General features: G+C 65.7%; 59 protein-coding genes (1 of these 59 only partly in view). 41 read left to right on the plus strand and 18 right to left on the minus strand.

Going from position 1 to position 56328, the window contains the following annotated elements; genetic code table 11:
• Positions 1-96 precede the first annotated feature (96 nt).
• Positions 97-645 (minus strand): dihydrofolate reductase family protein, encoded by a 549-nt coding sequence (locus VHK65_06985; protein ID HVS05894.1) that lies wholly within the window; start codon positions 643-645, stop codon positions 97-99.
• 305 nt (positions 646-950) lie between these two features.
• The gene (locus tag VHK65_06990; protein ID HVS05895.1) at positions 951-2615 is read right to left on the minus strand and encodes a hypothetical protein; all 1665 of its coding nucleotides are present in this window, start codon (positions 2613-2615) and stop codon (positions 951-953) included.
• Between the two features lie 139 nt (positions 2616-2754).
• On the opposite strand from VHK65_06990, the gene VHK65_06995 reads away from it, so the two are divergent.
• Genes VHK65_06995 through VHK65_07015 form a run of 5 tightly spaced genes read left to right on the plus strand, consistent with a single transcriptional unit; the run spans position 2755 to position 6773 of the window.
• Entirely contained in the window at positions 2755-3624 is an 870-nt protein-coding gene (locus VHK65_06995) for a DUF4129 domain-containing protein (GenBank protein HVS05896.1), read from the plus strand.
• Complete coding sequence (locus tag VHK65_07000; GenBank protein HVS05897.1) at positions 3621-4058, plus strand: hypothetical protein; 438 nt, start codon at positions 3621-3623, stop codon at positions 4056-4058. Before VHK65_06995 ends, VHK65_07000 begins: the two co-directional genes overlap by 4 nt.
• Entirely contained in the window at positions 4055-5032 is a 978-nt protein-coding gene (locus VHK65_07005) for a MoxR family ATPase (protein HVS05898.1), read from the plus strand. Before VHK65_07000 ends, VHK65_07005 begins: the two co-directional genes overlap by 4 nt.
• On the plus strand, positions 4969-6282 hold the full coding sequence (locus VHK65_07010) for a DUF58 domain-containing protein (protein ID HVS05899.1): 1314 nt from the start codon (positions 4969-4971) through the stop codon (positions 6280-6282). Before VHK65_07005 ends, VHK65_07010 begins: the two co-directional genes overlap by 64 nt.
• A 29-nt stretch (positions 6283-6311) precedes the next feature.
• Positions 6312-6773 carry a hypothetical protein gene (locus VHK65_07015; protein ID HVS05900.1) on the plus strand — a complete coding sequence of 154 codons (462 nt, stop codon included), beginning with the start codon at positions 6312-6314 and terminating at the stop codon, positions 6771-6773.
• Positions 6774-6839: 66 nt separating this feature from the next.
• Here the strand turns inward: VHK65_07015 and VHK65_07020 are convergent, their stop codons facing one another.
• Genes VHK65_07020 through VHK65_07035 form a run of 4 tightly spaced genes read right to left on the minus strand, consistent with a single transcriptional unit; the run spans position 6840 to position 9962 of the window.
• Positions 6840-7616, minus strand: coding sequence for an ABC transporter permease (locus VHK65_07020; protein ID HVS05901.1), 777 nt, complete (start codon positions 7614-7616; stop codon positions 6840-6842).
• Positions 7613-8572 carry an ATP-binding cassette domain-containing protein gene (locus VHK65_07025; GenBank protein ID HVS05902.1) on the minus strand — a complete coding sequence of 320 codons (960 nt, stop codon included), beginning with the start codon at positions 8570-8572 and terminating at the stop codon, positions 7613-7615. Before VHK65_07025 ends, VHK65_07020 begins: the two co-directional genes overlap by 4 nt.
• Positions 8569-9444 (minus strand): DUF4097 family beta strand repeat-containing protein, encoded by an 876-nt coding sequence (locus VHK65_07030; protein ID HVS05903.1) that lies wholly within the window; start codon positions 9442-9444, stop codon positions 8569-8571. The genes VHK65_07025 and VHK65_07030 overlap by 4 nt, the downstream gene beginning before the upstream one ends.
• A 2-nt stretch (positions 9445-9446) precedes the next feature.
• Positions 9447-9962 (minus strand): toxin-antitoxin system HicB family antitoxin, encoded by a 516-nt coding sequence (locus tag VHK65_07035; GenBank protein ID HVS05904.1) that lies wholly within the window; start codon positions 9960-9962, stop codon positions 9447-9449.
• A gap of 93 nt (positions 9963-10055) precedes the next feature.
• Between VHK65_07035 and VHK65_07040 the strand changes: the two genes are divergently transcribed.
• From VHK65_07040 to VHK65_07050, 3 genes are all read left to right on the plus strand, one after another.
• Positions 10056-10487 (plus strand): hypothetical protein, encoded by a 432-nt coding sequence (locus VHK65_07040; protein ID HVS05905.1) that lies wholly within the window; start codon positions 10056-10058, stop codon positions 10485-10487.
• An 84-nt stretch (positions 10488-10571) separates the two neighbouring features.
• Entirely contained in the window at positions 10572-10937 is a 366-nt protein-coding gene (locus VHK65_07045; protein HVS05906.1) for a metalloregulator ArsR/SmtB family transcription factor, read from the plus strand.
• On the plus strand, positions 10903-11409 hold the full coding sequence (locus tag VHK65_07050) for an SRPBCC family protein (protein ID HVS05907.1): 507 nt from the start codon (positions 10903-10905) through the stop codon (positions 11407-11409). Before VHK65_07045 ends, VHK65_07050 begins: the two co-directional genes overlap by 35 nt.
• Positions 11410-11487: 78 nt before the next feature.
• Here VHK65_07050 and VHK65_07055 read toward each other — a convergent pair whose 3' ends face one another.
• Positions 11488-12681 (minus strand): glycoside hydrolase family 3 N-terminal domain-containing protein, encoded by a 1194-nt coding sequence (locus VHK65_07055; protein ID HVS05908.1) that lies wholly within the window; start codon positions 12679-12681, stop codon positions 11488-11490.
• Positions 12682-12868: 187 nt separating this feature from the next.
• On the opposite strand from VHK65_07055, the gene VHK65_07060 reads away from it, so the two are divergent.
• Together VHK65_07060 and VHK65_07065 are read left to right on the plus strand one after the other, a co-directional pair.
• On the plus strand, positions 12869-13483 hold the full coding sequence (locus tag VHK65_07060; GenBank protein HVS05909.1) for a MarR family transcriptional regulator: 615 nt from the start codon (positions 12869-12871) through the stop codon (positions 13481-13483).
• On the plus strand, positions 13480-15138 hold the full coding sequence (locus tag VHK65_07065) for an MDR family MFS transporter (protein ID HVS05910.1): 1659 nt from the start codon (positions 13480-13482) through the stop codon (positions 15136-15138). Before VHK65_07060 ends, VHK65_07065 begins: the two co-directional genes overlap by 4 nt.
• On the opposite strand, the gene VHK65_07070 is transcribed toward VHK65_07065, so the two are convergent.
• From VHK65_07070 to VHK65_07090, 5 genes are all read right to left on the minus strand, one after another.
• Entirely contained in the window at positions 15135-17744 is a 2610-nt protein-coding gene (locus tag VHK65_07070) for an EAL domain-containing protein (GenBank protein ID HVS05911.1), read from the minus strand. The genes VHK65_07065 and VHK65_07070 overlap by 4 nt on opposite strands.
• 133 nt (positions 17745-17877) lie before the next feature.
• Positions 17878-18663 (minus strand): LuxR C-terminal-related transcriptional regulator, encoded by a 786-nt coding sequence (locus VHK65_07075; protein ID HVS05912.1) that lies wholly within the window; start codon positions 18661-18663, stop codon positions 17878-17880.
• Between the two features lie 92 nt (positions 18664-18755).
• Positions 18756-19277, minus strand: coding sequence for a GNAT family N-acetyltransferase (locus tag VHK65_07080; GenBank protein ID HVS05913.1), 522 nt, complete (start codon positions 19275-19277; stop codon positions 18756-18758).
• A 35-nt stretch (positions 19278-19312) separates the two neighbouring features.
• Positions 19313-20161, minus strand: coding sequence for an ABC transporter permease (locus VHK65_07085; GenBank protein HVS05914.1), 849 nt, complete (start codon positions 20159-20161; stop codon positions 19313-19315).
• The gene (locus tag VHK65_07090; GenBank protein HVS05915.1) at positions 20161-21156 is read right to left on the minus strand and encodes an ATP-binding cassette domain-containing protein; all 996 of its coding nucleotides are present in this window, start codon (positions 21154-21156) and stop codon (positions 20161-20163) included. Before VHK65_07090 ends, VHK65_07085 begins: the two co-directional genes overlap by 1 nt.
• A 194-nt stretch (positions 21157-21350) precedes the next feature.
• On the opposite strand from VHK65_07090, the gene VHK65_07095 reads away from it, so the two are divergent.
• From VHK65_07095 to VHK65_07115, 5 genes are all read left to right on the plus strand, one after another.
• The gene (locus tag VHK65_07095; protein ID HVS05916.1) at positions 21351-22115 is read left to right on the plus strand and encodes a class III extradiol ring-cleavage dioxygenase; all 765 of its coding nucleotides are present in this window, start codon (positions 21351-21353) and stop codon (positions 22113-22115) included.
• 9 nt (positions 22116-22124) lie between these two features.
• Positions 22125-22853: a pirin family protein gene (locus VHK65_07100; protein HVS05917.1), complete on the plus strand. Its 729-nt coding sequence runs from the start codon at positions 22125-22127 to the stop codon at positions 22851-22853.
• A 79-nt stretch (positions 22854-22932) separates the two neighbouring features.
• A complete protein-coding gene (locus VHK65_07105; protein ID HVS05918.1) occupies positions 22933-23352 on the plus strand; it encodes a hypothetical protein in 420 nt (139 codons plus the stop codon).
• A 61-nt stretch (positions 23353-23413) separates the two neighbouring features.
• Positions 23414-23620, plus strand: a complete 207-nt coding sequence (locus tag VHK65_07110) for a rhodanese-like domain-containing protein (protein HVS05919.1) — start codon at positions 23414-23416, stop codon at positions 23618-23620.
• 51 nt (positions 23621-23671) lie between these two features.
• Positions 23672-24106 carry a CBS domain-containing protein gene (locus VHK65_07115; GenBank protein HVS05920.1) on the plus strand — a complete coding sequence of 145 codons (435 nt, stop codon included), beginning with the start codon at positions 23672-23674 and terminating at the stop codon, positions 24104-24106.
• Here the strand turns inward: VHK65_07115 and VHK65_07120 are convergent.
• Positions 24103-24759 (minus strand): A/G-specific adenine glycosylase, encoded by a 657-nt coding sequence (locus tag VHK65_07120; protein ID HVS05921.1) that lies wholly within the window; start codon positions 24757-24759, stop codon positions 24103-24105. The genes VHK65_07115 and VHK65_07120 overlap by 4 nt on opposite strands.
• Before the next feature lie 53 nt (positions 24760-24812).
• Between VHK65_07120 and VHK65_07125 the strand changes: the two genes are divergently transcribed.
• Positions 24813-25739, plus strand: a complete 927-nt coding sequence (locus tag VHK65_07125; GenBank protein ID HVS05922.1) for a Tim44-like domain-containing protein — start codon at positions 24813-24815, stop codon at positions 25737-25739.
• Here VHK65_07125 and VHK65_07130 read toward each other — a convergent pair.
• Together VHK65_07130 and VHK65_07135 are read right to left on the minus strand one after the other, a co-directional pair.
• On the minus strand, positions 25705-26304 hold the full coding sequence (locus VHK65_07130) for an enoyl-CoA hydratase/isomerase family protein (GenBank protein HVS05923.1): 600 nt from the start codon (positions 26302-26304) through the stop codon (positions 25705-25707). The two genes, VHK65_07125 and VHK65_07130, sit on opposite strands and share 35 nt — an antisense overlap.
• Before the next feature lie 38 nt (positions 26305-26342).
• Positions 26343-27788 carry an aldehyde dehydrogenase family protein gene (locus tag VHK65_07135; GenBank protein HVS05924.1) on the minus strand — a complete coding sequence of 482 codons (1446 nt, stop codon included), beginning with the start codon at positions 27786-27788 and terminating at the stop codon, positions 26343-26345.
• A gap of 64 nt (positions 27789-27852) precedes the next feature.
• Here VHK65_07135 and VHK65_07140 point away from each other — a divergent pair, with 64 nt between their 5' ends.
• The 18 genes from VHK65_07140 (at position 27853) to VHK65_07225 (ending at position 48508) form a co-directional block, all read left to right on the plus strand.
• Positions 27853-28653 carry an enoyl-CoA hydratase/isomerase family protein gene (locus VHK65_07140; protein HVS05925.1) on the plus strand — a complete coding sequence of 267 codons (801 nt, stop codon included), beginning with the start codon at positions 27853-27855 and terminating at the stop codon, positions 28651-28653.
• Positions 28654-28767: 114 nt separating this feature from the next.
• Positions 28768-29322: a sigma-70 family RNA polymerase sigma factor gene (locus VHK65_07145; protein HVS05926.1), complete on the plus strand. Its 555-nt coding sequence runs from the start codon at positions 28768-28770 to the stop codon at positions 29320-29322.
• On the plus strand, positions 29306-30418 hold the full coding sequence (locus tag VHK65_07150) for a hypothetical protein (GenBank protein ID HVS05927.1): 1113 nt from the start codon (positions 29306-29308) through the stop codon (positions 30416-30418). Before VHK65_07145 ends, VHK65_07150 begins: the two co-directional genes overlap by 17 nt.
• On the plus strand, positions 30399-31364 hold the full coding sequence (locus tag VHK65_07155; GenBank protein ID HVS05928.1) for an ABC transporter ATP-binding protein: 966 nt from the start codon (positions 30399-30401) through the stop codon (positions 31362-31364). The genes VHK65_07150 and VHK65_07155 overlap by 20 nt, the downstream gene beginning before the upstream one ends.
• Positions 31361-32209 (plus strand): ABC transporter permease, encoded by an 849-nt coding sequence (locus tag VHK65_07160; protein HVS05929.1) that lies wholly within the window; start codon positions 31361-31363, stop codon positions 32207-32209. Before VHK65_07155 ends, VHK65_07160 begins: the two co-directional genes overlap by 4 nt.
• Positions 32210-32368: 159 nt before the next feature.
• Positions 32369-33970: an NCS1 family nucleobase:cation symporter-1 gene (locus tag VHK65_07165; protein ID HVS05930.1), complete on the plus strand. Its 1602-nt coding sequence runs from the start codon at positions 32369-32371 to the stop codon at positions 33968-33970.
• 62 nt (positions 33971-34032) lie between these two features.
• Positions 34033-35031: a TIGR03842 family LLM class F420-dependent oxidoreductase gene (locus VHK65_07170; protein ID HVS05931.1), complete on the plus strand. Its 999-nt coding sequence runs from the start codon at positions 34033-34035 to the stop codon at positions 35029-35031.
• 17 nt (positions 35032-35048) lie between these two features.
• The gene (locus VHK65_07175; GenBank protein ID HVS05932.1) at positions 35049-35894 is read left to right on the plus strand and encodes a nitrilase-related carbon-nitrogen hydrolase; all 846 of its coding nucleotides are present in this window, start codon (positions 35049-35051) and stop codon (positions 35892-35894) included.
• The gene (gene hydA, locus VHK65_07180) at positions 35891-37309 is read left to right on the plus strand and encodes a dihydropyrimidinase (GenBank protein ID HVS05933.1); all 1419 of its coding nucleotides are present in this window, start codon (positions 35891-35893) and stop codon (positions 37307-37309) included. Before VHK65_07175 ends, hydA begins: the two co-directional genes overlap by 4 nt.
• Positions 37306-38754, plus strand: a complete 1449-nt coding sequence (locus VHK65_07185) for a CoA-acylating methylmalonate-semialdehyde dehydrogenase (protein HVS05934.1) — start codon at positions 37306-37308, stop codon at positions 38752-38754. Before hydA ends, VHK65_07185 begins: the two co-directional genes overlap by 4 nt.
• Positions 38745-40085, plus strand: a complete 1341-nt coding sequence (locus VHK65_07190) for an aminotransferase class III-fold pyridoxal phosphate-dependent enzyme (GenBank protein ID HVS05935.1) — start codon at positions 38745-38747, stop codon at positions 40083-40085. Before VHK65_07185 ends, VHK65_07190 begins: the two co-directional genes overlap by 10 nt.
• 21 nt (positions 40086-40106) lie before the next feature.
• On the plus strand, positions 40107-40766 hold the full coding sequence (locus tag VHK65_07195; GenBank protein ID HVS05936.1) for a methyltransferase domain-containing protein: 660 nt from the start codon (positions 40107-40109) through the stop codon (positions 40764-40766).
• A gap of 7 nt (positions 40767-40773) precedes the next feature.
• Positions 40774-41466 carry a response regulator transcription factor gene (locus VHK65_07200; protein HVS05937.1) on the plus strand — a complete coding sequence of 231 codons (693 nt, stop codon included), beginning with the start codon at positions 40774-40776 and terminating at the stop codon, positions 41464-41466.
• A gap of 277 nt (positions 41467-41743) precedes the next feature.
• Positions 41744-41830 carry a K(+)-transporting ATPase subunit F gene (gene kdpF, locus VHK65_07205; GenBank protein ID HVS05938.1) on the plus strand — a complete coding sequence of 29 codons (87 nt, stop codon included), beginning with the start codon at positions 41744-41746 and terminating at the stop codon, positions 41828-41830.
• Between the two features lie 3 nt (positions 41831-41833).
• Positions 41834-43570, plus strand: coding sequence for a potassium-transporting ATPase subunit KdpA (kdpA, locus tag VHK65_07210; protein ID HVS05939.1), 1737 nt, complete (start codon positions 41834-41836; stop codon positions 43568-43570).
• 1 nt (position 43571) lies between these two features.
• Positions 43572-45629 carry a potassium-transporting ATPase subunit KdpB gene (kdpB, locus tag VHK65_07215; protein HVS05940.1) on the plus strand — a complete coding sequence of 686 codons (2058 nt, stop codon included), beginning with the start codon at positions 43572-43574 and terminating at the stop codon, positions 45627-45629.
• Positions 45626-46258: a potassium-transporting ATPase subunit KdpC gene (gene kdpC / locus VHK65_07220; GenBank protein HVS05941.1), complete on the plus strand. Its 633-nt coding sequence runs from the start codon at positions 45626-45628 to the stop codon at positions 46256-46258. The genes kdpB and kdpC overlap by 4 nt, the downstream gene beginning before the upstream one ends.
• A 21-nt stretch (positions 46259-46279) precedes the next feature.
• Positions 46280-48508 carry a hypothetical protein gene (locus VHK65_07225; protein ID HVS05942.1) on the plus strand — a complete coding sequence of 743 codons (2229 nt, stop codon included), beginning with the start codon at positions 46280-46282 and terminating at the stop codon, positions 48506-48508.
• On the opposite strand, the gene VHK65_07230 is transcribed toward VHK65_07225, so the two are convergent.
• The gene (locus VHK65_07230) at positions 48489-49655 is read right to left on the minus strand and encodes an ATP-binding protein (protein HVS05943.1); all 1167 of its coding nucleotides are present in this window, start codon (positions 49653-49655) and stop codon (positions 48489-48491) included. The genes VHK65_07225 and VHK65_07230 overlap by 20 nt on opposite strands.
• A gap of 27 nt (positions 49656-49682) precedes the next feature.
• On the opposite strand from VHK65_07230, the gene VHK65_07235 reads away from it, so the two are divergent.
• From VHK65_07235 to VHK65_07250, 4 genes are all read left to right on the plus strand, one after another.
• On the plus strand, positions 49683-50465 hold the full coding sequence (locus tag VHK65_07235) for a TIGR00730 family Rossman fold protein (GenBank protein HVS05944.1): 783 nt from the start codon (positions 49683-49685) through the stop codon (positions 50463-50465).
• Complete coding sequence (locus VHK65_07240) at positions 50462-51544, plus strand: phospholipase D-like domain-containing protein (protein ID HVS05945.1); 1083 nt, start codon at positions 50462-50464, stop codon at positions 51542-51544. The genes VHK65_07235 and VHK65_07240 overlap by 4 nt, the downstream gene beginning before the upstream one ends.
• A 5-nt stretch (positions 51545-51549) precedes the next feature.
• Entirely contained in the window at positions 51550-52266 is a 717-nt protein-coding gene (locus VHK65_07245) for a cytochrome c oxidase assembly protein (GenBank protein ID HVS05946.1), read from the plus strand.
• A 138-nt stretch (positions 52267-52404) separates the two neighbouring features.
• A complete protein-coding gene (locus tag VHK65_07250) occupies positions 52405-52656 on the plus strand; it encodes a hypothetical protein (GenBank protein HVS05947.1) in 252 nt (83 codons plus the stop codon).
• Positions 52657-52660: 4 nt separating this feature from the next.
• Here VHK65_07250 and VHK65_07255 read toward each other — a convergent pair whose 3' ends face one another.
• A complete protein-coding gene (locus tag VHK65_07255; protein ID HVS05948.1) occupies positions 52661-53401 on the minus strand; it encodes an SCO1664 family protein in 741 nt (246 codons plus the stop codon).
• 2 nt (positions 53402-53403) lie between these two features.
• Positions 53404-53895 (minus strand): DUF3090 family protein, encoded by a 492-nt coding sequence (locus VHK65_07260; protein HVS05949.1) that lies wholly within the window; start codon positions 53893-53895, stop codon positions 53404-53406.
• 166 nt (positions 53896-54061) lie between these two features.
• Between VHK65_07260 and VHK65_07265 the strand changes: the two genes are divergently transcribed.
• The 3 genes from VHK65_07265 to VHK65_07275 form a co-directional block, all read left to right on the plus strand.
• Positions 54062-54445: a hypothetical protein gene (locus VHK65_07265; protein HVS05950.1), complete on the plus strand. Its 384-nt coding sequence runs from the start codon at positions 54062-54064 to the stop codon at positions 54443-54445.
• Positions 54446-54673: 228 nt separating this feature from the next.
• Positions 54674-55684 carry a HAMP domain-containing sensor histidine kinase gene (locus VHK65_07270; GenBank protein HVS05951.1) on the plus strand — a complete coding sequence of 337 codons (1011 nt, stop codon included), beginning with the start codon at positions 54674-54676 and terminating at the stop codon, positions 55682-55684.
• On the plus strand, positions 55674-56328 hold the 5' portion of the coding sequence (locus tag VHK65_07275; GenBank protein ID HVS05952.1) for a response regulator transcription factor. 8 nt of this gene lie beyond the right edge of the window; 655 of the gene's 663 nt are visible here — the first part of the coding sequence; its start codon is at positions 55674-55676; its stop codon lies beyond the right edge, outside the window. Before VHK65_07270 ends, VHK65_07275 begins: the two co-directional genes overlap by 11 nt.

Consider the following 56328-nt stretch of genomic DNA (forward strand, 5'->3'; position numbering starts at 1 on the left):
CGGATGCGCTGGCGATGGTCAGGTTGGTCGAGACTTTGGAAGGCCTGGCCCGAGTCGCTTCATGATGCGGCCGACTCGGGCTAACAAGCCCGATGGCTACCTTCTCGGCTCGTACCGCATCGCCACCGCCCCAGAGCCGAACTCCAGCCGGCTCACGAGCTTCAGGTCGACATACTTCGATAGCCCCGCGAACAACGTCGGCCCGTGGCCCGCGAGCCTGGGATGCACCACGAACTCGTACTCATCGATCAATCCCAGCTCCGCCAACGCCAGTGGGAGCTTCACACCTCCCACGAAGAGTCCCTTGCCCGACTCCCGCTTGAGCTGCTGAACGGCCTTCCCCAGATCCCCGCGCACGAGCTCCGCGTTCCAATCGACCTGCTCCAGGGTGCTCGACACGACGTACTTCTTTGCCGCGTTGATCGTCTGGGCGAAGGGTTCCATCCAATCAGGTCTCGCTCCCGTCCGCGCCGGCGGCCGCCACGCTGCCTCCATCATTTCGTAAGTCACGCGGCCAAAGAGGAGGGCATCGGCCTGGTCGAGGTTCTCGACCGCGTGACGATGCAAGTCTTCGTCCGCGAACATTGCACGATGATCGCAGCACCCGTCCAATGTGACGTTGATGGAATACCGAAGCGGTCGCACTGCGCAAGAGTACCGCCGATGGGGTAGACGAGAAAGGTTAGCCCGCTTTGAGGGCTAGGAGCCACTTCTCGAGGTCTTCGGCTTCCTGGGCGAGCTACCGCTGATGCACTGGCTGGTGGTCATGTGAGTGAACTCGCATCGGTGGAATGAGCGGTTCGCCGCAGGCGCTCTTCGGAGGGCAACATGAAATCCGCTCGATCACGCCTGAGGGTCACCGTACGTCCTTCAATTGTCGGGAACTGTCCGGGCCCGCAGTCATAAGCGACAGGAAGCTGACGGGCCGAAACTCACTGGGGGCGAGCTTCTTAGTCGCGACCGGCTTTAGCGTTCACGTCAGACTGCGCGCATGTTTGCAGTGATGGAGCGGGGACGTGGACCGCCTCGATAGTCCACCCGTAGGCAGCGACCCGCCCAACCATTTCGAACCAGGCCGGATGGTCCGCCGCGAAGGCGCGGTAGTCGCCGCGGTCGTCGGGCGTCACGAAGATGGAAGTATTGGTACTGGACAGCCAGCATTGGAGGAGCGTGCCTGCCGTCGCTGGATGATCGGCGTAGTGGTAGCCAGCCGGCAGGTAGTAGAACGGATCGTACAGCTGGCTAACGAAGTGCCGACCCTGGAGCCCACCGTAGTGCACGAGCGCATAGGTGACCTCGGGATGGTCGGGGGGTGGCAGGTTGAGCGCGCCGCTGCGATAACCAGGCTGACCGAAGATGCTGGCGATGTATCGTCCAGCGGCTACATCGGTCTTCCAGGCCGGGGCCGTGCTCGTGTACGCAGTCTCGATGGGGATCCAGGTCAGCTGCACGCCGACCATGAGGGCCCCGGCCGTCACCCAGGTGAGCTGCTGAATTCCCCTTCCCAGATAGCGAGGCACGATCACGAACAAGCCAATCGCGACGAGCATGGCGGCGAAGTCGTACGGGAAGGCGAGGATCCACATCATCCACCGCCAGGGGTACCACTCGGTAATAAACGCGGTCAGGCCGAACAAACCGAAGACCAGCGCACATGATCCGAATCCATAGAGCAAGAGCAGGTACGATCGCGGCCGGCGCCACAGCGTCGCCAGGAGGCCGACGGTCGCCATTGCCCAGAGGGCTACAAACCACGGCCTCGCCGCTTGCTGACTCGCGATCACCGGCTTCAGCCACACGCCGCCGGCATTGGCCAGGTAGTTCCAGTACAGCGGATAAATGGGATTACCGGTCCGGGCGTTGAGGAATGCCATTTGAGCGGCCATGACGGCCACGAACCCGAGCAGCAGCAGGAACCACCGGCGGAGGATTGCAGGCCGCAGAAACGATGCGAGCACAAGCCCGGATGACGACAGCCAGGCCTCGGGTCGGGCCGCGGTGGCAAGCCCCCAGGCGATCCCGGCCCCTAGCGAGCGTTTCGGCAGCAGCCAGATGCCGAGGAGTGACAGGCTGACCGCCATCGGCTCGAGCATCCCCGACGCATCGTTGAAGACGCTCGTGGGCGCGAGAGCGGCGAAAGCCGACGCGGCGACGGCAACCGAGAGGTTCCAATAGCGCTGGCACAGATGGAAAATCAGCACCACGCTGAGCGACCCGAAGACAAGGCTCTGGATCCTTGCGACCACGATGTCAGTCGAGCCGGTGACAAAGAAGAGGATCACGAGCACGATTGGGTGCAGGCTTCCCCAGAAATACTCCACACCCTTGAGGTCCCAGAAGCGCAGGCCGTGGCTCAATCCGATCTCTTTGGTGAGGTAGGCGATCTGCCAGTGTTGGTACACGTCGGTGTACAGCCCATCGCCAGCGTTTTCGGGATTCGAGACCGCAAAGAGGTAGATGAGACGTGGCGCCAGGGCAACGAACAGCACCCCGAGGGTCCACCAGCTCCAGAGTGCGAGTGGAGCGTGAGCGGGCGAGGAGTCGCCACCCCGCTGAGGGTCTTCGCCGTCGGGGTCCTCGCGGACCCGGGCCAGGCTCAGGCGACCGTCTCCCAATCGCCTGGGCGAGCCTGGACCTTTCTTCGCCGGGGGTTCACTAACTCGTTGACAACGTCGCGAGACGCAAACTTGCGCGTCTTATTGCCGGGGCGCATGCGCAGGGGCCTAGGGCGCCCGAGAGCGCTACGATCCGCCTATGCAGCGGCGGGCGCCCGAGGCGAGGCTCATCCTGGTCGTTGGACTCCTGCTCGGGCTGGTCGCGCTGGCCAGCCGCCCATCATCTCTCGGATCGACGGGCGGGCTCGCCGCGCCCGCCTGGATCAGCGTCGCATCGGACACGATGGTGCAGACGCTCCTCATCCTTCTATTGGTGGCGGCCCTGACGGCGACCGCGATCAATCTCTGGGTGGCCTTTCCACTGCCGCGCGGACGGCCGCAGGCACGGCCGCTCAGCGCCTCGATCGCGGGCTATTTGTATTTCGGCGCCGCCATCTGCGCGCTCATCCTCCTGCGTGAGCGATTGCGACTTTCACGGATCGTGCCACCTGCTTTCACCGCCGGGGGCCTCGGCCTCGGGAAGGTCAGCGCGCCGGGCAGCAGCCACGCGATCACGTGGTTGTCTTTCCTGGTTGCGCTCGCGATCATCGTGGCGGCGGCTGGGTTGTTCTTGCGCTGGTTGCGATCGGGTGCCGCAGGGGATCGACTGGCTGGATCCGCGGAGGAGCCCCAAAGTCGCGTCGTCGCGGCGGTCGAAGAATCGCTCGCCAAGTTACGGGCGGAGACGGATCCGCGCCGCGCGGTCATCGCCGCTTATGCACGCCTCGAAGCGGAATTGAAAGCGGTCGGGCGGCCACGACAACCGTCCGAGGCCCCCCTCGAGTACATGGCGCGCATCCTGAGCACCTTCAGTGTCGGCTCGGCCTCGCTGCGACGCCTCACCGATCTCTTCGAGTGGGCGAAGTTCAGCCAGCATCCCGTGGACCCGTCCATGAAGGAGGAGGCCATCGAGGCGCTGCAGCGAGTTCGCGCGGATCTATCCGACGTGCCAGTTCGGATCGCGGGATGAGCATCGCAATCATCACGCAGCTGGCCATCATGGCCGTCGGCATGACGGCTCTCGCCCTGCTCGTTCGCCGACTTGGCCGGCGGATCCGCCGCCGGAGCGGCTCTCCCTTCGAGGCAGCCCTGGCGCCGCGCAAGGAATCGAGGCCGGAGCTCGACGAGTTCGAGTCGATCCGGCGCACCGTCGACGCAGCGCGATACGCGGCGCTCGACGTGCACTTCATGCTCCGGCCGCTGTTACATGAGCTGGCGGCATCGCGGCTGCGGGTGCGACGGGGGTTCGAGCTCGATGCCCAGCCGGAATTGGCATCCGGGGTGCTGGGATCTGAAGCATTTGCGTTCTTGCGGGAGGGACGTCCGGCGCGGGTGAACTATCGCCGGCCGGCGATGAGCCTGCGGGAGATCGAGCGCATTGTGAAGGTGCTGGAGTCGATCTGAACATCCCTGAAGTCACGCTGGCGGCGGGGCGCATTCTCGATGAGGTCGAGCGGGCAGTGGTCGGCAAACGCGCGGTTCTCCAGCTGGTCATGATGGGCCTGCTGGCCGACGGCCACGTTCTTATCGAGGACTACCCGGGACTGGCGAAAACGCTGCTGGCGCGCTCCTTCGCTACGGCGATGGGACTCGATTTCAAGCGCATCCAATTCACCCCGGATCTGATGCCCTCCGATGTGACGGGAAGCTCGATCTACAACCAGCGCACCGGCGACTTTGAGTTTCGTCACGGTCCCGTCTTCGCCAACATCCTGCTGGCCGACGAAATCAACCGCGCCCCGGCCAAGACCCAGGCCGCGCTCCTCGAAGCGATGCAGGAACGCCAGGTCTCGAGCGATGGAATCACGCATCGCCTGGACCGACCGTTCCTCGTGCTCGCGACGCAGAACCCGATCGAGTACGAGGGCACCTATCCATTGCCCGAGGCCCAGCTCGACCGATTCCTGATGCGGATCGGCATCGGCTACCTGGGACGCGACGACGAATGGCGCATGCTGCAGCAGCGGATCGACCGGCTGGCGGACGACGTCGCGCTGACGCAGGTCGTCGACGCTCCGGCGCTGATCGCGATGCAGCAGGCGGTGGAGCGAGTCCACGTCAGCGAACCGATCGGCTACTACGTGATCGATCTGATCGCCGCTACGCGGACCAATCCGAAAGTGCAGGTCGGGGCGAGCCCCCGCGGCAGCCTCGCCGTGATGAAGCTCGCCCGCAGCAGGGCCGTGCTCGAGGGACGCGACTTCGTCACGCCGGAGGACGTCAAGGCTGTTGCGATCCCGGCGCTTGCGCATCGATTGATCCTTCGACCTGAACTCTGGGTGCAGCGTGTCAGCAGCGACACCGTCGTCGCCGAATGCCTGAATACGGTGCCCACGCCGCCCGCGGCCTCGGAGGGAAGTCCACGAACATCCGGCTGACCAGCGCTGCCTCTGCGCGCGTGGTCGCTTACGCGGGCCTCGCCGGGCTGGCCCTGCTGGGCGGGCTCGCGTTCGGCCGGCTGGAGCTCACCATCCTCGCGGTCCCGTTCCTGCTCGCGATCCTTGTCGGCGCGTTGATCACCCGCGAGCACCTCATTGAGGGGTCGATGGTGGTCGACCGGCCGCGATTGCTGGAGGGCGAGGAGGCGGTCGTCGAGGTGAGGCTGCGATCGGCGCCAGGCTGTGGCCGGATAGAGGTGACCCTTGACCTCGCGCCCGGTGTGGTGCTGACCGGCGGGCCGGTCCGGCGCGTCAGCCTGCCCTCCGGCGAGTCGGTCGCGCTGCGGTTCAGCGTCCGATGCGTTCGCTGGGGCCTCTACGACGTTGGTCATGCGCGGCTGCGCTGGCGCGATCCCTTGTGGCTGTACACGCAGGAGGGCTCGCTTGATCAGCCCCTGAGGATCCGCGTGTACCCACGCCCCGAGGTCCTGCGGGCCCTCGTCAGACCGACCGAGACCCAGGTCTACGCCGGCAACCAGCTGGCGCGGACCCGCGGCGATGGCATCGAGTTCGCCGAGATTCGTGCCTTTAGGCCGGGTGACCGGGTGCGGCACATCAACTGGCACGCGACCGGTCGGCGCGGCACGCTGCAGGTCAATGACCTCCATCCGGAGCGCAACAGCGATGTCATCCTTTTCCTGGACACGTTCCGTACCCACGGCGATTCGATCGACCGCACACTGCGGGCCGCAATCGGAGTGGCGGACCTCTACCTCAAACACCGAGATCGAGTGGGTGTGATCGCCTTCGGTGGCACGCTGCGCTGGATCTGGCCGGGGATGGGGATTCGTCAGCGATATCTCCTGGTAGAGGCCATCCTCGACACGCGCATCGAGCTCAGCTACGCCTGGAAAACCATCGATGTCATCCCGCCGCAGACGTTGCCCGCAAAGGCGCTGGTGATCGCCTTTTCACCGCTTGTCGACGAACGGTTCACGGCGGCGCTCGATCAGCTCAGCGGACGCGGCTTTGACCTGGCGATCTGCGAGGTGGCCGTCACCGTGCCGGTCCCGAAGGACTCGGTCGGGCAGCTCGCGGCACGCATCCTGGCCCTGCGCCGGGATACGCTCCGGGCTCGCTACCACCAGGTGTCAGTGGCGACGTCGGTGTGGCCGGCCGGCGAGCCGCTCGAAACAGCTCTCGAGGAGGTGCGCCTATTCCGGCGTCACGCGCGACGACGACCCGCCTGATCACCGGCGCGGCGCTCGGCATCGAGGCCGTGCTCGGGGTGGTGCTCATCGAGCGAGCTCCCATCTTTCCCCGCGTGGTCGGGTTAGTGATTACACTGGCGCTGCTGACGCTGGTGGCCGGCATCGTGTTCCGTCGGTCAGTGCTGGTCGCCTGGTCGATCGTGCTGCTGGGGACGGCCTATGGTTTCTCGATCATCGGCGCGCGTGAGAGTGTCGATGCAGTCGGCCTGCTGGTGGCGGCCGCATTCTTTCTGGCCGCGGAAGCCGGCTACCTTGCAGTGGAGGGGGACGTGTTCATCGGCCCTCCGGTACACCGCGCGCTCAGCTCGCTCGCGGTGGCGATGGGATCCGCCGTCATCGGCGTGATCCTGCTGGCTATCGGCGAGTCATTCCTCAACGCCGGGCCGCTGCTGGCGGCGGGCGGAGTCGCGGCCACCCTCGTTCTGCTGGGCGTCGTGATGACAGTGGCGGCGCGCCGGACTGCTCCGTGAGCGATGACATCGGCGCCGACTATGAAGGGCAATGTGCGGTCACTGTCGCCTGACAGGTTAAGGCCGCTAGCGGATGGGGTCGCGGTTGTAGCTCACTCGCGCCCATAGGTATCCACCCAGCGCGATTGCGACGCACCAGGCGAGGGCGACGATGGCGTGATTGCCGATCGGCGTGCCCAGCAGCAGTCCCCGCAGGGTCTCGATCATGGAGGTGAAGGGTTGGTTCTCAGCGAACCAGCGGACGCCCACTGGCATAGTTTCCGGTCGGACGAAGGCGCTGCTGATGAAGGGGCCGACGAACTGCAGGAGGAGCGTAGAGCCGTTGGCCCCTTCCGGTGACTTGGCTACCATTCCCAGCGCGACCGCAAGCCAGGTCAGCGCGAGGGTCAGCAGCGCGATGAAGCCGAAGGCTGCGAGCCATTGGACCGGGCCGGCGGTGGGTCGAAATCCTGCGATCAGCGCGACGCCGATGACCAGTACCACGCCGATCAGCGTCCTGATCATGCTCCCCACGACACGCCCGGTGAGCACCGAGGCGCGAGAGATCGCCATGATGCGGAAGCGGGCCACGACGCCTTCGGTCATATCCATGTTGACGCCCACGGCGGTTGCAGCACACCCGCTACCGAGGGTCATCAGGAGAATCCCGGGGACGAGGTAGTTGACATAGGACGCATTGCCGCCCATGCCGGAGCTCATTGCACCGCCGAAGACAAAGACGAACAGAAGCAGCATCACAGTCGGTGTCACGATCCCACTGATCGTCATGACGGGGTAGCGCCGCAGGTGTCTGAAGTCGCGGCGAAGCATGGTGGCGGCATCACTCAGGGCGTAGGTGCTCATGGGGCGGTGTCCTTCTCGGTAACGGGATGGCCGGTCAGCGCAAAGTAGACGTCGTCGAGATCTGGCGTGTGCACGATCAGGTTGGCGACCTCGATGTTTTTGTTGTCGACCCGCTCGAGCAGCGCTCGCAGCGACCGGACGCCGCCGTCGGTGGGGACCTCGAGTGTCAGCGCATCGTCATCGCGCGACACTTCACCGAGGATGCGGGCAGCCGCCGACAGCCCCACAGCGTCGGCGAATTCGAGCCGGATATATCCGCCGGGGATCATGCGCTTGAGCTCGTCTGCGGTGCCCTCGGCCACGAGTTTTCCTTTGTCGAGGACCCCGATCCGACTGGCGAGCTCGTCGGCCTCCTCCAGGTACTGCGTGGTGAGGAAGATGGTGACCCCGCCCGCGGCAAGCTCTCGGATGATCTGCCACATGGTGCGCCGGCTGCGCGGGTCGAGGCCCGTGGTCGGCTCGTCGAGGAAGATGATGCGCGGGTCGCCGATCAGGGTCATCGCGAGGTCGAGCCGGCGCCGCATTCCGCCGGAGTAGGTCGACAGGATCTTCGGGCCCGCCTCCACCAAATCGAATCTGCGCAGCAGCTCGGAGGCGCGTTTACGGCCTTCGCGCTTGCCCAGGTGATGCAGGTCCGCCATCAGGATCAGGTTCTCCTCGCCGGTGAGGAGCTTGTCTACCGCCGAGAACTGGCCTGTGACGCCAATTGCGGCGCGGACCGCATCAGGATCGCGGGCCACATCGTGGCCGGCGATTCGCACTTCGCCACCGTCTGCGCTGATGTACGTCGACAGGATCTGGACCGCGGTGGTCTTGCCGGCCCCGTTGGGTCCAAGGAGCGCGAAGATCGTGCCCTGTGGAATGTCCAGGTCGATGCCGTCGAGCACGACCTTCTCGCCGTACGACTTGCGCAGTCCAGTCGCCACAATCGCCGACGTGGAGGTGGCGACGGTCATCGTTGCGTCTCCACATATGTCTCGCGTCGAGAACGGCGGATCACGATGTCGCCGAAGGAGGTGCGCGCTCGCACCTCGACCGTCTGGTCAGACGGTTGCGGGCCCTCAGAGGCGGTCAGCGAGTTTCGCACGCTGCCAAACTGGGAGCGCACGTCGAGCAGCGCTGCCGTCCCCTCGCGGATCCCGACCTCGAGCTCACCGTAGGAGGTGCCCAGCTCGATCGAGCCGCGCACTACCTCGCCGATCCGGACAGCGCCGTTGGCCGTCTTGGCCGCGACGGCCCCGAGTGCCCGCTCGACTGTGATGTCGCCGTTGGCAGCATTGCATCGGAGGTCGCCGTTTACCTCGCCGAGCCAGGTGACGCCGTTGAGATTCTTGATTACCGCAGGACCGTCGATTTCGCGGATGCGCAGTGCGCCGGACCCGGTGACCTCTGCTCGGCCCCCCACGCGGTCGACCGTTATGCTCCCGGCACTGGTACTGACGTGGAGCGCACCTGTTTCCTCGAGCCGGATGTTTCCGACACCGGTCGTAAACCGGCATTCTCCGAGCCGGCCATCGCAGCGAAAGTCCACCACCGCTCCTTCACCCTCCAGGCGCGATCCCGCCGGCAGCTCGATCGCCACATCGATGGACTCGGCGCCGCCGAATGGGGTGAACTGCTTCCACGACCTCGGCGCCTTGACCAGTAGCCTGCCGTCGGCGTACTCAACGCGAGTCTGCTCCGCGGCCTTCACGTCGGACTCTTTAGAGGAATCGTTGGGGCTGACCACTACGACGGTGTCGCGGCGGTCGCTCGCGGTGATCCGGAGGTCGCCCACGACCATGGCAATCGTCACGGAGATCGGCTCGAGCGTCTCGAAAATTGGCATGGCTAGCGCACCCATCCGCTGTAGCTCTGCCGCCCACGCGCAGCGATGCGTCGAGGGTGGCCCTCGCGATTGTCAGGGTCGAGCGCGGCGGCTACCGCCCGGACGAGCCAGGAATTGACGGAGAGCCCCTCCTTGTCAGCGGCCTCCTCGGCCCGGAGCTTGAGGGAATCAGGAAGGCGGAGGTTGATCCGCGAGGTCCCGCCCTCGTCGCCCTCAGTCCGGATTGGTGGAACGGGCGATCTGGGGTCTGTCGTGTCTTCAAACGCATCCTCGGCCGGTGGCAGGGTCACGACGAAACTGGGGTTCCGGCCATGCAAACGCACCTCGACCGAGCCCGGCGCAAGATCGCGAGTGATCTCGTCCGTAGCCCCGGCCATCGCCTCCAACAGCATCAGTCGTGTGGCCGAATCGAGGGGGGCGATGAGCCGCTCGGCGAGGGCACGGGCGTCCTTGCCGCCGGCCTCAGCGGCTGCCAAAAGCTCGTGGCGAAGGGTCTCAACGTACGGGGTGAGTTCCATGTGAGCCATGATGGCACCAAAGTGGCTCTATGTCAAGTGCCATGGTGGCTCCGGGGGCTCGGCGGCTACGGTTGAAGCTATAGTGGCGCGACGATGAGCAGGGACGAGTTCCTCGGGCGCCTCACCGGTCGGTGGGAAGGGCGCGGCCTGGTGGGCGATACGGTCCTGCATCAGGCGGTCGAATCCCGCTGGGTACTCGGCGATCACTTCGTCGAGATGCGATTCCGGGAGCTTGACGGGAGGCCGTATGAAGCCGCCTATCTCGTTGGCCTGGACGATCGCAGCGCGAGGTACATTCTGATCCTGGCCGACTCGACCGGCGTGTACCCAAATCCCAGCGCCGTCGTCGGCATCGGGCAGAAAAACGGCGACGCTGTCATCTTCAGTTTCGGCGATCCGACGCCCTCCTTCATGAACCGGTTCGAGTGGCACGAAGCTGATGGAAGCTGGAGCCATGTCCTGACTTCGATCGAGCCGGACGGACGCGCGACGATCTTCGCAACCAAACACCTAACGCGGATCTGACCGCGTCTTTGGGACAGGGCCTTGACAACGTGCCCGGAGGGCCTGTATTCTACCAACTAGCTAATTAGCTAATGAGAAAAATAGATGGCAACAGATCAGCTGAGCGTCACGTTCGCAGCCCTCGCCGATCCCACCCGGCGAGCGATCCTGGCTCGTCTTTCCCAGGGAGAGGCTTCAGTCACGGAACTGGCCAAACCGTTCGACTTGAGTCTTCCCGGCATCTCGAAACATCTGAAAGTGCTGCAGCGGGCGGGGCTGGTCGCGCAGAGCCGAAAAGCCCAGTGGCGTCCGTGCCGGCTGGATGGCGCCCGCTTGAAGGAGGCGGCCAACTGGGTGGGGGAGTACCGGCGGTTTTGGGACGAGAGTTTCGAGCGACTCGACGAATACCTGGCGACCGTACAAAAGGAGGAAACGAATGAGCGCGAAGGCAGAGACCATGGCAAAAGCTGATTACGTGATCGAACCGGGAAAGCAGGAGATCATCATCACGCGTGTCTTCGATGCGCCGCGCGAGCTGGTGTTCAACGCGTACACGGACCCGAAGCTCCTTCCACAGTGGTTTGGCCCGAGGGAATACACGACGATCGTCGACAAGATGGAGGCGCGACCTGGCGGGTTATGGCGCTTCGTCCAGCGCAACCAGGACGGTGACGAGTTCGCGTTTCACGGCGTGCACCACGACATCGTCGCCCCAGAACGGATCGTGGCGACCTTCGAGTTCGAGGGCGTGCCTGGCCACGTACTGCTGCAAACGCTGACGCTCGAGCCGCTGGGGCAAAAGACCAGGCTCGTCGAGCAGCTGCTCTTCCAGTCCGTCGCCGATCGCGACGGCATGGTGGCGTCAGGGATGCAGCGTGGCTCGGACGATTCCATGGATCGCATGGCCGAAATCCTGGAGAACCTGAAGGCGAAGCGCGCCTGACGCCTGCTTAGCCGATCGTCATGTGCAGCCGGGGCGAGGGGCCGTTCCTCTCACCCCGGTGCCACGTTCGGCCTCAGCTCAGCAGGGGAGGAGACCCCAGGCTTGCTTCGCCCGGAGAATCCGAAGCGCCGCATCGTCGACGCGCTGGTGAAAATTCGGATCGGCGGCGGCTCGTGACCTGATTGCCAGCACCATGGCGTGGGCGGGCGCCGAGGTCTTCGAGATGATCATGTCGCCCCCAGCCAAAAGAAAGTCGATTGCCCGGTTGCCAGGGGGGATACTCGCCACGGCCGCCGTATCGCCCAGGTCGTCGGAGATGATGACGCCCTGGAAGCCCAGCGTGCCACGCAGCATCTGACTCATAACCACCGCGGAGAAGGCGGCCAAATGATTGGGATCGATCCGCGTGTATCGGGCCAACGCCACCATGACGAAGTCGGCATTCGCCGCGATGCCCTGGCTGAAGGATTGAAAGTAGGGATCGGACGTGGTGGTCGTCGTATCGGTCGCCGTCGTGAAGTCGGTATTGCCGGTGACACGGCCGAGGCCGGGGAAGTGTTTGAGGCTGACCGCGACACCGGACTGGCGCATCCCGGTGAGGAAGGCGGCGCCGTGGCTCCCCGCGGTCGCCGGATCATGGCCGTACTCACGCTGGAGCGCACCGATCGGCTGGTTCTGCGCGTCCGTCCCGGGCGGGACCACGTCCATCACCGGCGCGAAGTTGAAGTTGATTCCGGCTGCGCGGAGTTCCTGCGCCCAGCCAGCGGCGCGGCTCTGTAACAGGCCTGGTGCCCAGCTCCCTTGCACGACGGCGGTTGGAATCTGGGAAAAACCGGGGCCCTGCATCGCCTGGATCAGGCCGCCTTCCTGATTGGCGGCGATGAAGAAACGGACATTGGCCGTCGCCCCGCTGGACACCTGTGCCTGGACCGCCGCCGTGACAGCTGCGATGCCGGCGACCCCTGCGTGGCTCGTTTCGACAAACCAGACCGCGCCGATGTGATCCGTCTGGATCAAGTTGATCTCGGTGGGCCCGAGGCGGTCGGCCGCGAGACCGAGCTCGAAGAGCTGACCGATCCGCTGATCGAACGTCAGCGTCGCGAGGACCCGGTCAGCGCAAGCAAGCTGCGGGGTGGGCGTCGGCGTTGGAGTGGGGGTGGGGCTGATGGACGGACTGGCCGACGGCTGTGGCAAGCGAGCCGCCGATGGCCCACAGGCAGAAACAGCCACAAGGATCAGTAAGACAAGCGCCCCGAGGCGCCCGCGATGCATCGTCCAATCAAACGCAAAAGCCTTTGATTGCGTTATGGCCGATCCGCGGCCCCGGATGAGGGACACGCCCCCTTTGCCGGGTGCAGTCCGTTCAAGTTCCCGCCTGAAATCGATTTCCCTCCCCCGCGTCGCGGGGGAGGGCCCGGGCTAGCTTGCGCCTCCCAATAGGGAATTTGACAAACCGTTCGTGAAAGGCTACATAGTGAAGTGGTTCACTATGCAGTTCTCCGACATCAAGGGCGACTGCCGGTTTAACGGCTCTCTCGCGACAGATGGGGCGGGACGCCTCTACGACAGTCGCTTCCGTCAGGCCTTGCGCGCGGCGCGCCAGCCGCTCTCCGAAAAGGAGATGCGCACCGTTGAGGCCATGACGGCGCTGCGTATCACCGCCCGGCTGACGCACGGGCTCATGGATCGCTGGGCCGAGAAGCATGGCTTGAGTGAGGGCCGGCTCAACGTCCTGTGGACGCTCAAGTCCACACCAGAGCGCCAGCTGCCCCTCGGGGAGCTGGCCGATCAGCTGGAGGTCACCCCGCGTAACGTCACCGGCCTGATCGATCATCTCGAGCGCGACGGCCTGGTGGAGCGCATCGACGATCCAACCGACCGCCGGTTGACCTACGCCCGACTGACGGTGGCGGGCGCGAAGCGACTGGAGGGCATGCGCGAGCAGGGATTGGAATGGCAGGTCAAGATCGCGGCCGGCCTCTCCACGGACGAGTTGGAGCTGCTACGGCACGCGTGCTTACGGCTGATCGAGAACATGACCGGCGCGACGGCGGGAGAGAGGAGGAGCGCATGAGCACCGACATCCGACGGCCCGAGAGCAACGCGGCCGATAGCAGCGGTCACCTCACAGCGGGGTTGACGCGATGGGGAACGATCGGGGTCGTCGCCGGCACCATGCTGGCGCTCTTGCTCGCCGCGCTCGACCAAACGATCGTCGGAACCGCGATGCCACGGATCGTGGCCGAGCTGAACGGCCTCAACTATTACTCCTGGGTCATCACCGCCTATCTGGTGGCGTCGACGATCATGGTGCCGATCGCGGGCAAGCTCGGGGATCTCTTCGGTCGCAAGCCGTTCCTTCTTGCCGGCATGATCGGCTTCGTGGCCGCCTCGGCGCTGTGTGGCCAGTCGCACGGCATGCTCGAGCTGGTCACCTTCCGGACCATCCAGGGGATCTTCGGCGGCATGCTCTTCGCCACCGTCTTTGCGGTGATCGGCGATCTGTTCCCGCCAACCCAGCGGGCCCGCCTCGGGGGCCTCTTCGGCGCCGTGTTCGGTCTCTCCTCCATCGTCGGACCAACCGCCGGCGGCTACATCACCGACAGCTGGGGCTGGCGCTGGGTCTTCTACGTCAACCTGCCGGTCGGGATCATTGCCGTCCTGCTCGTGATCGCGACGATGCCGTATGTGCGCTCGTCCGCGTCCATTCGCGACATCGATTTCCCGGGCGCGGCCGCGCTGGTCGCGGGACTGGTTCCCCTGATGGTGGCGCTTTCGATCACGAGGGATCACGGCTGGACCTCACCGGAGGTCCTTGGCCTGCTCGCGGTTGCCGCCATCCTCCTCGCCGTCTTCTTCCTGATCGAGACGCGGACGGACCATCCGATCGTGCCCTTCTCGCTTTTCAAAAACTCGACCTTCAGCGTCTCCATGATCGTCGGCTTCCTGACGGGCTTCGGCATGTTCGGCACCATCGTCTTCGTGCCACTCATCTACCAGGGCGTCCTCGGCGTCAGCGCCACCAACTCCGGCCAGCTACTCACCCCGATGATGCTCGGTCTGATCGTGGCGAGCATCCTGGTGGGCCAGGCCATGGTGCGCATCCGCTACTACCGATTCCTCGGGACGGCCGGCATCGTCGTCATGCTGGTCGGCATGTGGCTGCTCTCGCAGGTGACGGTCACGACCTCGCGCCTCGAAGTCGTCCGCGACATCGTGCTCGTGGGCGCCGGGTTGGGCACGACCTTTCCGCTCTACCTCACGGCGGTGCAGACCGCCCTACCGCGGAGTTTCCTCGGCGTTGCCTCGAGCCAGATCCAGTTCTGGCGGCAGATCGGCGGGACGATCGGCACCGCGGTGCTCGGCTCCGTCCTGGCCCAGCGCCTTCCAGGTCATATCCAGGAGCAGGTGGCCAGCCTCCACCTACCATCCCAGATCGCGTCGCGGTTCCTCAGCGGCGGTGGAAGCAACCCCCAGACCCTGTTCGATCCGACACAGATCGCGGCCCGCCGGGCGCAGGCAAGCGCGCTGGGAACGCAGGGCGCCACGATCTTCGACCAGGTGCTGCATGCGATCCGCGCCGGCCTGGCCACGACGCTGCACGAGGTCTTCCTCTACGGCGCCGCGGTCTTGATCCTGGCGCTGATCGCGTCAGTCTTCCTCAATGACGTGCCGCTGCGCGGACGGCAGGCGGCTCCCGAGGAAGGCGCCCCGGTGGCAGCCGCCTAGGCCAGACCGTTCGCTTCGCCGGCTTCGATCGCCGCGGGAGGAAGAGGGCCCCGGCCCGACTCGCGGAACCAGCGGGTCAGCTCGGTCGCGGGCATCGGAGGGCACAGGTAGTACCCCTGAGCAAGGTCACAGCCGAGCGTCACCAGCTGGTCCATGGTTTCGCTGTTCTCGACCCCTTCCGCAACCACCCGAAGGCCCATATTGTGACCGAGCTCGATCACCGAACGCACGATCGACACGCTCATCCTGTCGGCGATCATCCCGATGATGAACGACTTGTCGACCTTGATCTCGTTGACCGGCAAGCGTTTCAAGCGAGCCAGCGACGAGTAGCCGGTGCCGAAATCGTCGATGGAGAGGCCCACGCCGAGCATGCTCAGTTGGGTGATGGCCTCGTGGATCGAGGAGGGGGCCATGATGCCGCTCTCCGTGATCTCCAGCGTCAAGCGGTTGGGGTCAACCCCCCAGTTCTCGAGCAGACCGGACGTCAGCTCCGGAAATTCAGGATCACGGAGGTTCCACGCCGACAGGTTCACCGCCAGCTCGACGTCCAGTCCGCTGTCGGTCCAGCTCCGCAACTGGGAGAGGCCCTGATTGAGGACCCACTGGGCGAGCGGTTGAACCAATTCGGTCTCTTCCGCCGCGGGAATGAACTGATCCGGCGGAATCAGCCCCTGTGTGGGGTGCTGCCAGCGGACCAGCGCTTCGACCCCCGTCGTGCGGCCGCTCTTGAGTGCGACCGTTGGCTGGTAATGAAGCACAAGCTCGTCATGCCCAATCGCGTGACGCAGCTCGCCGATGAGCGCCAGGTGGGCCGCCGTGTGCTCGTCGAGTCGGGGAGCGTACACCGCGTACCCGCGCTTGGTCCGTTTGGCCACGTACATCGCGACATCGGCGTGGCGCATCAGCGTGTCGGCCTCCTCGCCGTGCTCAGGACACTGGGCAATGCCGATGCTCGCCCCCACGTCGATGTTGCGGCCGTCGACCACGAACGGGTGCTCCAGCGCTCGCAGAATCTTCTTTGCCGTGTGTGACCCGCCCTGGAGGTCGGTCCCACCGGCAGGGAGCACCGCGAACTCGTCACCGCCGAGGCGCGCAACCGTGTCAGACTGCCGAAGCGTCGCTGCCAGGCGCAACGCCACCTGTTGCAGGAGTAAATCACCGACCTGGTGGCCGAGGGTGTCGTTGACCTCTTTGAACCGGTCCATATCCATGATGAGCAGCACCAGTGGTTCTCGTTCCCGATGTCCGACAACGATCGCCTGACGCAGCCGGTCGTTGAACAGCATTCGGTTCGGCAATCCAGTCAGCGGATCGTGAAGCGACTGATATTCCAACGCGTCCTTCTGCGCCCGCTGCGCGGAGATGTCGTGCAGGATCCCCACAAAACGGCGCTCGCCACCGAGGAGCATCTCGCTGGCGCGAAACTCCATGGGGAAGATCGACCCGTCCTTGCGCTGTCCCCACAGTTCGCGCGACCCGGAGACCGAGGGCTGGCTTTTCCCGGGCCGCAGATAGTTGCTGAGGTGGCTGACAAAATCGCGGCGGTACGGTTCTGCAATGAGCATCTTTGCGTCTTGCCCGCGAACCTCGGCGAGCGTGTAGCCGAAGAGCCGTTGAGCTGCCCGATTGAAGAATTCGACGACCCCGCTCTCGTCGGTACTGATGATGCCGTCGGCGACGTTGTCCAGGACGCCCCGGACGTGCTCGGCCGCCGCTTGCAGAGCTCGCTCGGCTCGCTTTCGCTCGATGAATCGGCCGAGCTGGTCTCCGACGTCTTCTACCATGGCAAGCAGGTCCTCGTCGGGCTTGGCGATTACGGCGCTGTAGAAGTTCATCACCCCGGTGACTTCGCCGCCAATCAGGATGGGGAAGCCCAAGGCCCCCTCGAGGCCGGCGTCCGCGGCCGTTGCCGGCGGGCCGAAGTTTGGATCGCTGGCGATGTCGGCGATCCATACGACCTCGCCTCGCGCGGCCACCTGGCCCGGTACGTCGATTCCTGGGAAGTGCGTCGTTACGGAGTTGGTCTCCTTGGGGCCGCCTTCTGCCGACGCGGCATGCCAGAAATCTCGCAAGCGGAGGACATTGTCGCCATCCCGGATCCAGAGCTGACCGACCTGCCAGCCAAGCTCCTCGCAGAGCCGCCGCAGAATTCCGCGCGAGGCCGCTTCCAGGGTGGGGGCTTCGACCAACATGCGCGTCACCGCGACGGGAATGGCTCGCAGCCGCTCGATCTTCTGGGCCGTGATGTCGTCAATCCCTAGAACGTAGTAAAGGGGCCGTCCGTTGGGTTCCCTCATCAGCGAGACGCTGACAAGCGACCATCCGGCGTGGCCGTCGGCGTGGAGATAGCGCTGCTCGGCCTGAAATCTCGCGATCTCCCCGGCCAGCAATTGCTGGGTCCCCGCCATCAGCGCCTCAATATCGAGAGGATGGGTTACCTCCTGGACGGTGATGACCGAGAGCTGGTCCGGTGCGTATCCGAGGAGCTGACATAGCGCTCCGTTCACATCCAGAAAACGCCCGTCCAGGCCCACCAACGCCATGCCGATCGGTGCGTTTTGGAACGCGTTGCGGAAGCGTTGCTGCGGTTCGCGCAGTGCCATCTGCAGGTGTCGTCGACCGGTGAGTCGGCTGATGCGTTGCGCCAGGTTCGACTAAGGATGCGGCCCGCGAGCGGCGGTTGTCATCATCCGTTCAGATGAATTTTTGCAGGAATTGTTGCGGCCGGGGCCGCCGTCAGCTCAACCCGGGCATGCCCGCTGACGCGGCCGGGCCCAACCGGCGCCTCACGATCCAGGCCGCGACCTGTGCCCGCGATCGGAAGCCGAGCTTGGACAGGATGTGGGCGACATGCGAGGACACCGTGGCTGGGCTGAGCTTCAAATGGTCGGCGATTGCCGCATTGGTGCAGCCCATCGCCAGGAGATCAGCCACCTGGTATTCCCGGTCACTCAGCGTCTTAAGACCGCTCGGCCCCATCGCCTGCGGAGCAAGACCGAAAATGCGCAGGACGCCGGATGCCTCTTCGCGGCGACGGTTTTCCGCCTGCCGGTGTACTTTCGACGGCCCGCTCCGTCCGGGCCTGGGTGCGCTCACATCCATGATGACGTTGAGCAGATGGGTCACGCCGCTGGGGCCGCTCAACGGATAGATCTCCCAGTCCCACCGTCCGGCGCGCTTGCCATGCTCGGTCGCGCCCAATTCTTTGAACTGAAAACCCTTGAGGTGCTTCGGTTGGGCCGTCGCACAAACGTCCCGCATCAGCTGGATGACGCCAGCCTCCTCGGCGCTCGGAAAGAGATCGGCAAGCCGTTTGCCGGCCACCGGCAGCTTGTCGGGTGCGAGCCAGTGTTCCCACACGCTGTTGGCGTAGAGGACGTGGAACGCGCCGCCACAATCACTGACGTGGAAGCCGATCGGCAGCGAGTCCAGCAGCCGGCCCAGGGTGGCAAGTGCGTCCGACTCAGGCGACGCTCGAAGCACGGATGCGAGCGCTTGCAGCGTCGATTCCGACTTCTTCACCTGGACCTGGACCTTGGCTATGACTCTTTACAGGGTTTCGCTCAAGTTGCAGGTTGGCACGCGCCCACCGGTGCCGTCATCGGCTTTAGTGCCTAATTCTTTATTCGGTACAGGACGTGAGGGCGGACCGGATGACCCGCCGGCACGTTGGGGTGCTCGAAGTCGCCGCTGAGATCGCGGCGCATGCCAAGGCGCTCCATGACCCGCCGGGACCGCACGTTGATGGCGGATGTGAACGAGACGATTTCGTGAAGGCCGACGGTGTTGAAGCCGTAATCGAGGGCGGCCCGCGCCGCTTCGGTCGCGTAACCGTGCCCCCACTGATCAGCCGCGAGCCGCCAGCCGACCTCGACGGCGGGCGTGAAGTGGGCAGGAAACGTGGCCGGCCAGAGGCCGACGTATCCGATGAATCGTCCGGTGTCTTTCCGCTCTACGGCCCAGAGGCTGTATCCGAGCTGCGTCCACCGCTCGCGGATGAGTGCCACGAATCGGCGGGTTCGCTCCTCCGAGTAGGTCTCCGGGAAGAACTCCATGACCACGGGGTCGGCATTCATGGCGACGAATGGATCCAGGTCTGCGTCCCGCCAGTCCCGGAGCAGGAGCCGGTCGGTCACGATCAGCGGGCACGACACGTCTGGGTTCGGCGCGGCTAGCGCGCCGTCGTGCGCCGGTAGCGGACGACCGAAAGCGGGACGAAGACGATCAGGATCCCGACGATCCAGGCGACCGACTGAATCAAGGCCCAACGGATATCGCCGGTGGTCAGCGCTGGATTCACGTGGAAGAGGCCCCGGAGCGCGTCGGCCAGAACAGAAATTGGATTGTGGCGCGCGAAGGTTTGCAACCAACCTGGCATCGTCGCCACCGGTACGAACGCGCTGGAGGCGAAGGTCAGGGGAAAGAGCCAGATGAACCCGCCCGATTGCGCCGCCTCGACACTGCGGACCAGCAGGCCGATAAACGCCGAGATCCAGGAGAAGGCAAAGCTGACCCCCAGCAGGAGCAGGATTCCGAGCAGGAACTCGAACGGCGTCCCGCCCGGGCGGAAGCCCACCAGGAATCCGACGGTCAGCATGATGATCACGGTAAAGAGGTTTCGGGCGAGATCGGCGATGGTGCGGCCGGTCAGGACTGCGGACGAGGACATCGGGAGCGAGCGGAAACGGTCGATGATGCCGCGCTGCATATCCTGGGCGAGCCCGATGGCGGTTGTGACCCCGCCGAACGCCACCGTCTGCACGAAGATCCCCGGCATAAGGAAGTTGACGTATTGCCCTCCGGGGACCTGGATCGCGCCACCGAAGACGTAGCGAAACAACAGGACGAACATGATCGGCTGGATGGCAACGAACATGATCAGTTCAGGCACGCGCACCGTTTCCAGGACGCTCCGCTTGGCGAGCACGAGCGCGTCCAGGAACGCCCACACGATGCGCGGCCGTCCCGCGATGGGCTGGTAGCGCGTTCCTGCCATCGATATCGCGCGGGCGGTGGCCATCAGCGTGGCCTCCGTTGCCAGCGGCCGGCGGGCGCCGCCACTTTTTCCTCTTCCGCCTGGTGACCGGTGAGGGTGAGGAAGACATCGTCGAGACTGGGCCGGTGCAGTTGCAGGTCGACGATGTCGATTCCGGCGCCATCGAAGTCACGCACCAGCGTTGCCAGCTGGCTCGTCCCGTTTTTGGACGGCGCCGAGATCCGCCGCTGAGCCGGATCCACGGTGACATCGCTGGAGAAGTAACGGCGGGCGACCTCGGCGGCGCGGTCGAGGTCGGCGTCCCTCGCGACCGCGATCTCGATGCGGTTCCCGCCAACCCGGTCCTTCAGCTCATCCGAAGTGCCTTCCGCAATCACCCGCCCGGCATCGACGACCGCAATCCGGTTCGCCAGCTCGTCCGCCTCCTCGAGGTACTGCGTCGTGAGCAGGATGGTTGAGCCCTCACTGACGAGCGAGCTGATCATTCCCCACACCTGCCGGCGGCTCCGCGGATCGAGCCCGGTGGTGGGCTCGTCGAGGAACAGGACCGGTGGCAGCAGGACGAGCGACGCCGCCAGGTCGAGGCGCCGGCGCATGCCACCCGAGTAGGTCTTCGCGATTCGGCTGGCGGCGTCGATCAGGTCGAACTGCATCAGGAGCTCCTCCGCGCGGCGTTTTGCGTCTCGCGCGGCGAGGTGATACAGCTGGCCGATCATCTCGAGGTTTTCCAGGCCGGTCAGGTATTCGTCGATCGCCACGTTTTGACCCGCCAGGCCAATCTGTGACCTGATGCGGTCCGCATCCCGGACCACATCGAAGCCGGCAACGGTTGCGTGCCCGGCGTCCGGCTGGAGGAGCGTCGTGAAGATGCGTACCGCCGTGGTCTTGCCCGCTCCATTCGGTCCCAGCAGGGCCAGGAGGCTCCCTTCCGCGACGTCGAGATCGAGGCCATCCAATGCTCGAACGCGACCGTAGTGTTTCACCAGACCCTCGGCGTGCACGGCATGATCAGCGGCCATTCCGAGAAAGGTTACCTGTCCAGGACCATCAAGGTTCGATCCAAACGAGGGTTTGCCTCATGGGCGAGAATGGCTACGAACCAGCGATGGATGAAGAGCTAAAGCCGCAGCCCGCGAGCGCGCCCGAGCAGCCGGCGCAGCTTGCGGCGAGCGCGGTGGAGGAGCGCGCTCGACATGCGAGCGCCACGGGTCGCATGCCGACGCTCTACATCGGGCACGGCGCGCCACCGCTCGTCGATGATCCGCTCTGGGTCGCCCAACTCGCCGCCTGGGCGAAGGCCTTACCCCGCCCGAGCGCAGTGCTGATGGTCTCGGCCCATTGGGAGAATGCGCCGCTGACCATCGGCGCGACCCGCACCGGCACGCCGCTGATCTACGACTTCGGCGGCTTTCCCGAGCGCTATTACCGGACGCAGTATCGGTCGCCAGGCGCGCCCGAGCTCGCCGCCGACATCCGGCGCCTGCTCTCCGATCAGCCGGTGGCCGAGCAGCCCGACCATGGACTCGACCACGGCGCCTATGTGCCGCTCACGGTGATGTATCCCGACGCCGATGTGCCCGTGCTGCAGGTCTCGATGCCCAGCCTCGACCCCGAACGGCTTTTCCAGATCGGTCGGCGGCTTCGCACGCTCCGCGACCAGGGGGTACTCGTCATCGGCAGCGGGTTCCTGACGCATGGCCTGCCCTTCCTGCGCGACTTCCGGCTCGATGCACCACCGCCGACATGGTCGACCGAGTTCGACGCCTGGGCGCACGAGGCGCTCGATCACGGGGACGTCGACGAGCTCTCCGACTTCATGCACCGCGCACCGGCGGTCAGGTACGCTCATCCTCGGACCGAGCACCTGGCGCCGCTGTTCGTGACGCTCGGTGCCGGCGACAGCAACGGAGAGCCGCTGCCGAGCATCATCGACGGCTACTGGATGGGGCTCTCCAAGCGCTCGATCCAGATCCCCTAGTCGAACGCGATGCTGGAGGTCCGCCGCGACCACGAGATCCACAAGGAAGAGGGCGGCTGGTTTGTTGCCCGCTGGCACTTTTCCTTCGATCGCTATCGCGATCCGCGACAGATGGGCGTCGGGTCGCTGCGCGTGTTCAACCACGATCGCCTCGCTCCCGGTGCGGTCTGGCCGATGCACCCGCACGCCGACGTCGAAGGCATTACCTACGTGTGGAAAGGCACCTTCCGCCATGCCGACAGCCTCGGCAACGATGGCATCCTCCATTCCGGTGATGTGCAGTTGATGACGCTCGGCTCCGGCGCGGAGCATTCTGAACAGAACGGTTCAAAAACCGAGCCGATGGAGTTCTTGCAGCTGTGGATTCTTCCGGACACCTCTGGCCTTCCGCCGGGTCTCCAGCAACGACAGTTCACCAAAGAGGACCGGACCGATCGCCTGTTGAAGGTCATCGGACCGGCGGCCAGTGAACCGGTCAGGGTTCATCAGGACGCCGCCGTGTACGTCGGCCGTCTCTCAGCCGGCACGGTGGTCGCTCACGACTTTCGGCCCGCACGGGGCGGCTATCTCTACCTGATCGAGGGCCGCGCGACGGTCGGCGCCGAGGAGCTGGCCACCGGTGACGCGACAAAGATCCGGGACGAGGCGGCGCTGCGCATCGAGGCGAAGGATCTCTCGGAGCTGATTCTGGTCGACGTTCCGCTGCACTTCACACCCGTCGGCGTCTGGGCGCGCTGACGCGAGGGCGCGGCGTGACGTAACCTGACACGGTAACCTTATGGTTACCGTAATTTCAGGGGGCAGAAGGGAGGACGTGATGGCGAACGTGAAGGTCAGGGGATCAGGGACACGCAAATCACCGTGGGTTCTGAAGACACCGCCGGGGACGTCGGAATTCGAGGCCTACCGGGATGAGACGCTCGATCCGCCGGCCCTCGTCGTCCAGGTGGGGAAGACGGAGGTTCGGTATCAGTTGCGCGGGCTGGACGACCTCCACAAGATGCTGAAGCAACACGGTGATTGGATGCCGCTTGGCAGTGCGGACGAGCAGAAACCGGCCGCCGAGGGAACCGTCGAGGCGTGGGCCCGTTCGCCGAAGAATCCGGTGGGCGGCTGGTACGGACTGAAGAAAGGGTTGCGCGGCCGCTTCGGGATGTACGTCCCGCCCGTCGTGGAGGCGATGGGCCTCGCCGAGGTAGAGCACCTGCCGAAGAACAACCGGATGCGAGCGCGCTGACAACCCCCACGCTGCCCTCCCCCAGAGGGGGAGAACCAGAAGGACGGCGTAGATTAGGCGCATGCCCTCCCAGGTCTTCTCGGTGCCCGAGGTGAAGCGGTTGCTGGAGCAGGGCGCGCAGCTGGTAGACGTGCTCGGCGACGACGAGTTCGCCAACGACCATCTACCCGGCGCGATCAATATCCCGTTGAAGCGGCTCGATGAAAAAACAGCGGCCGGACTCGATCGCGAGCGGCCAGTGCTCGTCTACTGCAACGACTTCGGTTGAGACCTCTCGCCGAGGGCCGCGTGGCGGCTCGAGACGCTTGGCTTCAAGAACGTGATCGACTATGTCCCCGGCAAGCTGGCGTGGTACGAGGAAAACCAGCCGCGCGAGGGCAAGGCCGTCGAGGAGACCTGGATCGGTGACGTCGCGGATCCGGAGGTGCCGACCTGCGGTCTCAAGGATCGCGTCGGCGATGTGCGCGGTCGGACCGGGGATTGGGCCACCTGCGTCGTGCTCGGCCCGGCGCGGGTGGTCCTCGGGTTGCTGCGCAAGGCAGAGCTCGACGGGGACCCCAGCGCGACCGCGGAGCGGGTGATGCGGCCGGGGCCGAAGACCTTCCGACCGAACGTGACGCTCGAGGAGCTGCTCAAGTCGATGCGCGAGCACGACATCCAGACCAACAGCCTGGTCACCACTGGCGAGGGCCGGCTGCTGGGCGTGATCTCACGCGCCGACGCCGAGGCGACCCTCGCCCACGAGCAGGCTTAGGATTTCCGCCGGAAGTCGCAGCTGCGCCGCAACGGGCAGGCATCACAGCGCGGCGCTCGAGACTGGCAGATCATCGCCCCGAGATCCATCAACGCCTGGTTAATGAGGTAGCCCTTCCCTTTCGGAATCACCGCGGCGGCCAGCGACCAGAGCAGCTCGGTCCGGGCGCGCGGCGTGGTCGCGATCCCAAAGTACCGTCGCAGCAGCCGGGCGACGTTGGTGTCGAGCACGGCCGCATCCCGCCGGTGGGCGAAACTCATGACCGCCCCGGCGGTGTAGCGCCCGATTCCGGGGAGGCTGCGCAACTCGTCGAGGGTTTCGGGAAACCCGCCACCTGGGCGGTCGGCGACGCGCAACGCCGCGCCATGGAGCCAGCGTCCCCGGATCTTGTACCCGAGTGGGTCGGTGATGGCCTTCACCTCGGCGAGTGGCGCGCTGGCCATCGCCGCCACCGTCGGATATTGCGCCAGGAGGCGTTCGTAGACCGGAACCACCCGGGAGATCTGGGTCTGCTGCGACAGCACCTCCGAGACCAGGATGGCATAGGGATCTCGGGTCTTTCGCCACGGCAGGTCGCGGCCGTGCGTCCCGTACCAGGCGAGCACCCGGCGCTGCAGCGAGCGGCGGCGGCCCCGGGCGATCAGTGACGCCACGGGTTGCGCCCCCCTAGCAAGCTCGGCCGGGCCGACCGGTTATACGCATCGCCGTGCGAAAGCGGGGGCGCGTTCTGGTCGCACTCGGGGCCGCGTGGGCGCTTGCCCTCGCCATCCAGCTCTCCGCGCTGGCCCGCGCCGGGGGCGGCGGCGGCGGCGGCGGCGGTGGGGGTGGCGGTCACAGCGGCGGGGGCGGCGGCCACAGCAGCGGCGGGGGCGGGGGCTTTTTCTTCGTCGGCGGTGGCAGCTCGGGCAGCTCGAGCGGTGGGTCGCCGCTGCTCTTCTTCATCATCCTGGCACTGATCGGCGCCTTCCTCATCTACCGCGGGTTGTCGAGCCGGAAGTCGGCGAGCACCGTAACCGACGACGGTGACGACACGGCACCGCCCGTGGATTCCGCGGCCGTTGCAGTCGGCATCACGGGGCTGCAGGCGCGCGATCCGAACTTCAACCCGCAGGTCTTCATCGACCGGGCCCAGACCACCTTCTTTGTGCTGCAGAACGCCTGGATGGCCCGCAATCTGGAGCCGGCCCGCATCTATCTCTCCGACGCGATTTATCACCGCTGGAAGCTGCAGGTCGAGCAGTTTGTGACCCTTCACAAGCGCGACGTGCTCGAAGACCTGGCCGTCAATGGCTGCGCCATCGCCAAGGTCGCGAGCGACGCGAACTTTGACAGTGTCACCGTCCGGTTCGACGCCATCGCCAAAGATTACGAAGTCGATGACGCCGGCAAGATGCTCAGTGGGGATAAAACGATAAAACCGTTTACCGAGTTCTGGACGTTCATCCGCAGCCAGGCGGCGAGGACGCGGGTCGGGGAGACCGCCGAAATCACGCAGTGTCCGAACTGCGGCGCGCCGGTCTCCATCAACGAGTCCGGCATCTGCGCCTACTGCAAGGCCACGGTGACCACGGGTCAGTTCGGCTGGGTGCTGAATAACATCACCCAGGCGTCGGAGTGGTCCGCGGCGGCCTGAGCGTGTAGTCGAGGGCCGACCGGGCGAGGGCGGCCGCGGCCACCTCCAGCTCGCCGGCAGCCACGACATGGTTGACCAGCCCTTGAGCGACGGCCTCCCTCGCGGACATCAGCCGGCCGGTCAGGATCAGCTCCAGCCCGAGCTTGCGCGGGAGGCTTCGACCGATCGCCGGCATGATCGTCATCGGCATGATGCCGAGCCGCACCCCGGGCAGACCGAAGCGCGCGGCCTCCACGGCGACGGCGAGCTGGCAGGCCGCGACCAACCCGAAGCCCGCGCCCAGGGCGTCCCCGTTGACCGCGGCGACCAGCGGTTTCGAATAGGTGTCGATCAGGACTAACAGGGTGCCGAGCTCGCGCCGCTCAAGGGCCTGCTCGAGTGGTCGACGCCCGCTGATGAACCCCTTCAGGTCGGCGCCCGCGCTGAACGTCTCACCGGTTCCAACCAGGGTTACGGCATGGACGTCAGTGTGGTCGCGCGCCCGCGCCAGGGCGAGATGCAGGGCCCGCACCATCGACGGACTGAGCGCGTTGCGCGCCTCCGGCCGGTTCAGCCGGAGGGTCAGGACACCCGCGGTCCGGCTCTCGACGAGCTCGTTCGCCGCTAGACGCCACCCATGACGACGCTTTTCTCTTCGGTGTAGAAGTCGAGCACCTCGATGCCGTGTTCCTTGCCGAAGCCGCTGTGTTTGGTGCCGCCAAAGGGCAGCTCGTCATATGCCACCAGGTTGACCTGGTTGATCCAGGCATAGCCGACGTCCAGCCGATCGATCGTCTGCTGCGCCTTCTTGATGTCACGCGTGAATACGGAAGAGCCCAAGCCAAACTCCGAGTCGTTGGCGCGCTCGATCGCCTCGTCGAGACTCTTGACGCGAGCAATCGGCAGCAGCGGCCCAAATGTCTCCTCCCGCCACACCCGGGCGTCCGGTGGAACATCGGTTATGACGGTCGGCTCGAAGAAGAAGCCCCGGTCGTATGGCGCGCCCCGCAAGCGGTTGCCACCGGCGAGCAAGCGTGCGCCACGGTCGAGGGCATCTTTCAGCTGGGCTTCGATCGTCTCGCGACCGCCCGCTGTGTGCATCGGCCCCATCTGGGATGACGCATCTGTCCCAGGCAGAACCTTGAGTCGCTTGGCCCGCGCGGTGACCCTCTCGATTACCTGGTCAAAGACCGCTTCGTGGACGAAGACCCGCTTCACCGCCAGGCACGCCTGGCCGGCGTTGAAAAACCGTCCGATGGCGATCGCCTTGCTCGCCTGCTCGATGTCGGCGTCATCGCAGACGATGGCCGGGTCGCTGCCGCCGAGCTCCAGGGTGACGTGCTTCAAGTCGGAGGCCGCCTCCGCCATCACCTGTTTGCCGGTCTGGGTTTCCCCGGTGAATCCGATCTTGCGCACCTTCGGATTCTTGATCATCTCCTGGCCGACCACCGCTCCCGGACCGACGACGACGTTCAGCACGCCGGGGGGGAGGCCGCCCTCATTCATCAATTCGACCAGCCGGATGGTCGACAGTGGCGTGGTACTGGCCGGCTTGGCGACCACGGTGTTGCCGACCGCCAGCGCCGGGGCAATCTTGTTCGCGAGCAGCGTGAGCGGGAAGTTCCAGGGAATGATGGCGCCGACGACCCCAATCGGTCGGCGCACCACCAGGCCGAAAGCCCCTGGCACCGATAGCTGGACGTGCTTGCCCCGGATGGCGCCTGAGGCGGCCAGCATCGCATAGAACTCGATGCCCTCGACGAATCGCTCGGCCTCGATCTTCGAGTCGCGCAGCGGCTTGCCCTGCTCGCGCGTCAACAGCGAGGCGACCTCGTCGAGGTGCTGCCGGGCCAGCGCCGCGCCTTCCATCAGGATCTGCGTGCGCTTCTGCGGCAGCGTCTCGGCCCAACCGCGGAACGCCGCGTGGGCGGCGTCGATCGCCTGCCGGGTTTCCTCGACGCCGGCCTGTGGGACCGTGTCGACCAGCTCGCCGGTCGCGGGGTCGTGGATCTCCACGGTCGCGCCGGAGCGTGCCGACACCGGCTTGCCGTCAATCACCATCGTGCTCATATCCTTGCCATTCCTCCTGCTAGCGCGGGCGAACTAGACTTCAGGGTACACAAAGGAGGGATCGATGGAGCAAGCGACCACCTCGGCCAGGGTTGTGTCGGTCAGCAAGGAACAGGGCGGCGTGGCGCTCATTCACCTCAATCGCCCACCGGCGAATTCGTATGATCGGCAGTTCATCGACGACCTGAATGCCGCCATCGATGAGATCCGCTTCGATGCAGCGATCGGCGCGGCGGTGCTGATGTCGGACCTGCCCAAGTTCTTCAGCGCCGGCGCCGACATCGGGATGTTCCGCAGCGTCACCTCGAAGGTACGGGCGATGACGATCCTGCACATGCACGAAGTCCTGCTCAAGATGGAGCACACGCCAAAGGTGTTCATCGCCGCCATCGGCGGTCATTGCCTGGGCGGAGGCCTGGAGATCGCGCTCGCCGCCGATTTCCGCTTTGCGGCCGAGGGGGAATACCGGCTCGGCGTCCCGGAAGTCACGCTCGGCCTGCTGCCGGGTAACGGCGGGACGCAGCGCCTGCCTCGTCTGATCGGCCGGCAGAAGGCGATGGAATTGCTCCTGACCGGCAAGCCGCTGGATCCTGCGTCGGCGGCCGGTCTCGGGATCGTCGATCGACTCGTCGCGCCGGACCGGCTGCTGCCGGAAGCGATCGCTTTTGCCACGACCCTGGCGGGTGGTCCGACCGTGGCCATCGGCGAGATCAAGCTGGTTGCGAAGCAGGGGCTCGAGATGTCGCTCGAGAGCGCACTCGCGCTGGAGCGAGGCGGCATCTTCCGTCTCTTCGAGACGGCGGACGCCAAAGAGGGGCTCACCGCCTTCGCCGAGAAGCGCAAACCCACCTGGAAGGGCGAATAGCCTCGGTTCAGCCCCCGGCGCGGAGACCTACCTTCTATATGCGTCCAGCCCGGCCGCGACCGGCTGCCTGTCACATTCGTGCGGGCGGTGGTGCTTCCTTGGTAGATGCTCCAGATGGAGGCGTGGCGCCCGACCGTAACCCGGGCGTCGTTGGGCGCGATTAACCAGCGCGTGCCGGATCCGTTCGAACGGCTATTCCTGCAGGAGTATCCGAAGGTCGTGGCCATCGCCTATCGGGTTCTCGCCGATCGGCCGGCGGCGGAGGATGTCGCCCAGGAGGTCTTCCTCAAGTTCCATCGGAGTCACTCCCCCGACTCCGAGCGCGCCTCCGGGTGGCTCCATGCCGCCGCCGTCCATTCGGCGCTGAACGTGATTCGTGGGGAGCGGCGACGGGCGCTGCGCGAGACCGCCCACGCGCTCGACCCGGCGCGGCCGACGATCGCCAGCCCCGAGCGGTTGGTCGAGGAAGCGGAGCAACGGCGCGAGGTGCGGCGTGCGCTCAGCCGGTTGCCGCAGCGGACGGCAGCCGTCTTGATGCTCCGGCACAGCGGGCTGAGCTACGCCGAGGTGGCGATGGCGCTCGGCATGAAGGTAGGCAATGTGGGGACGCTGCTGCGCCGGGCGGAAGAGGCCCTGCGCAAGGAGGTCAAACGTGCGACACCTGAGTGATGGATCGCTGCGACGGATCTATGACGAGCCGCTGGCGCTGACGGCGGCGGATCAAGCGCACTTCGACGAGTGCGCGGAGTGCAAACCGCGCTTCCACGTGATCGCGAATGATGCGCGGGCTACGACGGGACTGCTGCAGGTGCCGGCCTTCGAGCCGCAGGCTCCTGCCGCCCTTGCCATGGTGCGGACGCGCATCAAGCGAGAGGAGACGGCCAGGCCGCCGCGCTGGTACGAGCGCTGGCTGAGTCGGACCTCGGCTCGCTGGCGACCGATGGCCACACCGGCGATCGCCGTGCTGCTGGCGGCCGCACTGCTCACGGGCCTCGGGGTATCCGGAATCGCGCAGAGCCTGGTCCGGATCTTCGAGCCGCAGCAGCTCAAGGCGGTGACGGTCTCGCCTTCCGACTTCGCCCAAACCACTGCCCTGCTCGACTACGGACAGGTGAAATGGTTGCCGGACGCGCCGAGGTTGCAGCAGCTCACCGATGCGGCGACGGCCCAAACCCAGTCCGGACTTCCGGTTCTGATGCCGGCCTCTCTTCCGAACGGGGTTTCCGGCCCGGTCAGCTACGGGGCCGTCTCCCGCGCGACCGGGTCACTGACCTTCGACGCCGAGCGGCTACGCGCGTCCGCCGCAACCAAGGGCGTGAAGGTCAACCCCATGCCGTCGAGTATTAACGGCAGCACGCTCGTGGTCAACGCCGGTCCGGCGCTGGTCGAGGTGTGGGGCCTGTCTGGCGGGACGGGAATCGCCAGCGTACCGACGCTCGTGATCGCGCAGACCCGAGTCCCAACGGTCGACTCGAATGGCGCGACCACCGCGCAACTCGAGGATTACCTGCTCTCGCAGCCCGGGGTGCCGCCAGAGCTCGCGGCACAGGTCAGGGCGATCAAGGATCCGAGCACGACGCTTCCGATCCCAATCCCGAAGGGCCTGGCGACGACGGAGTCCGTGCAGGTCAATGGAATGCCCGCAACGCTGATCAAAGCCGTGCTGGGGGCGGGCGTGGTCTGGGTGAAGAATGGCGTAATCTACGCCGTCGGAGGTCAGTTGACCCCCGACCAGGTGCTCGCCATTGCAACGTCCCTCCACTGATCCCATCGATCTGAATCCGACGGAGGCGGCCGATGCCGCCTCCCTTGCCGTTCATACGCAGGACCTGGCGAAGCGCTACGGCAAGACGGTCGCGCTGAGCGGGCTGACGATGAGCGTGCGGCGCGCGGAGGTCTTCGGATTCCTGGGACCGAACGGTGCCGGAAAGACGACCGCCGTGAAGCTGCTGGTCGGCCTGGCGCTCCCCACCGCGGGCCAGGGATGGGTCCTGGGCGCGCCGATCGGCGACCTGCAAACTCGGCGACGTCTCGGCTACCTGCCGGAGCTGTTCCGCTACCAGGGCTGGATGAAAGCGCGAGAGGTGCTGGGTCTGCACTGCGAGCTCTCCGACATGGCGCGCTCCGACTGGAAAGCCGAGATCGACAGCGCGCTCGAGCTGGTCGGTCTTTCGGATAGGGCGGACGATAAGGTCGAGGGCTTCTCGAAGGGCATGCAGCAACGGCTGGGCCTGGGTGTCGCCTTGCTCGGTCGCCCCGAGCTGGTATTGCTCGACGAGCCCACCTCGGCGCTCGATCCGGTCGGGCGCCACGACGTCCGGGAGATCATCCGCACGTTGAAGGCGCGCGGCACCGCCGTCTTTCTCAACTCGCACCTGCTCAGCGAGGTCGAGCAGATCTGCGACCGGCTGGCCGTGGTGGACCACGGCCGGGTGATCGCGACCGGAACGATGGCGCAGATCCTGGGACAGGACGGGGCCGTTCGAGTCCGCGTGACGGGGCTAGCGGCAGCCGGTCGTTCCGGGCTTGGCGCGTTCGGGAACCTCGAGGACGAGGGCGAATGGCTGACCTTCCGTGGCCTTTCCCCGGATCGGGTACCCGATCTCGTCAGTGAGATGGTCCGCCTGGGCGGCCGCGTCTATGCCGTCGAGCCGCGACACGAGACGCTCGAGGACCGCTTCCTCCAGCTCCTGAAGGAGCAGGACCAATGAGACAGGTTCTGACGATCGCCCGGCTCACGATCCTGGAGGCATCACGCCGCAAGCTGCTGCTCGCCCTTGGTGCGCTGACGGTCGTCGTGATCGTGCTCACCAGCTGGGGCTTCAGCCGGCTGCCGACGATGAAAGACGTGACGCCCGCGCAGGTTCGGCTGGCGTCGTCGCAGCTGACAATCCTGGTCGCCTTCATGTTCAGCGGCGTGCTCGCGCTCGGGTCGACCCTGGTGGCGGCGCCGAGCATTGCCAGCGATATCGAGTCGGGGATCGCGCTCGCCATCCTGCCGCGGCCCATTCGACGCAGCCAGCTCCTCATGGGCAAATGGCTCGGGCTCGCGCTGCTTGTCACGCTCTACGCCGCGGGGAGCGGGCTGCTCGAACTGCTCGGGATCTGGCTCGCAACGGGTTATACGCCACCGAACCCGATCGCGGCACTGACCTTCGTCGCCGCAGAAGGCATCGTGTTGATGACGCTCGCCCTCTTGCTCAGCACGCGCCTGGCGCCCATGACGGGTGGAGTGATCGCGCTGGTGTTCTTCTTCGTTGCCTGGATCGGCGGCATCGCGCTGGCGATCGGCCAGGGATTCGGCAACGACACCATCATCAACATCGGCGTCGGCAGCCGGCTGCTGATCCCGACCGACGGGCTCTGGCACGGGGCGATCTTCTACCTGGAGCCGTCAGAAGTCCTGGCCGCGGGCCGGGCGGTGGGGCGCGCGCGAGCGGCAAATCCGTTCTTCGCCGACCAGCCGCCGCCGGTGATCTATGTCGCCTGGGTCGTCGCCTGGCTCGGCGGCCTGCTAGCCCTCGCGAACCTGAGCTTCGCGAAGCGAGACCTCTAGGCAGCGTTCGGCGCGTCTCTGTGGCGCCGGTAGTTGCCGGAGGGTTTCCGTCCAGCGGGCCCATCCCTGGTGGGCACATGGGCCATTGACTTAGGCAGTCGCCGAACGTACATTTAGCTCGCCAAAATCGGCGATCCGCAACTCACTAGGAGGGGAAACATGGGAGTCGCGACCTTAACGCCTCCGGCGCAGCGAATAGGGGAGGAGCTCGTCTATCCCGACGGCCGGCACGAGCTGGCCGACGATTCGTCGATCCGTGACAGCCCGCTTTACAACAAGGACCTGGCGCCGGTCAAGATCAAAGACCGGAGCTGGAGCACGTACAACTACCTGGCCTTATGGGTCGGCATGGCTCACAACATTCCAACCTACGGTCTTGCTGCCGGCCTCGTGCTCCTGGGGATGTCCTGGTACCAGGCGATCCTGACCATCGCCCTCGGGAACATCATCGTGCTCATGCCAATGCTGCTGAACAGCCACGCGGGCACGAAGTATGGGATTCCGTACCCGGTCTTTGCCCGGGCCTCATTTGGAGTTTTCGGCGCGAACGTCGCCGCATTGCTCCGGGCCTTCGTTGCCTGTGGATGGTTTGGGATTCAGACCTGGATCGGTGGCGAGGCGCTCTTCATCGTCATGGGCAAGCTCCTCGGGATTTTCAGCTCCGACCTCGGAACCTCCTGGCTCAAGGCGGGTCTGTTCTTCGGGTCACCCTGGACACAGTGGCTGAGTTTTGCCCTCTTCTGGGCGCTCAACATCTTCATCATCGTGCGAGGCCTGAATACGATCCGGCGGTTCGAAAACTGGGCGGCTCCCTTCGTTATCGTCGTCGCCCTTGGATTGCTCGTCTGGATGACCTCCAAGGCCGGCGGATTTGGGCCGCTCGTTTCCCAGCCGGGCAAACTGGGCTGGGGTGCCGACTTCTGGAAGCTCTTCTTTCCGGCGCTGATGGGTCAGATCGCCTTCTGGTCGACGCTTTCGCTGAACATGCCAGACTTCACGCGGTTTGCGAAGAGCCAGCGGGCCCAGACCATCGGCCAGGCGCTGGGACTTCCGACGACGATGACGTTCTTTCCTTTGCTCGCCGTGCTGATCACGTCCGGGACGGTTGCGGTCTACGGTACCGCCATCTGGAACCCGGTCGAGCTGGTCGGCAAGTTCGACAACGCGCTGGTCGTCGTTCTGGCCCTGTTCACGCTGGCCGTAGCCACCCTCTCGGTCAATGTCGCCGCCAACGTCGTGAGCCCGTCCTATGACTTCTCGAACACCTTCCCGAAGTGGATCAGCTTCCGAACCGGCGGCCTGATCACCGGCATCCTCGGGGTCGCGATCGCCCCCTGGAGGCTGTACTCGGACGCGCACGTCTACATCTTCACCTGGCTCAACTTCTATGGCGGCGCTCTCGGCGCGATCGCGGGCGTGCTGATCGCCGACTACTGGTTCATGCGCAACACCAACCTGAAGCTGGGCGACCTCTACCGCACCAACGGCGAGTATCGGTACAGTGCCGGGTTCAACTGGCGAGGCTTGATCAGCCTGCTGGTTGGTGGCGTCCTAGCCGTGGGTGGCGCCTATACCGCACCAGGCACACAAGGCCCATTCCCGGCAAAGGGCGTGATCCCGTTCCTCTACCAGCCCGTCACCTTCTATGACTTCGGCTGGGTGGTCGGCCTGGTGGCGGCGTTCATCTGCTACCTGGCGCTCTCGGCGCTCTTCCCGGCGGCTGCCGCGCGGCGGCGCCCGCAGGCTGCTCCGGCGACCTGAACTCGATATCGATCGCGCTGGAGCCCCTTCCTCGCGGCGGGGGCTCCAGCCTTTTGGAAGGAATGGCACGAATCAGCTTCGGCGTCTGCTTTGCTCCAGATCCGCCCCCCAGCCGGTGGGTGGATCTGACCAAGCTTGCCGAGGCACACGGTTTCGAGTACGCGTGGCTCTTCGACTCCCACGTGCTCTGGCAGGAGGTCTATCCGATCTTCACGCTGATGGCGGCCAACACGCGGACCATCAAGATCGGTCCTTGCGTCACCAACCCGGGGACGCGCGATCCAACCGTGACGGCCAGCGCGCTGGCCACCCTGAACGAGATCTCCGGCGGCCGAATGGTGATGGGCATCGGTCGCGGCGACAGCGCCCGCCGCGTCCTCGGCCAGAAGCCGGTTTCGGTCGAGCGCATGGAGGCGGACTGCCGCCTGATCCGCGAGCTGGCGGCCGGCCGTGAAGTCGCCTACGACGGCGTCAAGGTCCGGCTGAAGTGGGCCGAGCACGAGCTGCCCATCTGGGTCGCGGGCTATGGGCCAAAGGCGCTTCGGGCCGCCGGGCGGGTGGCCGACGGGGTCATCATCCAGCTGGCCGATCCGGCCATCATCAAGTGGTGCCTGCAGTTCGTGCGGGAAGGCGCCCAGGAGGCCGGCCGGTCCTTCGACGACATCCAGATCCAGGCCGCCGCCCCGGCCTTCATCTCTGATGACATCGAGGCAGCGCGTGAGCAAGTGCGCTGGTTCCCGGCGCTGGTCTCCAACCACGTCGTCGACCTGTTGAAGCGGTACGACGCGCAAGACCTTCCGAAGGCGCTCACCGACTACATCAAGGCCCGCGACCACTACGACTACTCGGAGCACGCGCAGCGGGGCGCGGCGCACGCCGACTTCGTTCCCGACGACGTGATCGACCGCTTCTGTGTCATCGGCACCGTGGAGCAGAGCCGGAAACGGATCGAGGAGCTGATCGACGCCGGCGTCGACCAGTTCAACCTCTACCTTATGGTGGAGAAACCCGAGGCGGTCATCCAGAAATACGGCGAGGCTATTATTCCGGCGTTCAGCTAGGAGGAGGCGACACAGACATGGCAAAGGTGCGGGCGGCGCTTATCCAGGCGCACGCGAACATGCCCAAAGAGGAAGCGATCGTAACGCACGAGGCCCTGATCGCCGAGGCGGCGGCCAAAGGCGCGCAGATAACGTGCCTCCAGGAGATCTTCTTCGGCCCCTACTTCTGCGCCGAGCAGGACGTCAAGTGGTACGACACCGCCGAGCGGGACGATGGGCCGACGGTCAAACGGATGCAGGCGCTGGCGAAGAAGCACAAGATGGCGCTCGTGGTGCCTTTCTACGAGGAGGCCCAGACCGGCGTCTACTACAACACGGCGGTCCTGATCGAGAACGACGGCACGATGCTGGGAAAGTACCGCAAGACGCACATCCCTCACGTCGGTCCCTGTTTCTGGGAAAAGTTCTATTTCAAGCCCGGCAACCTCGGCTACCCGGTGTGGGACACCTCGGTCGGCCGGGTCGGCATCTTGATCTGCTACGACCGGCACTTTCCGGAGCCCGCCCGCGCGCTGGGGCTCAAGGGCGCCGAGCTCGTCTTCAATCCCTCGGCCACGGTCAAATCGCTGTCGCGCTATCTCTGGGAGCTCGAGCAGCCAGCCCACGCCGTCGCCAACGGTTACTGGATCGGCGCCATCAACCGGGTCGGGGTGGAGAAGCCGCTCAACGACGCGCAGTTCTACGGCTCGAGCTACTTCTGCGATCCGCGCGGCCGCATCATCGGGAAGGCGTCGGAGACCGAGGATGAGGTGCTGGTGTGCGACCTCGACCTCGACATGAATCGGGAAGTGCGCAACACCTGGCAGTTCCTCCGCGACCGCCGGCCCGAGAGTTACGAAGACCTCGTCAGGGAGCTGCCATGAGGACGCTGATCAAGAACGGCACCGTGGTGACGGCGAGCGATACCAACAAGACCGACGTCTTGATCGACGGCGAGAAGATCGCCGCGATCGGGAGCGGGCTGGCGGCCAGTGCCGACCAGGTGATCGACGCCGAAAACCGCTACGTGATGCCGGGCGCGATCGATGTCCACACGCACATGGAGTTGCCGTTCGGCGGTACCTTCGCGTCCGATGATTTCGCGACCGGAACCGCGGCGGCCGCCTGGGGCGGCACGACGACCATCGTCGACTTCGCGGTGCAGAGCTTTGGCCAGACGCTGCGCCAGGGGCTCGACCAGTGGCACAAGAAGGCCGAAGGGAAAGCGTACATCGATTACGGCTTTCACATGATCGTGCGTGAGATCAACGACTCGATCCTCAAAGAGATGGACGCGCTGGTCAACGAGGGCATCCCGTCCTTCAAGCTCTTCATGGCCTACCCCGGAGTCTTCATGCTCGACGACGCGTCGATCTTCCGGGCGATGAGCCGCACGGCGGCAAACGGGGGCCTGATCATGATGCACGCCGAGAACGGCGGCGCGATCGACGTGCTCGTGCAGCGCTACCTGGCGGAAGGCAAGGGCGATCCCATCAATCACGGGCTGACCCGCCCGGCCAGCATGGAGGGGGAGGCCACTGGACGCGCGATCGCGCTCGCCCGGCTGGCGGAGGTCGCCGTCTACATCGTGCACCTCAGCTCCAAAGAAGCGCTCGACGCCGTGCGCGAGGCGCGCGACGACGGTGCCCCCACGTTTGCCGAGACCTGCCCGCAGTACCTGTACCTGAGCCTGGACGACCTGGGCCGCCCCGGCTTCGAAGGTGCGAAGTACGTCTGCTCACCGCCGTTGCGACCGGCCTCGCATCACGATGAGCTCTGGAAGGGCCTCCTGCAGGACGACCTGCAGCTGGTCGCGACCGACCACTGTCCATTCCATTTCAAAGGGCAGAAGGAGATGGGACGTGGCGACTTCTCCAAGATCCCCAACGGCTTGCCGGGTGTCGAAGATCGCTTTTCGCTGATCTTCCACGGTGGCGTGAACTCCGGGCGGATCACGCTCAACCGCTTCGTCGAGCTGGTGGCGACCGCGCCCGCCAAGATGTTCGGTCTCTTCCCGCGCAAAGGGACGATCGCCCCCGGGAGCGACGCCGACATCGTGATCTTCAATCCGAGGGTGGAACGGACGCTCTCGGCGAAGACCCATCACATGAACGTGGACTACAGTTGCTACGAAGGAATGACGGTCAAGGGCCTGCCGGAGGTCGTGATGCAGCGCGGGAACATCCTGGTGCGCGACGGAAAATTCCAGGGCGTCAAGGGTGCCGGCCAGTTCCTTCGACGTTCGGCATTCCATGGGGCGCCGGCCACTGAGCAAAGCCCGGTGGGAGCCAGATCATGATCGCCACCAAGAACGTCCGGAGCTTTATCGGCGGCAAGTTCCGCGATTCACGATCCGAAAAGACCGATCCGATTCCAAACCCCGCGACTGGCGAGACGATCGCCAGTCTTCCGCATTCGACCCGCGAGGAGATCAACGAGGCCGTCGCCGCGGCGAAGAAGGCGTTCCCCGCCTGGAGCGAAACCCCGGTGCCCGAGCGGGCCCAGGTACTGTTCCGCTTCAAGGCGCTCTTCGACAAGCACATCGACGAGCTCTCGGCGATCGTCACGCAGGAGAACGGCAAGACGCTCGACGAGTCGAAAGGCGAGGTCAAGCGGGCGATCGAGGTCATCGACTTCGCCTGCGGCGCTCCCACGCTGATGATGGGCCAGAACCTCGATCAGATCGCCAAAGGCATCGACGAGGAGTTGACGCGTTTTCCGGTCGGCGTCGTCGCCGGGATCACGCCCTTCAACTTCCCCAACATGGTGCCGATGTGGATGATCCCGGTTGCCATCGTGACGGGGAACACCTTCGTCCTCAAGCCGTCGCAGCTCACTCCGCTCTCGGCGATGCGGATCGCCGAGCTGCTCGAGGAGGCCGGCCTGCCGGAGGGCGTCTTCAATGTCGTACACGGGGCGAACGACGCGGTCAACCAGCTGCTGACCCACCCGGATGTCTCGGCGATCTCGTTCGTCGGCTCGGCGACCGTTGCCGCCTACATTTACGCCACGGCCGCGGCCAATGGGAAGCGGGTGCAGGCGCTCGGCGGCGCTAAGAACCACATCCTGGTGATGGACGATGCCGACCTCGAACTCTCGGCGCCACACGTCATCTCTTCGGCCTTCGGGAACGCCGGCCAGCGTTGCCTCGCGGGGAGTGTCGCGGTTGGCGTCGGCAAGATCGGCGACGCCCTGGTACGCGAGCTGGCCACTGACGCGGCGAAACTGAAAGTGGGCCCGGGCACCGATCCCAAAACCACGCTCGGGCCGGTGATCCGAGGTGAGCGCAAGAAGAAGCTGATCGAGTACATCGACGGCGCCCAGTCCGAGGGAGCGCAGCTCGTCTCCGATGGACGCCAGGTGGATCAGAAGGAGGGCTTCTTCCTGGGGCCGACGATTTTCGACAAGGTCACGCCGAACATGAAGATCTGGAAAGAGGAGCTCTTCGGGCCGGTGCTTGCGGTGATGCGCGCCAGCGACATCGACGAGGCGTTGAAGCTGCTCAACGCCAGCACTTTCGGCAACATGGCGTCGATCTTTACCGGTTCGGGCAAGTACGCTCGCGAGTTCAAGCGCCGGGCGCAGGCCGGGATGCTGGGCGTGAACATCGGCGTCGCGGCGCCGATGGCCTTCTTCCCCTTCACCGGCTGGAAGAATTCGTTCTTCGGCGATCTGCACGCCACCGGCCAGGACAGCATCCGCTTCTATACCCGGCACAAGGTGATCACGACCCGGTGGCTTTAGAGACGAGTGCCCGGCCGCACGTCTTGAGCGGCGAGGAGATCGTCGCCCTCTGCCGGCAGTACACGCTCTACGACTGGATGGCGCAATCGGCCGCCGACCCGATTCCCGTCGACCACGCCAAGGGCGTCTACTTCTTCACCCCCGAGGGGAAGCGGTTCATCGATTTCAACAGCCAGTTGATGAGCGTAAACGCCGGTCACGGCGACCCACGAATCATCGAGGCCATCAAGCGGCAGGCGGAGAAGCTCGCCTATGCGAACCCGTTCATGGCCCACGAGCCGCGTGCCTTGCTCGGAAAGAAGCTCGCGGAGTTGCTCCCGGGGGACATGAACACGGTGTTCTTCACCCTCGGCGGGGCCGATGCCAATGAAAACGCGGTAAAACTGGCCCGGGCTGTCACCGGCCGCTACAAGGTGATCTCGCGCTATCGCTCGTACCATGGCGGAACCGGGGTGTCAATGGCCATGACCGGCGACCCCCGTCGCTGGGCCAACGACCAGGGAACGTCCGGCGTGGTCCGGGTGCTCGACCCACATCACGGGCCGCAACGGGAGGTCGACTCGGCGGAGACGGCCCTGCAATACCTGGAAGAGACGATCGAGCTCGAAGGACCGCATACGATCGCCGCGTTCTTCCTGGAGACCGTCGTCGGCACCAACGGCGTCTTGATTCCGCCCGACGGCTATCTGCAGGGCGTACGCGAGTTGTGTGACCGCTATGGCATTCTGATGGTCTGCGACGAGATCATGTCCGGGTTCGGACGGACCGGGGAGTGGTTCGCCGTCAACCACTGGAAGGTCGTTCCCGACATGATCACCATGGCCAAAGGCCTGACATCGAGCTACGTACCGCTCGGCGCCGTCGGCATGCGTCCACGGATCGTGCAGCATTTCGAGAAAAACGTGTTCTACGGCGGCCTCACCTACAACAGCCATCCACTGGCCTGCGCCGCCGCATTGGGCACGATCCAGGCCTACGAGGAAGACGACATGATCGGGAACGCGCGCAGGATGGGCGAAGTCATGAAGCGCCACCACGACGCCCTCAAGAAAAAGCACCCCTGCGTCGGGCTGACACGGTCGATCGGCCTGTTCGGCATCCTGGAGCTGGTCAAAGACCGCAAAACGATGGAACCGCTCGCTCCCTTCAACGGCACGTCGGAGCCGATGAAGGCGATCGGCAAATACTTCCGCGAACACGGCCTCTACACCTTCGTTCGCTGGCACACGATCATGACGAACCCACCGCTGTGCATCAGCGAGGAAGAGCTGGGGGAGGGATTCGCGATCATCGATAAGGCGCTCGACATCGCGGACCAGGCCGTCGCCTAATTTCCACGCTTTCGACGCTCGATGACGATCGTCCGCGACGACCCGTCGATCCCCGACGAAGGCTTTGCCGAACTCTATGCCCAGCTGCCGGACGCGACCGACCTGTGGCCCTGGCTGGAGCTCGCACAAGCGGCCGCGCCGCCCGTCCTCTACCTTGGCATCGGCACCGGACGGCTGGCGGTCCCGTTGCACGCGGCCGGGATTGAGCTCGTCGGCGTCGATAGCCATCCGGGTATGCTCGCGCGGTTACGACCGCGCCTCCCCGGCACGGAGCTCATCCAATCACGGATCGAAGACCTCGACCTGGGTCAGCAGTTCGATCTCGTCGTCGTCCCTTCGAACATCTTGTGTTTCGTCGACCGGCTGCGCGCTGCCGGCAAGCACGTGGTCGCCGATGGGTCACTTGCCTTCGAGTTGACCAATCCCTACTGGTTGCGGTCCGGCGCGAGCCCGTGCGTGCGAGTCCAGTCGCTGGACGGCAACGGGGCGCGCTTCGAGGTCGATTACGCGCTTCCCGACGGCCGCACCATCACGCAGCAGGCCGAGATTCCGCTGATCTGGCCCGAGGAGGTCGAGAACTGGCTCGCGACCGTGGCCGGGTTGAAACTACGCCAGATGTTCGCACGACCGGATGCCGAGATCGTCGACTCACCGAGCTTTTACGTGGTGGCCGGCAGGTGATCCGGGCGTGACGTCCCGGATCCTGGTGGTGGAGGATGACCGCGCGCTGCGCGGCGTGCTGGTCTCCGCGCTGCAATCGGGTGGGTACGAGGTGGAGTTCGCCGCCGATGGCTCGGCCGGCGTTCAGGCGCTCAAGGCGAAAGCCTTCGACGTCGTGCTGCTCGACATCGGGTTGCCCTTTGTGGATGGCTGGCATGTCCTCTCCACGCTCGAAGGCCGCCGCGTCCCCTCGGTGATCGTGATCAGCGCGCGCGGCGACCAGGCTGACAAGGTCCGCGCCCTCGACATGGGAGCGGACGACTACCTGGCCAAGCCCTTCGGCTCCGAGGAACTGCTCGCCCGCATCCGCGCCGTCCTTCGGCGAGGGCAGCCGCCCGCCCAGGTGCCTCTCGTGGTGCGGTGGGGCGACGTTTCGGTGGATCTCAGCCGCCATTCCGTCTTGAAGGACGGCCAGGAAGTGCGGCTATCGCCGACCGAGTACCTGCTGGTTGCCGAGCTGGCCCGCCACGCCCACGATGTCATGGACTATCGCACCCTGCTCCACCAGGTGTGGGGGCCCGCCTACGGCGACGAGCGCCACTACCTGCGCGTCTTCATCCAGCGGTTGCGGCTCAAGCTCGAGCACGACCCCGCGCACCCCGAGGTGATCCAAACGGCGCCCGGCCGCGGCTATCGTTTCGGTCCGGCCCGCGAACGATAAACGACCGGCGCCAGGTGCCGGAACCCCCACTCGCTGGAGCTCGTACAAGGCGTCGCTGATCGTCGGTCGCGAGCGGGAATGCTCATGCGACCGCCGTATCCCCGTAAGCGTCAACGGCCTATAAACGTCTGAAGCCCGCGGTGTGCTTGTTTATGCGCCGTTGATTCCGCCGAGCGTAGGCTCGGTTTGTGCCACTCGATATTTGGATGATCGGCCTGCTCGTGCTGCTTACCGTCGGAAGCTTTGCGTACGTGTTCGGACTGAAGAGGCTGCCCTGATGGCGGGTTACATCGTGTCCGGCGTCGTGGCATTGGCCGTCAGCGTCTACCTCTTCATTGCCCTACTGTTTCCGGAGCGCTTCTGAGCCATGGTGCTCGAGCTGATCGGGGTCGCCATTACGTTCGCCGCCGTCGCCATCGGCGCCTGGTTCCTCGGCACCTTCATGGTCACGGTGTTCACCGGGGGACGGACGTTCCTTCATCCTGTCATTCGGCCGGTGGAAGTCGGCTTTTACCGCCTCGGCGGCATCAAGGAGGACCACGAGCAAGGCTGGATCCTCTACACCGTCGCGATGCTCGCGGTTCAGGTCGTCAGCTTCATCCTCACCTATCTCATCCTTCGTCTCCAGGACCACCTGCCGCTCAACCCGATGGGCTTCAGCGGCGTCGCCCCCGACCTCGCCTGGAACACCACCGTGAGCTTCGTGACCAACACCAACTGGCAGAACTACACCGGCGAGCAGACGATGTCGTATCTGTCGCAGATGCTCGGGCTGGTGATTCACAACTTCCTCTCGGCGGCGACCGGCATTGCGCTGGCCGTCGCCTTGATCCGTGGCATGTCCGCCCGCAAGCTGAAGACGCTCGGCAATTTCTACGTCGACGCCACCCGGGCCATCCTCTACATCCTGATCCCGATTTCGGTGATCGCCGCGTTCATTCTCATCTCGCAGGGCGTGATCCAGAGCCTGGACGCATACCCAACGGCGCATACCGTCCAGGGCTCGACCCAGACGATCGCCGTCGGCCCCTTCGGCTCGCAGGAGGCGATCAAGGACCTGGGTAACAACGGTGGTGGACCCTTCAACGCCAACTCGGCGCATCCCTTCGAAAACCCCAACGGCTTCACCAACCAGTTCGAGATCTTCCTCGAGCTGTTGATCCCCTTTGGGCTGGTGGTGACCTTCGGCAAGATGGTCGGCAACATCAAACAGGGCCTCGCGATCGGCGGGGCCATGGTGGCGATCTTCGTGGTGGCGACCGGCATCGCGATCGGCGCCGAACAGGTCGGCAACCCGGCGTTGACCGCGGTCGGGGCCGACCAGTCCCGAACGGCCACGCAACCCGGCGGCAACATGGAGGGTAAGTCGGTCCGCTTCGGCCCGGTGTACTCCGCGAACTTCGCCGCCTCGACGACCGGGACGAGCACCGGATCGGTCGACTCGAGCCACGACAGCTTCACGCCTATCGGTGGGATGGTGGCGCTCGTCCTGATCCAGATCGGGGAAGTCGCGCCCGGCGGGATCGGCGCCGGCCTCTACTTCATGCTGGTCTTCGCCATCCTGGCGGTCTTCATCGCCGGCCTGATGGTCGGGCGAACGCCGGAATACCTCGGCAAGAAGATCGAATCGAAGGAGGTGCGGCTGGCGTCGCTGGCCGTCCTGATCGACGTGCTCGTCATCCTGGGATTCACGGCGATCGCGGTGCTCGCGCCGGCGGCAACCGCGAACGGAGGGGGACCGCTCAATCCGGGCGCGCACGGCTTCAGCGAGATCCTCTACTCCTTCTCCTCGCAGGTCGGCAACAACGGCAGTGCCTTTGCCGGCCTTAGCGGCAATACGGTGTTTTGGAACACCCTGGGCGGAACAGCGATGTGGCTGGGGCGCTTCTTCGAAGTCATCCCGATCCTGGCCCTCGCGGGCGCGCTCGCCGGCAAGAAAGTCGTCCCGGCCGGGGCCGGCACCCTGGCGACCGACCGGCCGCTCTTCTCGGGTCTGCTCGTCGGCGTCGTGCTGATCGTCGGGGCGCTGACGTTCTTCCCCGCGCTGTCCCTGGGGCCGCTGCTGGAGCATTTCCAGTTGGCCGCCAATCACCTGGCTCGCTGACATGGAAGAGAAGAACCGTTCCGAAAGCTACCGACGCCGGCGACGGTCGAGCCTGCTCGACCGCGAGATCATGGTGCCCGCCCTGATCGAGAGCCTCACCAAGCTCGATCCGCGCTGGCAGGCCCGCAACCCCGTCATGTTCGTCGTCGAGGTCGGCTCGGTCATCACCACCATCATCTTCATCGCCGGGCTGTTGCGCGGCGCCTCCGACTCGCTGTTCGTCGGCCAGATCACGCTCTGGCTGTGGTTCACGTTGATCTTCGCCAACTTCGCCGAGGCGCTCGCGGAGGGCCGCGGCAAAGCGCAGGCGGCCACGCTGCGGCGCGCTCGCACCGACACCATCGCGCGCCGCCTGGTCGGCGGCAAGGAGGAGCGCGTGCCATCCTCCCAGCTCCGCAAGGGCGATGCCGTCGTGATCGAGGCCGGCGACCTGATCCCGAGCGACGGCACAATCATCGAGGGCATTGCCTCGGTCGACGAGTCCGCGATCACCGGAGAGTCGGCCCCGGTCATCCGAGAGGCAGGCGGCGATCGCAGCGCCGTCACCGGTGGGACGAAAGTCCTGTCCGACCGGATCGTCGTCGAAGTCACGGCCAACCCTGGAGAGACCTTCCTCGACCGCATGATCCACCTGGTCGAAAGCGCGTCCCGGCGAAAGACCCCCAACGAGATCGCCCTCAACATCCTGCTGGCCGCGCTGACGATCATCTTCATGATCGCGGTGGTGACGCTCCAACCCTTCGCGATCCACGCAGGCACGTCCGTCACCATCGCGGTCCTGATCGCGCTGCTCGTATGCCTGATCCCGACCACGATTGGCGCCTTGCTGTCGGCGATCGGCATCGCGGGCATCGACCGTCTGCTCCAGCGGAATGTGATCGCACTCTCCGGCCGCGCCGTCGAGGCGGCGGGCGACGTCGACACGCTGCTCCTCGACAAGACCGGCACGATCACCTACGGCAACCGGCAGGCGACCGAGTTCGTTCCGGCGCCGGGGATCACGATGGATCGCCTCGTACGGGCCGCGGAGCTGGCGAGCCTCTCGGACGAGACGCCGGAAGGCCGCTCGATCGTCAGCCTGGCCCGCCGCTTCGGTGCCGATGGAAAGCAAACCCCCGACATGACCTTCATCGCGTTCTCGGCGAACACGCGTATGAGCGGCGTCGACTTTGACGGCCGTAGCATCCGCAAGGGTGCCGTCGACGCGATCTCCACCTGGTGCGGCTGCCCGACGCCCAAGCAGCTCCCCGAGGCCGTCCAGGAGCGGGTCGACACCATCGCCCGCTCGGGTGGGACGCCGCTGATGGTCGCCGAAAACAACATGGTGATGGGCACGATCCACCTCAAGGACATCGTCAAGCCGGGGATCGCGGAACGCTTTGCCGAGCTTCGCAAGATGGGGCTGCGCACCGTCATGGTGACGGGTGACAACCGCCTGACGGCAGCCACGATCGCGAAAGAAGCGGGGGTCGACGACTTCCTTGCCGAGGCGATTCCCGAGCGCAAGCTGGAGCTGATCCGCAAGGAGCAGGCTGGCGGTCGCATGGTCGCGATGACCGGCGACGGCACCAACGACGCGCCCGCGCTGGCCCAGGCCGACGTGGCCGTGGCGATGCAGTCCGGCACACAGGCCGCCAAGGAAGCGGGCAACCTGATCGACCTCGATAGCGATCCCACCAAGCTGATCGAGATCGTCGAGGCCGGAAAACAGATGCTGATCACCCGCGGCGCGCTCACCACCTTCAGCATTGCCAATGACGTGGCCAAGTACTTCGCCATCATCCCCGCCATGTTCTTCGTCGCCCTGCCGGAGCTCGGCGCCCTGAATGTCATGCGTTTGACGAACCCGAGCAGCGCGGTGCTGTCGGCCGTCATCTTCAACGCGCTGATCATTGTGGCGTTGATTCCACTCGCCCTTCGCGGCGTGCGCTACCGGCCGATCGGCGCCGCGGCGTTGCTGCGACGGAACCTCCTGCTCTGGGGCGTCGGCGGCATCATCGCCCCCTTCGTCGGCATCAAGTTGATCGACATCATCATCACCACGGTGCATCTCGCATGACCGGTTCCGAATCGATCGTTCGCTCGCTCCCGTCCGAGCTGCTGCGGGCGGCTCGCCTCACGCTGGTGGTCGCGGTCGTCACCGGATTGATCTATCCGTTCGTCATCACGGGCGTCGCCCAGCTCGTCTTTCACGACCAGGCCAACGGCAGCCTGATCGTCAAGAACGGCCAGCTGGTCGGCTCGAAATTGATCGGGCAGAACTTCACCGACCCGAAATACTTCTTTGGCCGGCCGTCGGCCACCGCCAACATCAGCGATGCGACCAAGTCGGACCCATACAACACGCAGAACTCGGCCGGCAGCAACCTGGCCCCATCGAACAAGGTGCTCATCGATCGGGTCAGCAAGGCCGTCGGCCAGATCCGCAAGGAGAATGATCTCCCCACCGGCTCCCTGGTCCCGGTCGACCTCGTCACCACCGATTTCAGCGGCTTCGACCCTGACATCACCGAGGCCGGCGCGCTCACCCAGGTCAACCACGTCGCGACTGCACGCAACCTTGACGCGGCAAAGGTGCGCGCGCTGGTCGAAAAGTACGTACAGGGTCGTTCGTTCGGGGTCTTCGGCGAGCCGCACGTCAACGTGCTCGCACTCAACATGGCCCTCGACAACGGCGAAGCCGGTTAAATCACGACCTAACATGGCTCTATGGAGGAGCCGCCGGTTGACGTTGCTCCGAACGCGGCGACGCTTGTGCCCGCAGCGCGGACGCGCGGCCGTCTCAAGGTCTACCTGGGCGCGACGCCCGGGGCCGGCAAAACGTTCGCCATGCTCAAGGAGGGCCGGGAGCGAAGGCAGCGTGGCGAGGATGTCGTCATCGCCTACGTCGAGACCTATGGTCGTGTCCGCACCGAGGAGCTTCTCGCCGGTTTCGAGCTGATCCCGCGCAAAAAGATCGCCTATCGCGGAACCGTGCTCGAGGAGATGGACCTCGACGCGGTGCTCCTGCGGCGTCCAAAGATCGCCCTGGTCGATGAGCTCGCCCATAGCAATGCGCCCGGCTCCGCCAACGAGAAGCGGTGGCAGGATGTGGAGCAGCTGCGTGACGCCGGCATCGACGTCATCTCCACGCTGAACGTCCAGCACGTCGAAAGCGTCAACGACGTGGTCGAGAAGATCACCGGAATCGTGCAGCGGGAGACATTGCCCGACCGCGTACTCGATCTGGCAGACGAGATCCAGTTCATCGACATTTCGCCCGAGGCGCTCCGTAAACGGATGCGGCACGGCAACATCTACAAGCCGGACAAGGTGGAAACGGCGCTAGCGAACTTTTTCAGGCCGGGCAACCTCGCCGCGCTGAGGGAGATCGCCTTGCGGCTGGTCGCCCAGTCGATGGCCACCTCGCGAGGCGTCCTGGCGCCGGACGAGGACGTGCTGGTGGCCATCGCCGGTTCCGCCGGCTCCGAGCCTCTGATCCGGCGCGCGGTCCGTGTGGCACGCCGCCTCGGCGGGCTCTGCATGGTTGTAACGGTGGGCTCGGCAGGGCGCGTCAACATGGAACGCTATCAGCGCCTCGCGGCCCAGCTCGGTTGTTCCTTCGTCTCGCTGGGTGGACCGGACGTCGCGAAGGGGATCATCGAGGCCGCCCAGCTAGCCAACGTCCGTCACCTCTTCATGGGTCAGTCCCGCCGGCGCGGCTTCTGGTATCGGTGGGGCAAGACCCTGGCCGATCAGATTATCGATTCGCTCCCCGACATCGACCTGCACGTGATCGCACCTGAGCACGAGGCGCCGCCACCCGACGCCGAGCAGCAGCGCACCTCGCTCCAGGCCCTGCTTCGGGCGGAGCAACGCGTCGGCCGCCGGGGTGCGGACGTCCGAGTCTATCTCGCTTATGCGGATGGCTCCGGCACGACCACGGCCATGCTCGACGAGGCACGCCGGCGCCGCTCGCGGGGCACCGACGTCGTCGTCGCCGCCATCAACCCCCGCGTCGCGGCGGCGGACCTGGCCAGCCTCGAAATGCTTGGCGGACCGGACGCCCCCGCTGCGCACGACCGCCTCGACGTCGAGGCGCTGCTGAGCCGCAATCCTGAGGTGGCGGTCATCGATGAGCTCAACGGCCTCGATACGGAAGGACGCCTTCGGGCCGAGTCGCTGTCCAGGCTGGTCGAAGCCGGCATCACGGTGCTGGGCACGCTCCACTTGCTCGACCTGGCCAGCGTGCGCGAGAGCTACGCGCCGCTCCTCAAGGAACGCGCTCCAGGGTCGGCGCTCGCGGACGACGTCTTGACGAGAATCGACGAGCTGGAGATCGTTGACGTCACGCCGGCCGTCTTGCTCGAACGCCTTCGCCGCGGTGAAATCATGAGCCCGGCGGAGGCGGCGCGCGCGCTGCAGGCCGAGTTCCGCCCACAGATCCTGTCGGCGCTGCGCGAGATGGCGTTCCGTCTGATCGCCGACCACACCGACCGGCGTCTCGTCGCGTACATGCACGAGCGGAAGATCGAAGCGCCGTGGGAGGCGCGCCCGCGCCTGGTCGCCTGCGTCCCACCTCGTCCGGGGATGGACGCGCGCATCCGGCGGATGGCGACCTTTGCCGCACGCGTGGCTGCGCAACTCACCGTGGTCAGCGTTCGTCCGCCGAACCTTTCGGAGGAGGAGCGTCGCTGGCTCGGCGAGTACGCGGCCCTCGTCCATCGCGAGGGCGGTGAGTTCGTGAGTCTCTACGGACGAAATGTGGCGGCGACGCTCGCGGACTACTTGCGCAAGACGCTGAACACCGAGGTCGTCCTTGGACGCCGCACTCGCCGCTGGCGGCCGTGGGATACGACCTCTGCCCTGATCCGGCAGCTCGAGGATGTCGACGTGCATATCCTCCGGCGGGAGGAACCTCCTCCCGCGGCAAAACCGGCTACGGCTCCGGGAGCGTAAAGCGGAACGTTGTCTCGCCCGGCTGGCCGTCTTCGAGCGCGATGTTGCCGGCATGGGCCTCCACCAGCCCGCGAGTGATCGCCAACCCCAGCCCGGTGCCGTCGCCGGTGCTGGACGGACCTTTCACGAAACGGTTGAACAGCCGTTCGCGCATCGCGGCCGGCACGCCGGGACCGCGATCGATCACCCGGATCGTGATTTGACCGGGGGCTTCCTGGGCGACCTGGACCGCGATCGGCGTGCCGGCCGGCGCGAAACGATTCGCATTATCGAGCAGGTTGTCGAAAATTTGTCCAAGGCTGTCCCAGTCCGCGAGCACGCTGACGCCGGCCTGCTTTGGGTCCCATTCCACCGTCCGATCGGGTGCCGCTCGTTTGAGCCGCTCCGCTGCCGCGGCCACCGCATCACCGACCTGGACTGGCTCCAGCGTCAGGTGTAGGGCGCCGCTTTCGATCCGCGCGAGGCTGAGCATGTCGGCCAGCAGCCGGTTCAATCGCCGGGCTTCCGCAGCGATCCCCTCGATGCGATAGCGGACCGAGGTGTTCATCTCCTGGGTCCGCAGCATGTTCGTACTGTCGGTCAGGATGGTGCCGATCGGGGTCCGCAGCTCGTGCGATATGGTGGCGAGCAAGTCACGGAGCTCCTGCTCCGCCTGCTGCAGGAGCTGAACCTGCTGCTCCGTGCGCGCCAGGCGAACGGCGGCCTGGGCAGCGGCCGCCTGGTCCCGGTTGAGGCGAACGAGCTCCGCGTTCGCGTTGCGCAGCTCCGAGGCAAGTGCCTGGGCCCGGATCTGCGCCTGCCGCCGCCGCCCGGCGAGGAAGCCGACCACGCCGGCGGTGCCGAAGAAGATGGCGAGGTTAACGAGATCCTGCTCATCGGCGATCGTCAGAGTCCGCACCGGGGGAACGAAGAAATAGTCGACCAGCAGGAAGCTGACCGCCGCCGCCAGCAGGGCCGGCCAGAGCCCGCGAAGGACAGCGATCACGGCGACCACCGCCATGTAGATGAAGACGTATTCCCGCTGCGACGAGGTTGTCCGGAGCTGGAGCAGGACCGCGGTCAGTGCCACGGGGGCGACGACGGCGGCCAGCGCGACGGCGATCTCTTCCAGCTGGTCCCGCGTGAGCACGACCACAGTGTGGCGCAAGTGGCCAGCGGTTACAGTTAGCGGGCTATGGGGGAGGAATCCGGAGAGCGGCGAACCGGAGGGATCGTCCGGCGTGGCGTGCAGCGGGAGAACGAGGACCGCAAGCTGCTGGAGCGGCCCGAGGGCGCTCCGGAATTCCTCGAAAGTGACCCCTGGCGGGTGCTGCGGATCCAGGCCGAATTCGTTGCGGGCTTCGATGCGCTGGCCACGCTCGGTCCAGCCGTCACCTTCTTCGGTTCGGCGCGCGTCCGCCCGCCCGACCCGATGTATGATGCCGCCCGCGCACTGGCGGCTGAGCTCGCCCGCCGGGGCTTTGCCGTCATCACTGGAGGCGGCCCGGGCACCATGGAAGCCGCCAACAAGGGCGCTCGTGAAGGTGGCGGGCTGTCGGTTGGCCTGAACATCGAGCTGCCCTTCGAGCAGGGCCTCAACGAGTACGTCAACCTGGGGATCGAATTTCACTACTTCTTCGTGCGCAAGACGATGTTCGTCAAGTACGCGGAGGCCTTCGTCATCTTCCCGGGCGGCTTCGGCACGATGGATGAGCTGTTCGAGGCATTGACCTTGATTCAAACCGGAAAGATCGTGCACTTCCCGGTGATCATGTTCGGCTCCGACTACTGGGCCGGGCTGCAGCAGTGGATCCGCGATCGCGTCCTGGCAGAAGGCAAGATCTCGCGCGAGGATCTGGACCTCATGGTCGTCACCGACGACATCCAGCACGCCGCCGACATCGTGCAGCAGTTCTACCAGCGGAAGGTGCTCGAGGCCCAGCCACGAGCCGAACCGAAGAAGAGCGACGCTCAGTGACGGCCTCGATCGAGGTGACGTTTCTCCAGGACGGCGCACAGCCGGCCGACAAAGTCGCAGGAGAACTCGCCGACTTCATCGGCGCCGCGCAGCGCAGTCTCGACATCGCCATCTACGACCTGAACGTGACGGGTGGCCCGGCGGACCAGGTGCGCACCGCTATCAAGGCCGCCGCCGGCCGCAACGTGGCGGTCCGGCTGCTCTATAACGTCGATTTCCCCAACCCGATCCCGGTGCCGCCGCCCTCGCAGTCCGACACGGCCTTCATCGCCAGCCTCGGTGTGCCGACAAAGCCTGTCTCAGGGGTTCCCGACCTGATGCACCACAAATACATCGTGCGCGATGGCGCGACCGATGCGGCAACGGTCTGGACCGGCTCGATGAACTGGACGAACGATTCCTGGACGCGAGAGGAGAACGTGATCCTCAAGATCCCGTCCGCGGCATTGGCGGCCGAGTACGCGAAGAACTTCGGCGAGCTCTGGGAAACGGTTCGGGTCGAAGGAAGCGGGAAGTACGATCTCGCCGGCGTCCCCGTTACCTACCAGGACAGTCCCGTCAAGGCACACGTCTTCTTTGCGCCAGGCCGCGGACGCCAGATGGCACACGTGATCGCCGACCGAATTGCACATGCTCGGCGCCGCATCCGCGTTTGCTCGCCGGTCATCACCGCCGGGGTGGTGCTGGGGACGCTGGGCGACCTAACGCACACCGCGCATCCCGAGTTCAAGGGCGTCTACGACCGCACGCAGATGGCCGAAGTGCTCGGCCAGTGGCGCGTCGACCCGCACGCGGGCTGGAAGGGGCCGGCCTTCCAGGCGGTGAGCACCGCGCTGCCGTTCGCATCTAAGGTCACCACGCCCTACACGCCGACCAGCGTCCATGACTTCATGCACGCCAAGATCACCGTGGTCGACAACACGGTCTTCACCGGCAGCTACAACCTGTCGCACGCCGGCGAGGACAACGCGGAAAATCTACTGGCGCTCGATAGCGCGCCACTGGCGGACCGCTTCGTCGAATTCGTGGACGCGGTCTTTGCGCGTTACGCGCAGACCCCGGCCGCTGCGCCACAATAGGGGTCATGCGGCGGCGTCATCGCGCAGCCCTGGCCGTCGGGTCGCTGCTGTCGTTGGCCGCCCTCCTGGCACCGCTCAGCCAGCTTCCCCAAGAGCGCCTCAGCCTCCACATGCTCGAGGAAATGCTCGTGCTGGCTGTGGTCATCCCGCTGCTCGCCTACGGGGTCAGCCCGCTTCTGGCGGGGCGGGCCGCGTCCCGGATCCACCCGGTCGCCGGCATCGTGGCCCTCAACGTGGTGCTCTTCGGATCACAGCTACCCGCCGTCGTCGACCTCGCCAGCAAAGATCCGGGCTTTCGCGAGGCGATGCAGGCGGGCTTCATGATGGGGGCCTTCCTTTTTTGGTGGCCCGTCGTGCGGCGCGACGGGCTGAGCCCGATGGCCAAAATCGGATATCTGATGGTGGCCGGCGTGCCGCCAACGATCCCTGGCATCACGCTGGCGCTCTCCCACCACCTCTTCTATCAGGCCTATCGTTCGATCGATGACCAGCAGCTAGCCGGCCTGCTGTTGTTTGGCACCGCGAAGTTTGCGCTGGTCGCCGGGACCTTCGTCGTCCTCTGGCGGATCCTCACGCCACAGCCCGAGCCACCGGATCGCGACGACCGGCCATCGCCTGCCGGCGATCTTCCGCCCTCGGCACCGGCCTGGTTGTGGCGGCTCGAGGAAGAACTGCCGGCGGAGGCAGGCCGTCCGCGCCGCCCGGTTCCCGCCGGGCGCTAACGCGCGGTCCTCAATCTAATTCTCACGCAACCGTTACAACGGCCTCAGCGGTAGTTCCGGTAGTCGCTCGTTGTACGCGACGCCATGATTCAGCCGTCCGCCCCCGTCCCAAATCCTTATGCTTCCGCTCCCACGCCGGTGGGTAGTGGGAAAGCGATCTGGTCGCTGTGCCTTGGACTGTTTGGCTTGCTGGCCTGGCTTCTGCCGATCATCGGCTTGCCGACGACCATCACCGGTTTGGTGCTCGGCATCAAGAGCGTCAACGGGCCGCGGAAGGGCATGGCCACCGCAGGGATCGTCCTCTGCATCATCGGCCTGGTGCTCTCCACCGGCAACGCGGCCCTCGGTGCCTACCTGGGCGCCACCGGCCAGCTGCATTATTTTCAGTAAGGCATCAGATCAGCGGCCAGGGGTAGGCCCAGCGCGAGGTGGGCTCGGGGTACCGTCCCTCCTCGGCGAAGCGGCGCGCGCGCTGGGTCAGCGCACGCATCTCCGCGGGCGAGATCAGTTGCTCGAGGGTGCGAACCCAGCCGTCGCCGGCGGCTAGCTCACCCGCGAGCTTGCGGGCATCATGACGGAGGTTTTCGGCCACCTCTTCGCCCGCGAATTCCCAGATTACGGTCCGCAGCTTGGGGAGCGCATGAAAGGTGAGGCCGTTATCGACGCCCCAGATGTGGCCGTCGCCTTCGAGCAGGCAGTGGCCGCTTTTCCGATCCGCGTTGTTGACGATCACGTCGAAGGCAGCGAGCCTGCGGAAATCGCTGGATCGCGCCGGCATGAGTGAGAAATAATGCTCGCGCAGGTCGGCGACGATGAACTGTTGGAGGGAGCCGGGGCCGAGGGGACCGTCGTCACGATAGACCGTAAAGGGTACGACCTGCCAGTTGAGCGCGGCGCTGACCAGGTAGGCGGCTACCTCGCGCTTCCCGAGCGTTCCGTCCGGGAAATCGTCAAGCGGCGTCTCGCCCGGTGCCGGCTTGTAGATCGCGAGCGTTTCGGCGCCCGCCTCCCCCCGAACGTGTGCCAGGTAAGTGTAATTGGAGCAGTCCGGCATCAGCGCCCGCGCCCTGATCTGGCCCTCGCGCAGCAAGCGCTGCTGCGCCTCGCCATCCGGCAACCGCGCGGCGCGCGCCATGATCAATGATGTCCGTTGAGCCGCGGACAAATGCCGCCGTCGTGGTCGATGGGGCCACCGCACATGGGGCAGGGCGGGCGGCCGGCGCTGATGATGACGGCGGCATGGGCGGCAAGGGCCTGCATCTGGGCGAGGCTCGCCTGGAAATGACCGGTGGCCGGCTCATCCCCTTCATCCACCAGCTCGACCAGCGAGACTTCGAACGCCTTCTCGTCCTGGCTGTAAGTGAGCGTCATAAAGCCGACTCGCCACCGGGGAGTGACCGGCTGCTCGAGCGCCATGTCGGGCAGACGGCCGGCGGGCGGCACTGGCACGCGCGAGAAGACTTCCTGCAGCCGCTCGGTGAGCGCGCGCAACTGGTCCTTCTCGAGCGCCAGGCTCACCAGTTGGGCACCGGCGCGAAGCTGGAGGTAGAACTCGCGCTTGCCGGGCTCACCGACCGCCCCGGCCGTCACGCGCGCGACCTCTTGGTAGTCAAAGCTTTCCGACGCCATCACGTTTTATTCTCGCAGTGGGGTGCCCTTGAGGTTGTTCGGGCGATCGCGAATCCGCCTGCCAGATCTCGTCACGGTCTTGGTCGCGCACCAGCCTGGCGGCACGCTTGAGGCCGAATTCATCGGCGAAGGCAGCCTGCCGCCGGACTCGCGTGGCTATGCAGACATGGATACACTCGTGGGCGCCGTCGAGCGCGCCGTTCTCGACCTCTACCGGTCCTCTCCCACGGAAACGCCGGTGCCGATGGGATTCCAGTACGCCTGGTATCCATGGGGCGAGGATAAGAAAGCTCTGAAGATGCCGGACGGGCCGAGGGAATTCCTCGTATTCGAGATTCGGCAGTCGACCGGCGGCTACGAAGTGTGGCTGCCCACGGAACCAACGATCTCGACGGCGAGTCCGCGCCTCGCCGATCTGCCGTCATTGATCGCCGACAAGACCGTTGAGCTGTGGCCGACATTGGTCGGGCGAGCGATCCCGGGGATGCTTCATTGGAACCGGGAACTGACCGCCGTTGGTTTCCGCGATCTTCCGATCCCCGGGACTTGATAGGTAGCCCCTGAGCCCAGTTGGCAAGAAAATGCGGGCCGCTGGGGAAGCGGCCCGCTAAAGAGGGGGAGGGAGCGATGTTGCACCGATATCTGTACCCAATCCGTGGGCGGCATAACGCCAGCAGGCATCGGGTGAAGACCTGAATGCGCCAGGGCATCAACTGATCGCAAATCCCGGCCGGAAACGGCCTCGAGCCGGTGCCTAAAATGAGCTGTGAGACCCTCGTTGGACCCACGGTGGTGGCACCGAAACCTCACCACCTTCCAGAAGGTCGTGGTGGCGAACAGCGTGATCATCGCCGCCGGTGCCGTGAGTGGTCCGCTGATCACCCTGAATTTCTCGGGACGCTCGCGGCTGCCCTTCCTGCTGGGTCTGCTCGCGATCGGCCTCGCCGCGATCCTGGTGGCCAATTTCCTGATCCTGCGACTGGCGTTCAAGCCGATTCGGGAGTTGGAGTCCACCATGAGTGCCGTGCAGCCGGGGCTCGAGGAGCCGCGCGTCCACGCCAACTTCTCCGACCCCGACCTGCGGCGGATCGCGAACGTCTTCAACTCCATGCTCGATCGCCTCGAGCACGAACGCCACCTCAGCGCGCAACGCGTCCTGCAAGCACAGGAGCGAGAGCGGCAGCGGGTTGCGCGCGAGCTGCACGACCAGACCGGCCAGGCCTTGACCCACGAGATCATCAGTCTCGACCTGTTGCTGGAACGCACCGGCGACGCCAAGGCCCGCCAGCAGCTCGAAGCCGTTAAGCGGACCCTGGAGGAAACGCTGGAGGAAGTGCACCGCATGTCCCAGGACCTGCGACCGTCGGTGCTGGACGATCTCGGCTTGGTGCCGGCGTTGCGCACCCTGGCGAAGCAGCCCTCCGGCTCGGAGGTTTCACTTCATGTCGATGGGCTGCGCGACCGCCTGCCGCCGCCCATCGAGACGGCGCTCTACCGGATTGCGCAGGAAGCCCTGACCAACGCGAACAAGTACGCGAAGGCGTCGCACGTCAACATCGACCTGGGTTCCTTCGACGGCCACATTCGGCTCCGCGTCCGCGACGACGGCGTCGGTTTCGATCCGCAAAGCATCCCCGAGCGAGAAGAGCCCGGTCGCGCGGGGCTGGGCATCTTCGGAATGCGGGAACGCGCCACGCTGCTGCGCGGCACGTTGGAAATCCACTCGGCGCCGCAGAAGGGCACGGAGGTCGTCGCCCAACTACCACTGGAGAATCGCCATGCAGGTTGAACGCCGGCCGATCCGCGTGATGCTCGTCGAGGACCACAACCTGGTTCGCGCCGGGATCCGCGCCGTGATCGACGGTCAGAGTGACATTCAGGTGATCGCGGAGGCCACCGAGGGGCGCGAGGCGATCCGGCTGGCGCGGGCCAACTGCCCCGACGTGGCAGTTGTCGATGTGGCCATGCCGGGCATGTCGGGGATCGAGGTGACGCGTGACATTCGGCGCCTCTGCCCGCAGACGCAGGTACTGATCCTGACCGCGCACGATAACGAGGAATATTTTTTTCAGACGCTCAAGGCAGGTGCGGTGGGTTACGTGCTCAAAAAGGCTGCCGCCTCAGATCTGATCGCCGCCATCGAGGCGGCCAGCAAGGGGGAGCCGTATCTCTATCCATCGGTGGCACGGCTGCTCGTTTCCGATTATCTGCAGCGCGCGCCGGACCGGGAGACTTTCGAGCCGCTCAGCGATCGCGAGCGCGAAGTGCTACGGCTGGTGGCGGAAGGCAAGACGAACCGGCAGATCGCGGACGGTCTCTTCCTCAGCATCAAAACGGTGCAGACGCATCGCGATCACATCATGAAAAAGCTGCACATGCACGACCGCACCGAGCTGGTCAAGTACGCCATCCGAAAGGGCCTGATCGAGGCCG

Source organism: Candidatus Dormiibacterota bacterium (assembly GCA_035544955.1).
Taxonomy (GTDB): domain Bacteria; phylum Chloroflexota; class Dormibacteria; order CF-121; family CF-121; genus CF-13.

Coding starts and splice junctions, on each gene's coding strand:
- VHK65_07140 (HVS05925.1), top strand. CDS start 27,853: ATGGAGCAAGCGACCACCTCGGCCAGGGTTGTGTCGGTCAGCAAGGAA.
- VHK65_06995 (HVS05896.1), top strand. CDS start 2,755: ATGCAGCGGCGGGCGCCCGAGGCGAGGCTCATCCTGGTCGTTGGACTC.
- hydA (HVS05933.1), top strand. CDS start 35,891: ATGAGGACGCTGATCAAGAACGGCACCGTGGTGACGGCGAGCGATACC.
- VHK65_07045 (HVS05906.1), top strand. CDS start 10,572: ATGGCAACAGATCAGCTGAGCGTCACGTTCGCAGCCCTCGCCGATCCC.
- VHK65_07070 (HVS05911.1), bottom strand. CDS start 17,744: ATGGCACTGCGCGAACCGCAGCAACGCTTCCGCAACGCGTTCCAAAAC.
- VHK65_07050 (HVS05907.1), top strand. CDS start 10,903: ATGAGCGCGAAGGCAGAGACCATGGCAAAAGCTGATTACGTGATCGAA.
- VHK65_07255 (HVS05948.1), bottom strand. CDS start 53,401: ATGGCGCGCGCCGCGCGGTTGCCGGATGGCGAGGCGCAGCAGCGCTTG.
- VHK65_07265 (HVS05950.1), top strand. CDS start 54,062: ATGGATACACTCGTGGGCGCCGTCGAGCGCGCCGTTCTCGACCTCTAC.
- VHK65_07110 (HVS05919.1), top strand. CDS start 23,414: ATGCCCTCCCAGGTCTTCTCGGTGCCCGAGGTGAAGCGGTTGCTGGAG.
- VHK65_07160 (HVS05929.1), top strand. CDS start 31,361: ATGAGACAGGTTCTGACGATCGCCCGGCTCACGATCCTGGAGGCATCA.
- VHK65_07025 (HVS05902.1), bottom strand. CDS start 8,572: ATGACCGTCGCCACCTCCACGTCGGCGATTGTGGCGACTGGACTGCGC.
- VHK65_07000 (HVS05897.1), top strand. CDS start 3,621: ATGAGCATCGCAATCATCACGCAGCTGGCCATCATGGCCGTCGGCATG.
- VHK65_07100 (HVS05917.1), top strand. CDS start 22,125: ATGCTGGAGGTCCGCCGCGACCACGAGATCCACAAGGAAGAGGGCGGC.
- kdpC (HVS05941.1), top strand. CDS start 45,626: ATGACCGGTTCCGAATCGATCGTTCGCTCGCTCCCGTCCGAGCTGCTG.
- VHK65_07195 (HVS05936.1), top strand. CDS start 40,107: ATGACGATCGTCCGCGACGACCCGTCGATCCCCGACGAAGGCTTTGCC.
- VHK65_07010 (HVS05899.1), top strand. CDS start 4,969: ATGCCTGAATACGGTGCCCACGCCGCCCGCGGCCTCGGAGGGAAGTCC.
- VHK65_07225 (HVS05942.1), top strand. CDS start 46,280: ATGGAGGAGCCGCCGGTTGACGTTGCTCCGAACGCGGCGACGCTTGTG.
- VHK65_07135 (HVS05924.1), bottom strand. CDS start 27,788: ATGAGCACGATGGTGATTGACGGCAAGCCGGTGTCGGCACGCTCCGGC.
- VHK65_07090 (HVS05915.1), bottom strand. CDS start 21,156: ATGGCCGCTGATCATGCCGTGCACGCCGAGGGTCTGGTGAAACACTAC.
- VHK65_07175 (HVS05932.1), top strand. CDS start 35,049: ATGGCAAAGGTGCGGGCGGCGCTTATCCAGGCGCACGCGAACATGCCC.
- VHK65_07260 (HVS05949.1), bottom strand. CDS start 53,895: ATGGCGTCGGAAAGCTTTGACTACCAAGAGGTCGCGCGCGTGACGGCC.
- VHK65_07185 (HVS05934.1), top strand. CDS start 37,306: ATGATCGCCACCAAGAACGTCCGGAGCTTTATCGGCGGCAAGTTCCGC.
- VHK65_07020 (HVS05901.1), bottom strand. CDS start 7,616: ATGAGCACCTACGCCCTGAGTGATGCCGCCACCATGCTTCGCCGCGAC.
- kdpA (HVS05939.1), top strand. CDS start 41,834: ATGGTGCTCGAGCTGATCGGGGTCGCCATTACGTTCGCCGCCGTCGCC.
- VHK65_07145 (HVS05926.1), top strand. CDS start 28,768: ATGGAGGCGTGGCGCCCGACCGTAACCCGGGCGTCGTTGGGCGCGATT.
- kdpF (HVS05938.1), top strand. CDS start 41,744: ATGGCGGGTTACATCGTGTCCGGCGTCGTGGCATTGGCCGTCAGCGTC.
- VHK65_07085 (HVS05914.1), bottom strand. CDS start 20,161: ATGGCCACCGCCCGCGCGATATCGATGGCAGGAACGCGCTACCAGCCC.
- VHK65_07030 (HVS05903.1), bottom strand. CDS start 9,444: ATGCCAATTTTCGAGACGCTCGAGCCGATCTCCGTGACGATTGCCATG.
- VHK65_07055 (HVS05908.1), bottom strand. CDS start 12,681: ATGCATCGCGGGCGCCTCGGGGCGCTTGTCTTACTGATCCTTGTGGCT.
- VHK65_07040 (HVS05905.1), top strand. CDS start 10,056: ATGAGCAGGGACGAGTTCCTCGGGCGCCTCACCGGTCGGTGGGAAGGG.
- VHK65_07170 (HVS05931.1), top strand. CDS start 34,033: ATGGCACGAATCAGCTTCGGCGTCTGCTTTGCTCCAGATCCGCCCCCC.
- VHK65_07245 (HVS05946.1), top strand. CDS start 51,550: ATGCGGCGGCGTCATCGCGCAGCCCTGGCCGTCGGGTCGCTGCTGTCG.
- kdpB (HVS05940.1), top strand. CDS start 43,572: ATGGAAGAGAAGAACCGTTCCGAAAGCTACCGACGCCGGCGACGGTCG.
- VHK65_07065 (HVS05910.1), top strand. CDS start 13,480: ATGAGCACCGACATCCGACGGCCCGAGAGCAACGCGGCCGATAGCAGC.
- VHK65_07165 (HVS05930.1), top strand. CDS start 32,369: ATGGGAGTCGCGACCTTAACGCCTCCGGCGCAGCGAATAGGGGAGGAG.
- VHK65_07035 (HVS05904.1), bottom strand. CDS start 9,962: ATGGAACTCACCCCGTACGTTGAGACCCTTCGCCACGAGCTTTTGGCA.
- VHK65_07095 (HVS05916.1), top strand. CDS start 21,351: ATGCCGACGCTCTACATCGGGCACGGCGCGCCACCGCTCGTCGATGAT.
- VHK65_07105 (HVS05918.1), top strand. CDS start 22,933: ATGGCGAACGTGAAGGTCAGGGGATCAGGGACACGCAAATCACCGTGG.
- VHK65_07235 (HVS05944.1), top strand. CDS start 49,683: ATGGGGGAGGAATCCGGAGAGCGGCGAACCGGAGGGATCGTCCGGCGT.